A 49460-nucleotide genomic window follows, 5' to 3' on the forward strand; every position below is an offset into this window, starting at 1 on the left:
TGGAGCGGGCGTTGAACCGAACACTTCCTTCGGTCTACTTGAGCGCTCCGCTGTTGCAGCCCATGTCCGAGCCGAGGTGGCTGGGCTGCGCACCCGGGGAGCCCTCACCGTTGAGCGCGTTGCCCAGCGCGCCGTTGACGAGCCCGAGGCTGCCGAGGATGTCGATGTTCATGTCGTGCGAGCGGCACTCGATGCCCTGCGTGATGTCGAGGTCGTGGGCACCCGCCTCACCGTGGGCGGCGGCCGTGCCGACGCCGAGCGAGCCGACGCTGCCGAGGACGGCGCCCACGAGGGCGACCTTCTGAAGCTTGCGCATTTCTTCTCCGTTGGTCGAGCAGATGGGGTGTGCGGGGGTTCAAGCGGGGAGACGGGACACGTACGGCCCGGTCCGTCAGCCGAGTCGGGGCAGTCCCAACTGGCCCACGGGCGGCGCCGCGACCTGTCCCAGGCCGAGGCCGGGCACCTGCGGTGCGCTGGCCGGCGAGACCAGCGGGTTGATCAGCGGGTTCACCTCGGGGTTCACCTGCGGGTTCACCTGCGGGGCGACCCGCGGCGGGGGCTCCGGGTTGAAGACCTGCGGTGCGGAGACCTGAGGAGCGACCTGCGGCATCACCTGCGGCGCCGTCTGCGGGGTGACCTGCGGCACGACCTGCGGCGCGGCGGGCTGGGGCGCGGCGGCCGGTGCGGAGTGCGGAGCACCGGAGGCCTCCGCGTAGCCGCCCGACGAGGCCGAGGCGGAGGCGTAACCGCTCTCCTGGCGCGGCGCGGGCGCCGGGGGCGCCGGGGGCGCGTAGTGCGGCGCCGGCTGGGGCTGCGGCTGCGGACGCGTGGCCTGCGCGGCGCCCGTCGAACGGGCCGATGCCGTGACCTGGGGCTGCGGCGGCGCGTAATGGGGAGCGGGTGCCGGGGCGTACTGGGGCGGCGCGTACTGGGGCGCCGGAGCGTACTGAGGAGCCGCGTACTGGGGAGGCGGCGCCGGAGCGTACTGGGGCGCCGCGTACTGGGGAGGAGGCGCCGGAGCGTACTGAGGTGCCGGATATTCGGGAGCGGGAGCCGGCGCGGCACCGCTGTACCCGACGGGATAGTCGGCGGCCTCGCTGACGCCGGCACCGATGGCGGTCAGACCGCCGGCCGCCGCTACGACGAGCGCGGCCTTGTGAAGCTTGCGCATGGAACCCTCGGCCCTTCATTACCTGTACAGGGAAATCCGTTGTATTCAGTCAGTCTTGCGTGCGCTCAGTCTGATATTCGTACTGCGCCCTTACAGGGGTAATGCCTGAGCTGTCATGTGGACTTCACGCCGGAGCAGGCAGCGGATCCCGTTGCCTCTCTCTGATTCCAGATCGCTGCCCTCTCTCAGCTGGCAACGACATTTCCCTGACCAGGTCACGGGATCCAAATTTCCGTCACTCAATTGCCATCGATCGGATAAAAGGCTCTGATGAACAGCCTCTGGCAAATGAGTGACGACATCCCCGCGCACGTGACCGGCCCAGCACTTCTCTCGTTCCCCCCAGGGTCAGAGCGATGGTGCATCGCAGCCGCATTTCCATATGTTCCATGCACAGGTCAATGAAGGGCCGAGGTTCCATGCGCAAGCTTCATCAGGTCGCGCTCATCGCAGCAGCAGCAAGTGGTCTGTCGGCCGTCGGCGCCGGACCCAGCGTCGCCGACGCGCCCGTCGGATACGGCGGTACCGCTCCGGCTCCCGTCGGCCGGCCGGACGTCCAGGCCACCTCGTGGGGCAGTTCGCAGGCTTCCGCGCAGTCCTCCAACTCGCCGACCGCGCACGGCCAGGCGGCCCCGGGCCCGCAGCGGGGCGCCGACGTCAGCCCGCAGGTCAGCCCCCAACTGAGCCCGAAGATCAGCCCGCAGGTCAACCAGCAGCCGGCCGCGGCACCGTCCGGCCCGATCGAGCAGGCCAACCTGTTCCGCCCGTACCAGGAGTGCAGCCCGCAGTCCCTGGTCAACGCTGCCGTCCCGGTCGCGGTGCTGGCCGCCTCCGAGACCCGCGGCATCGACTGCGACCAGGCCAACAGCCAGGCGAACTCCCTCGCCCACGCCCGCTAGGCGCACCGGCGACAGCGTCCCGAGGAGATCCGAACCTCATTTCCCTTCGCGGCAACCCCCGCTGGTCACAGCCCTCAACGAGCGGCTGTGACCAGCACTTTCACATCGCGGCCCGGCACACGGCCCGGTAGCGCGATGCGGCTTTCGAGTGTTTCCGGCACGAAACGCGAACTCCGGCGCGCCTCCGGGACATATCGGGATACTTCGTATTAATCTTTCGTCACTGTACGAAGTCGATCTTCTACAGATCGCACCCACCTCACTCCACCGGAGAAGAACATGCACAAGGTTCGCAAGGCTGCCGTCGTGGTCGTCGCCATCGGCACCGTCGGACTCCTGGGCGCCGGCACGGCCACCGCCGACGGCCACGGCGGCAAGGACGGGGGCAAGTTCAGCGTCCTCCAGAGCTCCAACTGCAAGTCGCACGACCTGAACGTCGACGTCCTCGGCCAGGTCGGCGTCCTCAACGGCCTGCTGGGCAGCGCGCTCAACGGCGAGGGCGACCCGGGCGCGCAGGACACCCACCTCGGCTCGTCGATGGGCTGCAACAACAGCGCCTTCTAGGCACTGACGGCCGCGCAGCCGGCCGAAGCGGGAAACAGTCCCGGTACCGAGCCCCAGGCCCGGTGCCGGGACTCCTTTTTGGGTTCACGCTTTTGCCTTGCGACTCCTCGCGAGGGGAGTAATTTCCGGGCCATCGGCCAAGATGGTGAGAATTTCCTGAATTCGGCGCGCCGCCCATTGCTCCGGAATACTTCCTATTAGCCTCCGTAACTGTTCGAAGTCGATCCGAAATGGATCGCAACCCACTTCACTCCACCGGAGAAGAACATGCACAAGCTCCGCAAGGCCGCCGTCCTGGTCGCCGCTCTCGGGAGCGTCGGACTCCTGAGCGCCGGCGCCGCCCATGCCGACGGAGGCGGCTGGGGCCAGAAGGGCACGAACGTGGATGTCCTACAGAGCAGCAACTGCAGGTCGCACGACGCCAACGTCGACGTCCTCGGCCAGGTCGGCATCGCCAACGGCCTGGGTGGCAACCTGCTGAACGGCGAGGGCAGCCCGGGCGCGCAGGAGACCGGGCTCGGCTCGGAGATGGGCTGCAGCAACAGCGCGTTCGGCAAGTGACGTAAGCCGCTTCCTTCCCCGGTGCCCCGGCCTTCAGGCCGGGGCACCGGGCTTTTGCCGACCGCTCCCCGCCCCGTGAAGCACCGTCTGAGGGCCGAAAACCGAAATGCCGGACCAGGATCACTCCCGGTCCGGCATCGGCCGCTCACGCGCCTCAGAAGTCGAATTTGGGGATCTTGATGCCCTTGGGCAGCTTCGCCGTGTTGTTGCACTCCACAACCGGCCCGGACTTCACGGACCCGCCGTTCATGATGTGCTCCCGGGGCCCCACGACACGAGGCCGCTCGACCGTCGAGCAGTCCTGCCGCTGGTGGAGGGCGTAGCCGTTGCGCTTGTCCTTGTGGACGACCTCGCTCTTCTTGACGCAGACGATGTCTCCCTGGGCGGTGAACGTGCAGGCGCCCTTGGGCTCGTCGGCGTACGCCGGCGCGGCACCGCTGTAGATCACGGCGAGGGCTCCCAGGAGCCCCGAGACGGTTGCGATCCTCTGTCGACCGTTCATGTACGGCGTTCCTTTGCAAAGGTCGAGTACGACGGAACTGCGGCAGCCCGGCCGCGCACCCTGACGGGTCTGCTGCGCGGCCGGGCTGCATTTGCTAAGGGTGTTGTCCAGCACACCGTTGAAAACAGCTCGGTCTGATCCAGGAGCTGGGCGTTCAGACCGCGCGATATGCATAACGGTGTTCCGACGGAAATCGATGCGCCTGTCGTGACGCTTCACCGCGTTGGCCCGGGGGGCCGGCGGTGGTCACGACGAAATTCGCAGTGCCCTGAAACCCGCGCATCGAACCCTCGGCGTCCTGCTGCTTACTGAGCGGCGTACGACGGGGTGGTGTACGACGGAGCGCTGTACTCGCCGTATCCGTACTCCGGCGCGGCGGCCTTCGGAGCGGCCTCCGGCGCGGCCTGCGGAGCGGCCTGCGGAGCAGCGGCGGGAGCCGCCTCCGGAGCCGCGTGCGCCTTGTCGGCCGGCACACCCCAGTTGGCCACGGCGTTCGCCGTCGAGGTGGACACCGCGGAGACGATCTGACCGTCGTAGTCGCCCTCGTGAGCGATAGCGGTGCCGGCCCCGGCACCGAAGGCGGACAGCCCTGCGACAGCCGCGGCTACGACCGCAACGCGCTGAAACCTGCGCATAATCTGACCCTTTCTTCCCGGGCACGAAGCCCTGGTTGACTACTTAGTGTGAGCATATACACGTAATCCGTAGCAATTTGGGATCTTTGACCCTTCTCTGTGTCGTGTCGGCTTATAAGGCAACGCCGTTCCCCCGAGGCCGAGTCACGGGCGCGGGAACGCGGTCACCCGATTGCCGGTCGGCCGCCGTTCGGGCGCGAAACAGCGGCTGGCCGCACCGGTCAACCCGGTACGGCCAGCCGCTGTTTGAGGCGCTCAGCCCAGAATGCGGGCCAGCAACGGGCCGGCTTCGCTCGTGTCGTTGTTGGCGGCCGCGGGCGCGGGCGTCAGGTCGGAGCAGGTGATGTGCGGGCCGATCCGCGTCTGCCCGTTGGCCAGCAGGCCGGGCGTGGGCAGTGTCAAGGGCTTCGTCGGCTGGCAGTTCATCGACCGGCGGACGGTGAACCCGTCACCCTCGGGCGTCTGTCCCTGGAGCTGCTCGGTGCAGACGATGCTGCCCTGCGCGTCGAGCCCACAGACGCCCGGGCCCGCGGCGTGCGCCTGGCCGGCACCGAGACAGGTCATGGCAAGGCCGCCGAGAAGCCCGGCGACAGCCGCGATCTTCTTTCCGTTGAACATGTGTTGCGTCTCCTTTTGCGGGGGTTGCCCGGGCGCAATACACCGCGAACCGGCCGCGCCGGGCCCTGGGGGTGTCGGAGAGACAGGCCCCTGCGCCCGGTCCATGTCCGGGACAGCGGAGGCCTTTTCGCTTACGAAGTGAAGGACCGACCTGAGGGTGACTGATCCGCGAGGGACCAACCGCTCATCGGCGCGCCGGAGTTCAGGACCGCAGCGAACGCATACGGGGCCGAGGGAGCGCCCTCGCGCTCCGGGCAGCCGCACATGAACGGGCCCCCTCGGGGGTGACCCCGAAGGGGCCCGCGGAAGGCGTCGCGCACGACCGAGCCGCCGACCTCAGCCGGTGAAGGCGTTGTTGAACTGGCCGCAGGTGGTGTCGAAGGTCTCGGAGAGGCCGAGCACAGCGATCGGGATGTCGGCCTCGCCGACCGTCTGCGGGCTGCACTCCTGGTACGGGCGGTACAGGTCGGACACGGACGGCCCGCTCCCGTACGCGACACCGGTACCGGCACCGATGGCGGACAGGCTGCCGGCCGCCGCCGCGACGATCATGACCTGGTGAAGCTTGCGCATGGAACCCTCGGATTTCATTACATGTACATTGAGGCTGATTGCCTACTGTGACTGAACGAACACTAGCAGTAGCGATGCTATTCCACGCCGGGGCATGTCCCGTGTTTCAACGGGGAGTTGCCGGGCGGGCGAATGAAAAGAAGGAATGAAAAACGAACCGCGGGGCGGTGTCATCGACAACCGCCCCGCCTGTGGAGCCCCCTGTCGGATTCGAACCGACGACCTGCTGTTTACAAGACAGCCGCTCTGGACCAGCTGAGCTAAGGAGGCCTGCACGCGCTGTCACGCACGCGCCCGTGCAGTGTACCCAGGTTCCGAGGGGGCCCCGTCGAAAATTTCCGCGAAGTTCACATGCCTCCAGGTACTGACATACAGGCGAACGCCAGGTACCGTCCAGATCCAGTCCGCACATGTGGACTAAACCAACCACCTTCCTACAACGGATCGTCCGGCACGTTCCTGCCGGTAGAAGGGGGCCCATTCACCATGGCCACTGTCTCGTTCGACAAGGCGACCCGGATCTACCCGGGTTCCGAGAAGCCCGCCGTGGACGCGCTCGACATCGAGATCGAGGACGGCGAGTTCCTCGTTCTGGTCGGCCCGTCCGGCTGCGGCAAGTCCACCTCGCTCCGCATGCTCGCGGGGCTCGAGGACGTGAACGCCGGCGCCATCCGCATCGGTGACCGCGACGTCACGCACCTGCCGCCGAAGGACCGGGACATCGCCATGGTGTTCCAGAACTACGCGCTGTACCCGCACATGACCGTCGCCGACAACATGGGCTTCGCGCTCAAGATCGCCGGTGTGCCGAAGGCGGAGATCCGCCAGAAGGTCGAGGACGCGGCGAAGATCCTCGACCTCACCGAGTACCTCGGCCGCAAGCCGAAGGCGCTCTCCGGTGGTCAGCGTCAGCGTGTCGCCATGGGTCGCGCCATCGTGCGTGAGCCGCAGGTCTTCCTCATGGACGAGCCGCTGTCCAACCTGGACGCCAAGCTCCGTGTCTCGACCCGTACGCAGATCGCGTCGCTCCAGCGCCGTCTCGGCATCACCACCGTCTACGTCACCCACGACCAGGTCGAGGCCATGACGATGGGCGACCGCGTGGCGGTCCTCAAGGACGGTCTGCTCCAGCAGGTCGACACCCCGCGCAACATGTACGACCGCCCGGCCAACCTCTTCGTCGCCGGCTTCATCGGCTCCCCCGCCATGAACCTGGTCGAGGTGCCGATCACCGACGGCGGTGTGAAGTTCGGCAACGCGGTCGTTCCCGTCGACCGTGACGCGCTCTCCGCCGCCACCGACAAGACCGTCACCGTGGGTGTCCGCCCGGAGCACTTCGACGTGACCGGCTCCGACTCGGGCCAGGGTCTCGCGGTCACCGTCAACGTCGTCGAGGAGCTCGGCGCCGACGCGTACGTCTACGGCACCGCCAAGGTCGGCGGCGACGACTCCAAGGACCTCGTCGTCCGCGTCAGCGGCCGTGACGTGCCGGAGAAGGGCAGCACGCTGTACATCGTCCCGCGTTCGGGCGAGACCCACGTGTTCTCGACCTCCACGGGTGCGCGGCTGTCCGACTGAGGCAGTACAACCCCGGGTAATTCACCCAGGTTGACGAAGAGGGCCCCGCAGACGGCTGCGGGGCCCTCTTCGCTGTCGACAAATACCCCGGCATACCGGTCATTTCGAGGACTGCGCGTCAACCCTGTACCCAAAAACAAGGGCCTCTTCGTCCCCCGAACCGGTGACTAAATGTCGCCATATCAGCACCGAACGCTACCCTCACTCGCGTGAAGCACTCCACCATCCAACAGACACGACGCGGCCACCGGGGCCCCGCCCGCCAGCTCGGCCGCACACTCGCCCTCGTCCTGCCCGTCTTCCTGGTGCTCTCCGGGACGCTCGCGGTCACCCGGGTCAACTGGTCGGGGGACCCCTCGGACTCGGTGCTGACCGCTACCGACGTCTCCAGCGCGGGCAAGGGGAGGAACGCCGCCCCCCGCGCCCCACAGGACGTGCTGCGCGATCAGCTCCTGACCGAGTTGCAGGAGAAGAACCCCGGCGTCGCCCTCACCCACCTCCAGCAGGCCGTCGACGAGCGCCCGTCGCTGGCGCGGCACTGCGCCTCGATCGCCCGCGCGCTGGGCCGGGCGGCGGTCCGTGTGTACGGTCCGACGCGCGCGCAGTCGTATGCCCGCCCCGTCTGTGACACCGCGTTCGCCTCGGGCGTGGCCGCGGCGCACAGCTAGCGAATGACGACCGGCGGGCGCTGGAAGAACGGTTGTCGGCCCGATGCCGCGAGCGGGGCGCCGCGTACAGTTCGGTCATGACTGATCCGAACGCCGCGTCCCGCCCCGTTCAAGCCGTCGTCCTGGCCGGCGGCCAGGGGTCCCGACTCCGCCCGTACACCGACGACCGGCCCAAGCCGATGGTCGAGATCCCCGGCACGGGGACGCCGATCATCGGCCACCAGCTCGCCTGGCTGGCCGAGGAGGGTGTGACGGACGTCGTGGTCAGCTGCGGCCATCTCGCCGAGGTGTTGCAGGACTGGCTGAAGTCGGCCGAACTGCCGGTCCGCGTCACGACGGTCGTCGAGGCGGAGCCGCTCGGGCGGGGCGGTGGCCTGAAGTACGCGGCCGCGCATCTTCCGCATCCGGATCGGCCCTGGTACGCCACCAACGGGGACATCTGGACCCGTTTCTCGCTGCGCGACATGGCGGACTTCCACACGGAGCGCGACGCTGTCGCCACGCTCGCTCTCGCGCGGCCGCGCATTCCTTGGGGCGCGGTGAAGACCGACGGCTTCGGGCACATCACCGACTTCATCGAGGCACCGCCGTCGACGTTCGAGATCAACGCCGGTGTCTACGTCTTCTCGTCCGCCTTCGCCGACCTGCTCCCCGCCCGCGGCGACCACGAACGCACCACGTTCCCCCACCTGGCCCGCGAACGCCGCCTGGCCGGGTTCCCCATCCCCCAGGGCGCGTACTGGCGAGCCATCGACACGGCGAAGGACCTCACGGAGGCGGCGAAGGAACTGGCGGCGCTGGGTCGCTGAGGCGAATGCCCGCGCCGGTCCGGGTCTTCAGCCCGTCCGGCGTTTGAGGACGAGGCCGTAGGCCGACGGGGGTCCAGGGGGCGGCAGCCCCTGGCGGGGTCGAAGGGGAGCCCCTTCAGGATGGGACGGGCAGGGGCGGCGGGGGCGAGGGATCTGGGCGTACGGCGATGGGCCCCGGAGGGTTGCTTCTCCGGGGCCCATCGGCGATGCAGGGGGCGGGTCAGCCCAGTAGACCGCCTACCAGGCCCGGTTCCTCATCGGACGAGCCGCCCGTTGAGCCACCGCCGCCCGAGGACGGCCCCCCGGAGGTCGGACCGGTGCTGGTGCTGGGAGCCTCGTCGGCCGGCGCCGACTGCTGAGGCGGGGCCTGCCCGGCCGTCCCCTGCGTCTGGCTCGGCGTACCGGCACCCGCGGTACCCGTGTCACTCGTGGCCCCCGGCGTCGTAGCGGCCCCCGACGGGGTGGCCGCCCCCGACGTGGCGCCCTGCGTGGGCGAGTTGGAGGCCGACGGCGTCTTCCGGTGCCGCTGGCCGGGCTCCTGCGGGAGAGGCGAGCCGGGCAGCTCGTTGCGGGGAGCCTCACCGGGGCCGGGAACCACCACACGGTCCGCGTCGCGGACCGCGCCGCCCAGCAGGGAGCCGACCAGCAGGGTCAGGCCGGTGACGATCGCCGTGACCAGAGCGCCACGACGCAGGACGTAACTGCGCAGTTCCCAGATGTCGGAGCGAGGGCCGAGCCGGCGCCAGGCCATGCCCGCGAGACGGCCGTCGATGGAGTAGACGGGCGCACCGGCGATGATCAGCGGGGACCAGGCGGCGAGGAAGATGATGTCGGGGGCGTCGTAGACCGGGACGCTCTTCCAGCTGACGGTGACCAGGAGCGCGGCGGAGAGCAGGGCGCCGACCACCGCGGCCACTCGCTGCCAGCAGCCCAGGACCGTCAGGACGCCGACGATGACCTGGAAGAAGGCGATGACCAGGCCGGAGCCGACCGGGTGCTCGAGGGCGAACTGGCGGAGGGGCTCGGCCACTTCCCAGGGGTGCAGCGTGTTCAGCCACTTCACCATCGAGCCGCGCTTGCCGCCGTCGAAGTAGACGGGGTCGCACAGCTTGCCCATGCCGGCGTAGATGGAGATGAAGCCGAGGAAGACCCGGAGGGGGAGCAGGACGACGCCGAGGTTCATGCGGCGGCCGGGGTAGTAGGCGTGCCGCGCCGGGTCGTCGCCGGATCGCCTGAGCCGGGTGTCGGGCGCGTCCGCTCCATGGCTCTCGTCTACGAACTCCTCGTCGTCGTAGTCGAGTTCCTCGTCGTACGCGCCCTCTACCGTGCGCATGTTCGGGAGCAGCCGTGCCTCGAGCGACTCGTGTGTGCGCTGTGCGCCCACGATCGGCGTCTCGACCGTCTGCTCCAGCACGTCGTCGTAGCCGCCGTCGTAGCCGCCACCGACGTCGACTCGCGGGATGACCTGGGTGCCTCCGCCACCGGGGAACGGCTCGTCGCCATGGCGGACGCTGCCGTCCCGGACCGCTTGGAGGAGGCGGTGGGCGCCGGTGTCGTCCGGCGCGGACGTGCCGTTCCAGACGGCGACCCGGCGGCGGGCGCCGGTGGCCGCTCCCGCTCTGCCGGCCGCGTTGGCGGCGGGGATACGGGCGGTGTCCTCGGTGGCGCTCAAGTGCCGTGTGATCCGCGGGGATTTGCTACGCCCGGTCGACGCGCCCAACAACACGCGGAAACTCGCGTGATTGACGATGATCTGCGCCGGATCGCTCGGCACCTTCACCATGCTCAGCGCGGGAGCGTCGTCGTATCCCGACGAGCGGTCCCCCGTGGGTGTGCGGGGTGTTCTGGTGTCCACACTCAACTAACCGAGTGACGTGTGGTTTGGACACTGCCTTGACCGGTCCGATCTGTCCGGACCCCGTCAAGGATGCGCAGGTCGCACCACTGTCACCAGAATTAACCCGCACGGGTGACGCCGCGGATGTCTGTTCAGACGCGTCGGCGAGCGGCCTCGTAGAGGACGATCCCGGCCGCCACACCGGCGTTGAGCGACTCCGCGCCGCCCGGCATCGGGATGCGTACGCGGAAGTCGCACGTCTCGCCGACCAGGCGGGACAGGCCCTTGCCCTCGCTGCCGACCACGATGACCACCGGGCCCTGAAGGGCCTGAAGGTCGCCGAGTTCGGCCTCGCCGTCGGCGGCCAGGCCGACGACCACGAGGCCCGCCTTCTTGTACGACTCCAGCGCCCGGGTCAGGTTCGTGGCGCGGGCCACCGGAGTGCGGGCCGCCGTACCGGCGGAGGTCTTCCAGGCACCGGCCGTCATGCCAGCCGCGCGCCGCTCCGGTACGACGACGCCGTGGCCGCCGAAGGCGGAGACCGAGCGGACGACGGCACCGAGGTTGCGCGGGTCGGTCACGCCGTCCAGGGCGACGATCAGCGGGTCGACACCCTCGTCGTACGCGGCGGCGGCCAGGTCCTCGGGGTGGGCGTACTCGTACGGCGGGACCTGGAGAACCAGGCCCTGGTGGTTCAGGCCGTTGGTCATGCGGTCCAGCTCGGGGCGCGGGGCCTCCATGAGGTTGATGCCGCCGCGGTCGGCGGCGAGCTGGAGGGCCTCGCGGACGCGCTCGTCGTTGTCGATGAACTGCTGGACGTAGAGGGTCGACGCGGGGACGCCCTCGCGGAGGGCCTCGACCACCGGGTTACGGCCGACGACCATCTCGGACGTGCCCTTGCCGCCGCGGCCGCGCGGCGCGGGACGGCGCGCGGCCTGCTTCGCCTTGGCGGTCGCGATGCGGTTCTTCTTGTGCTTCTTGCGCATCTCGGCGGGCGGGGTAGGGCCCTTGCCTTCGAGACCCTTGCGTCGCTGGCCGCCACTGCCGACCTGCGCGCCCTTCTTGCCGGACATGCGGCGGTTGTTCGCGGCCATGACCTACCTGTCTGTCGTGAGCGTTCGAATGTACGTCTATGCAGTGTGCCGCCCGGAGGGCCGGGCGGCACAATCGATCTTCCGCGGGACCGGTTCGGTCAGCGCGGGCCGAGGGTCCAGCGCGGGCCCTGCGGGCTGTCCTCGATGACGAGGCCGGACTGGCCCAGCTGGTCGCGGATGGCGTCCGCGGTGGCCCAGTCCTTGCGGGAGCGGGCCGCCTCGCGCTGGTCCAGGACCATCCGGACCAGGCTGTCGACCACGCCGTGCAGATCTTCGCCGCGGTCGGTCTCGCCGGCCCAGTGCGCGTCGAGCGGGTCCAGGCCGAGGACGCCGAGCATGGCGCGCACCTCGGCGAGGCGGGCCACGGCGGCTTCCTTGTCGTCGGCGGCCAGGGCGGAGTTGCCCTGCCGGACCGTGGTGTGGACGACCGCGAGCGCCTGCGGGACGCCCAGGTCGTCGTCCATCGCCTCGGCAAAGGCCAGCGGCACCTCGGCGGACGGCTCGACGACACCCGCCTTCTCCACCACGCGCTGCACGAAGCCCTCGATCCGCGCGAACGCCGACTCGGCCTCGCGCAGGGCGTCTTCGCTGTACTCGATGGTGGAGCGGTAGTGCGGGGTGCCCAGGTAGTAGCGCAGGACGATCGGGCGCCACTGCTTGACCATCTCGGACACGAGCACGCTGTTGCCGAGCGACTTCGACATCTTCTCGCCGCTCATGGTGACCCACGCGTTGTGCACCCAGTAGCGGGCGAACTCGTCGCCGTACGCCTTGGCCTGGGCGATCTCGTTCTCGTGGTGCGGGAAGATCAGGTCGAGGCCGCCGCCGTGGATGTCGAACGCGGAGCCCAGGTACTTGTGCGCCATCGCCGAGCACTCCAGGTGCCAGCCCGGGCGCCCGCGTCCCCACGGCGTCTCCCAGTCGGGCTCGCCCGGCTTCGCGGCCTTCCACATCGCGAAGTCGCGCGGGTCCCGCTTGCCGGAGATGCCGTCCTCGGCCGGCTGCCGCATCTCGTCGAGGTCCTGCCGGGACAGCTCCAGGTAGGAGGGCCAGGAACGGACGTCGAAGTAGACGCTGCCGTCCGCCTCGTAGGCGTGTCCGCGCTCGATGAGGCCGCGCATCATCTCGACCATCTCGGTGACATGACCGGTGGCGCGGGGCTCGTAGGTCGGCGGGAGGCAGCCGAGGGCGGTGTAGCCGTCGGTGAAGGCACGCTCGTTCTCGTAGCCGATCGACCACCAGGGGCGGTTCTGGTCGACGGACTTGGCGATGATCTTGTCGTCGATGTCCGTGACGTTCCTGATGAACGTCACGTCATAGCCGCGGTACGCGAACCAGCGGCGCATGATGTCGAAGTTCAGTCCCGAGCGGATGTGCCCGATGTGCGGCGCGGCCTGCACGGTGGCGCCACAGAGGTAGATCGAGACACAGCCCGGTGAGAGCGGGGTGAAGTCACGGATCTGCCGGGCGCTGGTGTCGTACAGGCGAATCGTCACGGGTCCAGGGTAGTCGGCGATGCCCAGTGCCTCGGACGGTTGTGGATAACAGTCAGATCGTGGTCCGCACCACGAGCGCCGTGGCCACGGCCATCAGCCCTTCACCTCTACCGGGGAACCCCAGTCCGTCGGTCGTCGCTCCCGACACCGACACCGGCGCGCCCGCGGCCTCCGAAAGGATCTTCTGCGCCTCGTCGCGCCGCTTGCCGATCTTCGGGCGGGGGCCGACCACCTGCACCGCGATGTTGCCGATCCGAAAGCCCGCCTCGCGGACGATCCGGGCCGCCTCCGTGAGGAGTACGACGCCGGACGCACCCGACCACTCGGGGCGCCCCGTGCCGAAGTGCCGGCCCAGGTCGCCGAGGCCGGCCGCCGAGAAGAGTGCGTTGCACGCGGCGTGGGCGACGACGTCCGCGTCGGAGTGGCCGGCGAGGCCGGGGCCCTCGCCCTCCCACTTCAGGCCCGCGCACCACAGTTCGCGGCCCTCTTCGAAGGCGTGGATGTCGGTGCCGATGCCCACCTGGGGCAGCGGCATCAGCGGTTCAGAAGCCATCGTTCAGCCTCCGGCGCGCCAGGACCGCCTCCGCCAGGACCAGGTCCAGCGGGCGGGTGACCTTGAAGGCCTCCTCGTGGCCGGGCACGACCACGACCGTCAGGCCGAGCTGCTCGACCATGCTCGCGTCGTCGGTGACGTCGCCGGTCACCGTCTCGTGGGCGCGGATCAGCGTGGCGCGGTCGAAACCCTGCGGGGTCTGTACGGCGCGGAGGCGGGCGCGCCGTGGCGTGGCGACCACCGGTTCGGGCTCGCCCGTGACGGTGGCCGGCTCGACCTCCTTGACCGTGTCGGCGAGCGGCAGTGCGGGCACCACGGCCGGCGCCCCGTCCCGTACGGCCTCGATCACCGCGTCCACCGTGTCCACCGGGACCAGGGGGCGCGCCGCGTCGTGCACCAGCACGATGTCGTGGTCCGGCGGCAGCGCGTCCAGGCCCAGCTTCACGGACTCCTGGCGGGTCTCACCGCCGGGGACCACCAGGAAGTCGGTGCGCTCGGGCAGCGCGTGCGCGTCGAGCAGGCTCTTGACCTCGGCAGCGCCGTCGGGCGGGGCGACGACGACCACGAGGGAGACGGCACGGGAGGCGGCCATCGCGCGGACGGCGTGGATGAGCATGGGCGTGCCGTTCAGCGCGCGAAGCGCCTTGGGGGCGCCGGGACCGAGGCGTACACCCCGTCCGGCGGCCGGGATCACAACGGCGGTACGGGCCCCGGTACGGCCTTCGGAGGGGACACCCGTGGGCGAAGGACGCGAAACGTCAGACATCGGTTCCTGTCAGGTTTGTGTGCTCTGCCTACGTGGGTATGGCCTCAGCGTGCCGGGTGGGACGGCTTGACCGAACCCTTCCGTGACAACGGTCGAGCCAGCTGCCCGGACCCGGCACATCAAGTATCGGGGGCGCCCCCGAGATGGACGCACCCGCGTCGTCAAGCGAACATGCCGCAGCGCCCGGCGACAGCAATAACGTCATCGGGCACCGCGGCACTTTTTAAAGCAACACAGCAGTGTGCTGAACTGAGGCGGACGGACCGCGTCAGGACGCGAGGACCTCGTCGAGCAGGGCCTCGGCCTTGTCCTCGTTCGTGTTCTCCGCGAGGGCGAGCTCGCTCACCAGAATCTGGCGGGCCTTGGCGAGCATGCGCTTCTCACCGGCGGAGAGTCCGCGCTCGCGCTCACGGCGCCACAGGTCACGCACGACTTCCGCGACCTTGATGACATCGCCGGAGGCGAGCTTCTCCAGATTTGCCTTGTAACGACGCGACCAGTTCGTGGGCTCCTCGGCGTACGGCGCGCGCAGCACCTCGAAGACCCGGTCCAGCCCGTCCTGACCGACCACATCACGCACGCCGACGAACTCCGCATTGTCCGCTGGCACACGTACCGTCAGGTCACCCTGGGCGACCTTCAGCACCAAGTAGGTCTTGTCCACGCCTTTGATCTGGCGAGTTTCGATGGCCTCGATCAGCGCGGCCCCGTGATGGGGATAGACCACGGTGTCGCCAACCTTGAACGTCATGTGACAGGTACCCCTTCCGTGGCTATCCAGGGTAACACGGAAACTGCGGGTTCTGAATGGCGTTTTCGCAGGTCAGGGCATATCTCGGGGCTTGACAAGTCCAACACGAACGTGCTGCGCGGGCCGAGCGGAAGAAGGTATTCGCAGGTCGGAGCAGCTCTACGGGCGAGGAGAAACGCGCACGCTACACGCATCCGGAGGCACCTCCGACTGACCGAACGTACACATATGTCCGGTTCCGAGTGTGCGACTTTCGCTACTCCGTTCGGCGTCACAGAGCCGGGTCCCGGACGAATCCGGAATTGATCACAGCCAGGTCGGGGGCACAGTCGTTGATCAATTTCAGGAAGTTCGCGCATTCCTTCACGGAAATTTCGCGGGGGTCTTGCGAGGGGGCTTATGTGAATGGCGGACGAGCGCCGGGCAATGTGACTCCCGGGCCACCTGGGGGTGAAGGGACGGGTGGTGGAAGAGGTACTTCGGCGGCACTTGGGCGCTGAGGGGAGGGTCGGGTGCGGTCGCGCAGGAACGGCTCGGTAACCTGAGGCCGCTGACAGACACTTAGGGCGGCTTCAAGCAGCCCGCCTCGTTCGAGTCAAGGAGTTGCCGCCGCCGTGAGCAGCAGCCTTCGACGCGGCGCCCTCGCCGCGGCCGCCATCGCGTTCTCGATCACGTCGCTCGGTGCGTGCGCCGCCGGCAACAACAGCCAGACGCTGGAGATCAAGCCGGACAACGCGGCGACCACCGTGGGCGACATCAAGATCCAGAACGCCATCGTCATCACCCAGCCCGACCTGGAGTCGACCGGCCCCGCCGCGGTCTCCGCGACCCTGTTCAACTCCGGCCGCACCGCGCAGACACTGGACTCGATCAAGGTGGACGGCACCGCCAAGAGCGCCCAGCTCAAGCCCGCCAAGGGCGGCAGCCTCACCATCCCGGCCGGCGGTTCGCTGATCATCGGCGGCAAGGACAACGCCTCCGCCACCCTGCCCAGCAGCCGTGAGGCCGTCCAGGACGGCAACGCCCAGAAGATCACCTTCACCTTCAGCAAGACCGGTGACGTGAGCCTGCGCGCCTTCGTCGTCCCGGCCGAGCACTACTTCGAGAGCTGGGGCCCGAGCAAGGTCCCGGCGGCGCCGGGTACGTCGGCCTCCCCGAGCGGTTCGCCGACCGGCGCTGCCTCCGCGGGCGAGACGCCGGGCGCCGGCACCGAGGCCGGTACCGGCGCGGGCACGGGCGCCGCGACCCCGTCCGACAGCGCCTCGCAGTCGGCTGCCGGTCACTGAGCTGCCGTACGGCAGCTGTCGAGCCGTAGAAAAGGGCGGGGCCCCGGATTTCCGGGGCCCCGCCCTTTGTCGTACGGCTTACGTCTGCCGTTCACGTCTGCGGTTTAGGGCTCGAACTTGTAGCCCAGACCCCGCACCGTCACCAGATACCTGGGCGCGCCCGGGTCCGGCTCGATCTTGGCGCGCAGGCGCTTGACGTGGACGTCCAGGGTCTTGGTGTCACCGACGTAGTCGGCGCCCCAGACGCGGTCGATGAGCTGCATGCGGGTCAGGACGCGGCCGGCGTTGCGCAGGAGCATCTCCAGGAGGTCGAACTCCTTGAGGGGGAGGTCGACCTTGGAGCCGGAGACCGTGACGACGTGACGGTCGACGTCCATGCGGACCGGGCCCGCCTCCAGGGCGGCCGGGGTCACCTCCTCGGGCTCGCCGCGGCGGCGCAGGACGGCCCGGATACGGGCGACCAGCTCGCGCGAGGAGAACGGCTTGGTGACGTAGTCATCGGCTCCTATTTCCAGGCCGACCACCTTGTCGATCTCGCTGTCCTTGGCGGTGACCATGATCACCGGGACGTTGGAGCGGCCGCGCAGCTGGCGGCAGACCTCGGTGCCCGGCAGGCCGGGCAGCATCAGGTCGAGGAGGACGAGGTCGGCGCCGTTGCGCTCGAACTCGTCGAGTCCGTCGGGCCCGGTGGTCGCGACGGCGACCTCGAAGCCCTCCTTGCGGAGCATGTACGACAGGGCGTCGGAGAAGGACTCCTCGTCCTCGACGACGAGCACACGGGTCACGGAAGGACCTCCGGGGCGGAAAGCGTTTCGTACGCGGTTGAGTCAGGGGGTGAATCGGGGGATCTACGGGGATTCGATGCGGCGGACTGCCCGGCCTCGTCATCGAGATCGGGGTGCTGCTGTGCGCGGTCGCGGGCCGCACCCGCCTCCGGCAACCGCAGGGTGAACGTGGAGCCCTGTCCCTCGGAACTCCACACCGTGACCTCCCCGCTGTGCGAGGCGGCCACGTGCTTGACGATCGCGAGACCGAGGCCGGTGCCACCGGTGGCACGGGAACGGGCCGGGTCGACGCGGTAGAAGCGCTCGAAGATGCGCTCCTTGTCCTTGTCCGAGATGCCGATGCCCTGGTCGGTCACGGCGATCTCGATGAGGTCTCCGCCCGGGGCGCTGACCCGGCGGGCGGCGATGCCGACGCGGGTGCGGGCGGGCGAGTAGTTGACGGCGTTCTCGACGAGGTTGCCGAGCGCGGCGGCGAGCTGGCCGCGGTTGCCCCAGATGCTGAGGTCGTCGCTGGTGTTCGCCGCCCGTCGCCCGCCACCACCCTGATCGGGCCCGTCGGGCACCCCTACGTTCGAGGTCATGGTGATCTGCTTCGTGCCCGCGGCGTGCCGGCAGCGGTCCATGGCCTCGGCGACGAGTTCGTCGACGCGGACCGGCTCGGCGTCCTCCAGCGGGTCGTCGTTCTGTACCCGGGAGAGGTCGATGAGCTCCTGCACCAGGCTGGTGAGCCGGGTCGCCTCGATCTGCATCCGTCCGGCGAACCGCTCCACCGCCTCGGGGTCGTCGGAGGCGTCCATGACGGCCTCGGAGAGGAGGGAGAGCGCGCCGACCGGCGTCTTCAGCTCATGGCTCACGTTCGCGACGAAGTCACGCCGCACCGCCTCTATGCGCCGGGCCTCGGTGAGGTCCTCGACGAGGAGGAGGACGAGGCGGGAGCCGAGGGGCGCGACGCGCGCGGACACGGCGAGGGCATCGCCGCGTCCGGTACCGCGCCGGGGCAGATCCAGCTCGACCTGCCTTATCTCGCCGTCCCGTCTCGTGTCCCGGGCCATCTGGAGCATGGGCTCCACGGAGAGCTTGCCGCCGCGCACCAGACCGAGGGCGTACGCCGCCGAGCTGGCCTTGACCACGGCGTCCCCCTCGTCGAGGACGACGGCGGAGGAGCGCAGCACCGACAGGACCGTGTCCACGCCGGGCGGCAGGACGGGGTCGGTGTGCAGGGAGGTTCGGGTGGGTCGCTTCAGGTCGCGTTCGCTCCAGCGGAACGCCAGCATGGCGATGACGCCGGTGAGCACCCCGGCTATCGCTGCCGCTGCGGCGACCGCCGCGTTCACGTCCATGCACCCAGGTTAGGCATGGCGCAGGCAGTGGCCACAGCCGTCGGAGGGCGAGCTCGAACACTCGTCGCCCAGAGTTCACCTTGGAGCCAGTGGTGGTTCATTTGGGGTGGCGGAAACGGACGCGTAGAGCCCGAATAGTGGACGTGTGGGGTTCGCACAGGTGGTTTGGCGTGGGATCACACTGGCGGTTTCACGACAGTCCTACTGTCGTTTTCGCGACAGTCTTACTGTCGGAGGTCCGGACGGTAAGACTTTCCGGACAGTAGGACTTCCGGCTTGATGGCACTAGAGAGGGACCCTGATGCGGGACGCGTACCACGAGGAACTGGACTCGATCGGCGACGGTCTGGTGGAGATGGCCCGGCTGGTCGGGTCGGCGATCGGGCGCGCCACGACGGCGATCCTCGACTCCGACCTGAAGCTGGCCGAAAGCGTGATCGAGGCCGACCAGAAGGTCGACGACCTCCAGCACGACCTGGAGGCCCGGGCCATAGCCCTGCTGGCACGCCAGCAGCCGGTGGCGACGGACCTCCGTATCGTCGTCACGTCGCTGCGTATGTCGGCGGACCTGGAGCGCTCGGGCGACCTGGCCCAGCACGTGGCCAAGCTCACCCGGTTGCGCTACCCGGAGCGGGCGATCCCCCAGGACCTGCACGCCACCATCCTGGAGATGGGCCAGCTCGCGCAGCGTCTGATGGCGAAGGCCGCCGAGGTGATCGTCACCAAGGACGTCGACCTCGCGCTCCAGCTGGAGCAGGACGACGACGAGATGGACCTCCTGCACCGCACCCTCTTCCAGCACCTGATGGACGAGCGCTGGAAGCACGGCATCGAGACGGCGGTCGACGTGACGCTGCTCGGCCGTTACTACGAGCGGTACGCCGACCACGCGGTGTCCGTGGCCAAGCGTGTGGTGTACCTGGTGACGGGTGAGCACGCGGATGAGCTTCAGACGGACATCCAGCCGGAGATCCAGCCGTCGGCGGGGGTGGAAGGGGCGTAAGCCGTAAGCCGTAAGCGGGGTTGCGGCTTGACTGTTCGGGGCGTGCGCAAGCCTCTGTGCGCCGTTGATGCGCCCAGGGGGGCGGGCATGGAATGGGCACAGGCTCCAGCCTCGAGGAGGATCCATGGCCGAATCTCCCAGCAGCCGCAACACCCGCAGCACTCCCGGTACGACACCCGACCCCACCCAGGAACGCCCGTCCGAGCAGCCCGCCGACATCAGGAGCCTCCCGCTCTTCGGCGCCTGCGGCTGCGGCTCGGGGTGCGGGTGCGGGTGCCAGTCGGGGAATCCTTGCCAGTGCGGGTGAGGACTCTCGTACGACGGTGAGAGCACGACGGTGAGAGCACGGCGGTGAGGGCTCCGGTGCGGTGGACGTGCCGGGGCCCTTTGCTGTGCCCGTTTCTCCGCGTGCTCGCAGTGCCGTACGGGCGCAGCATGGAAGGAGAGCGGGCGCGAGCGCACTCCTGGAAAGGGAAGGAGGTGCGAGGCATGGCTCAGTTCATGGACGTGCACCGCAACATGAAGGGCATCACGGCCGACCAGCTCAGGGAGGCCCACAACGCGGACCTCGCCATAGAGAAGGACGAGCGCGTGCACTTCGAGCGGGCGTGGGCCGACCCCGAGTCCGGCCTCGTCTACTGCCTCTCCGAGGCACCCTCGGCCGAAGCGGTCCAGCGCATCCACGAGCGCGCCGGGCACAAGGCCGACGAGGTCCACCCGGTCCCGCTGTCGATCTGAGCGCGCGGGCGGAACGTTCAGGGCACGATAGGTAGAGCTCGATGCACAACAGCGAAGGAGACGGCCCCCGGCCTGCGGACGACGCGGCCGGGGGCCGACGCGTGGCGAAGGGGCGCAGGTCACCGGGCACCGCCTCGACGGGCGGTCCCCGGGAAACGGACTTACGGTCGAGCGGTGGACGCTGCACAGGTGAGGCGCCCTCACGCGCCGGCACCGGCCGTCGGCTTCCCTCACGACACCAACTGGAGGCGACCCGCCATGGCTACAGCTTCTGAAACCCCGGTACTGGACACCCTCGCCGCCATGACGACCGACTCGCTCGAACGGTGTGGCCTGGTCCCGGAGACCTTCATGCTCACCCGCATCGCGGCCCTCGCCGCTTCGGACGCCCCGCCGATCTCGTACGTCGCCCATATCGACCCTGCCATCCAGGCCGGGCTGACCGCCGAGCAGGTGCAGGATGTGCTGGTCGCCATCGCGCCTGTGGTGGGTACGGCGCGCGTCATGACGGCGGCGGGCAACATCGCCAAGGCGCTTGGCATCAGTATTGCGGTTGCGGAGGCGGAGGCCGAGGGGCGGGCGTAGAGAGATGAACCGGTACGGCCGCGTGGACGAACCCTGAGACTTCAGCCGTAGCAGCCCGCGCGGACCTGCTGCCGTCCGGCACTGTTGATGTCACTCGTGGATGTCAGCCTGAGCTTCGCGCCCGCTTCACCGTTGCTATTGGCTCATCACGCTTCGCACCCGTCCTGGGGCGGCCGTCCCAAGGCCCGCGTCACCCGGTAAGGTGGCGATCTTCGGCCGGCGGAAGCCGTACGGAGTCCTCGAAGGCCGGGCACATGATGCATCTCGCCGACCATCCGGCACGCCGCCGCCTCAGCGCCGCCCTGGGCAGTCTCGCCGTCACTTTCCGCGGCATGACCGCGCATCCGGACGAGCACAACTGCGAATGCCACTGGGGCAGTGCGGAGGAGCTGTCCCTTCTGAAGACACCGGACGTGGAGCTGGAGCCGGATCTCCTGCGCCGGGCGTGGCAGGCCACCGACTGGACCGATCACGCGGCCGTACTGCGCCGCATCCTGCCGCAGTTCGGCCAGGCCCTGGTCGCCGGTCGCGCGGAACCCCTGTTCGGCCTGGAAGAGGCCGGGTCCTCCTTCGCCCGCGGCCGCTGGCAGCAGTGGCCCGACCACTGCGCCGGTTCGGTACGCGAGTTCCTGCATGCCTGGTGGGAGAACAGCCTCACCGATCCGGATGCGGTCGTCCCGGCACATCAGGTCTTCGTGATGTGTGCCGAGGCATCCGGATCGGTCGGCCCCTGGCTTGCCGAATGGGAGAAGCAGACCGGGTATCTCAGTGACCGCCGTCTCGCTGAGGCGGCGGCGGAATGGGAGTACGAACTCCTGGGAGACAGCCTGCCGTGGAACGTCGGCTGGTACGAGCACGACGAGGAGGAGATGCGCGCCGAACTGGTCGCATGGCTCCTCGGCCACGCCGCGGTGCGGCTCCGCGAGTCGGGCGCACCGGCGGAGCTACGGAACCGGATACGGCTGCTCGGACTCGCCGACGACGACCGCTGGACGGATCCACACTGGCCAGGCCACCGCTACTGACGACGAGCCGGCGCGGCGGCTCCCGTGGCTGCACGCCCGGTTCCGACGAGACCTCGGCGCCGGGCCGCGCCATCGCTGAGTTGCAGAGGCCGGCTGGCCACGGCGAACGGGCCACACGAGATGCCGCCGCTGCTGGAGGAGGAGCTGATGCGACGGCTGTGCGAGGCCGCTGGCCTGGGGCTGGTCCGCCAGCGAGCAGCGTCATCGCGGCGACCGGCGGGGCGGTGGCGATCGGCGACCTGAGCGTGGCAGCCGGTGTCAGCAGCACTCTTCTGGCACAGCGGTTCAAGGAGCTCATCGGCGTCACGCCGAAGCGGCTGGCCCGCACCTACCGCTTCGCCGCCCCCGTGTTCGTGAGCAACCAGGCCTACTTCGGCCACGAGTTCCGGGCGTTCACCGGGCTCGCCCGACCCGGTACGTCCAAACAGCAACCCCGGGCCTCTGGCCTGGGGGTTTCGCGTGGCGCGGGTGACGAGAATCGAACCCGCGCTCTCAGTTTGGGAAGCGACGGCGCTTGGGTCGCTATATCGCTTCTGACCTGCGAATATGCTGCTTCCGGTGCAGCTTCGAGGGCTGGTTTTGCCCGCTGTCTACCGTCGTTGTCCGGTCTTATGGGCACGCTTTGGGCACGAGCCGACGCCTGGATGCCGTGTAGGGCTCGACTCGTCCGCTGCGGCGCTGCTTCACCGGGTGCGGGTATGTCGCCTACGCGCAGCCATACAGATGCAGACTCGGAGCCTCCGTTCGGTCATCCGCCCACGCCGCTGGGTCGGCTCACCAGGTTTTCGCGGCGGCCAGCAGGTGCTCGCGGACGAGTGTCACGTGCGGGTTGGTGGAGCTGCCCGGGCGCTGGACGAGGTAGGAGGTGTTGATCGGCGGGTCCTCCGGCTGGTGCAGCAGACGGAGGACGCCGGAGGCGAGTTCGGTGCGGCACAGATAGCTGGGCAGGACGCTCCAGCCGGCGCCGACGGTGACGGCGGTGAGGACGCTGCGCAGGTCGGGGACGGTGATCGCGGCCTGGGCGTGCAGACGGCGGTCGAAGACGTGGCGCCAGTAGCGGCGGGCGATGGGCAGATCCTCGGCGTAGGCGATCAGCGGAAGGCTCTCCAGGGCGGTGGGCAGCTCCTGCCCCTTGAGCCGTTCTGCCCATACCGGTGCGGCGACAAGGACGAACTCCTCGTCGCCGAGGAGTTCGGCGTGCAGCGTCCGGCCACGGGGCCGCCGGGTGGCGACGACGAGGTCGTGGCGCCCGGCCCGCAGTTCTTCGAGAAGTGATTCGGTCATCCCGGTGGCCACCCGCAGCCGCACGCCCTGCGCGACCAGCCGGGCCAGCACCGTGAGGCCGAGAGTGCCCAGGAACTCCGCGGGTCCCGCCAAATGCACCGGCGCCACGGTGCTGCTCGGCTCCTCGCCGGTGAGGACGGCCAACTGGTCGAGGGGCGCCGACAGCCGGGCGGCGAGTTCGTCCGCAGGGGGCAGCGGAGTGACGCCATGCGCCCGGCGTTCGAACAGCTCGCGGCCCAGGCGCCTCTCCAGTGCCCGGATGTGCGTGGTGACGGTGGACTGGGACAGGCTCAGCTGACGCGCCGCGGCGGTGAAGGAGCCCAGGCGGTGCACCGCGAGGAAGGTGCGCAGCAGATTCAGGTCCAGCGGACCGGACCCATGAATGTCCTGATCGCTCACGGCTTCGAGCCTACGAGGTAGGCATGCCGGCGAGGTGCCGTATGTCCCCGCACCAGGCATCGGTTCTTCGATACCCGCCATCGGTCTCTTCATTGGCGCCGGTACATCAACGGCTTTAGCTTCGAAGTCACGGGTCGCCCAGGAGACGAGGGAAAAGTGAGACAGAAAAAGATCCTTGCGGTCGTGACCAATCAGGCCACCTATGGGGCGAGCAAGCACCAGACCGGGCTGTGGCTGGGCGAGCTCGTCCATTTCTACGACAAGGCGGTCAAGGCCGGTCACACGGTGGACGTGGTGAGCCCGGCGGGCGGCGAGGTGCCGCTCGACCCCCGTAGCCTCGGTCGCTTGTTCGTTGACCGGACGGTTCGCGGGTATCTCGACGACCAAGCCTTCATGGACACCCTGAAAGCCACCCCTTCCGTTGCCGACACAGATCCGGACGACTACTCCACGATCTTCTTCACGGGTGGTCACGGCACCATGTGGGACTTCCCCGACAGCGCCGACCTACAGCGCACCGCCCAGGCCATCTACGCCGACGGCGGCATCGTCTCCTCGGTGTGCCACGGCGCCTGCGCCCTCATCAACCTCCGCGACACCGACGGGAACCCCCTGGTACGGAACCGCACCGTCACCGGCTTCGCGACGGTCGAGGAACGGCTGGCCGGCGTGAAGAGCAGGGTGCCGTTCCTCCTGGAGGACGAACTGCGCGCGAAGGGCGCCAAGTATGTGCGCTCCACCGTCCCGATGACGCCGCACGCCGTGCGCGACGGCCGCCTGATCACGGGACAGAACCCGGTGTCCACCAAGGCCGTCAGCGACTTGATCCTCGCTGCCCTGGCCGGCACCGAATGACGACACGACCCAGCAAAACCCCGACTGTAGGAGACCTCACCATGTCGAAGATCCTTTTCGTGATGACCGGCGCCGACCACTGGACGCTCGCCGACGGCACCAAGCACCCGACCGGCTTCTGGGCCGAGGAGGCCGTGACCCCGTACCAGACGTTCACCGCCGCCGGCCACGAGATCGTCATCGCCACGCCGGGCGGCGTCGTGCCGCCCCTGGACCAGGGCAGCCTGGCGCCGCAGTTCAACGGCGGCGAGGAGGGCGCGACGAAGATGGCGGACGCCCTCGCCTCGATCAGCGAGATCCAGCACCCCATCAAGCTGGAGGAAGTCGACCTCGACGACTACGCCGCCGTCTTCTACCCCGGTGGCCACGGCCCGATGGAGGACCTGGCCGTCAACGCCACCTCCGGCAAGCTCCTCGTCGACACCCTCACCTCGGGCAAGCCACTCGGCGTGGTCTGCCACGCCCCGGCCGCACTGCTGGCAGCCACCGAGGCCGACGGCGGCAACGCCTTCGCCCGCTACCGGCTGACCGGCTTCAGCAACGCCGAGGAGACGCAGGGTGGTCTGGCGACCAAGGCCAAGTGGCTGCTCCAGGACCGCTTGGTCGAGATCGGCGCGGATTACCAGGAGGGCGAGCCGTGGGCCCCGAACGTGGTCGTCGACCGCAACCTGGTCACCGGTCAGAACCCTGCCTCCGCCGGACCCGCCGCAGCCGAGATGCTCAAGAAGCTGGCGTGACCCACGGCTTCGGGATGACCATCCCCGGCACGTCCTGACTGGGCGGCGCGCCGAAGAGGCGGGGGGTCTTGACGGGTTTTCCTCGGCTTAAGGCACGCAGGGGGCGCGGCGCCTCAAATTGGCCTGGACAACAAGCAAACCCCAGGCCCTTTTGGCACCGCTGTTGACCGTGGTCGTCCGCTCTGAAGGGCACGTCATGGGCACGACGGTCGAGAGACGGACGACCGTCGAGGCGCCGCCGTCACCCGCCGCAGGACGCCGACATACGGCGCGCGACCTGCTTCCCAGGCGGGCGCTCATGGTCGATCGGACGTCGTGCGTGTTCGAGCAGGCCGCCACGCTTTCACGGGATCAGTGGGTATCGGGAACGGTGCTGTCGGGCGCTTCGTGCCCGGCCCGGCGGCGGTACTCGGCGTTGATGCGCTGAGCTTCCTCGAGCTGGTCCTCGAGGATGACGATGCGGCAAGCGGCCTCGATCGGGGTGCCCCGGTCGACGAGCTCGCGGGCGCGCGCCGCGATCCGCAGTTGATACCGCGAGTACCGGCGGTGTCCGCCCTCCGAGCGCAGCGGAGTGATCAGACGAGCCTCACCGAGGGCTCGGAGGAAGGCCGGGGTGGTACCGAGCATCTCGGCGGCCCGTCCCATCGTGTATGCGGGGTAGTCATCGTCGTCCAGACGATCACTGAGGGGGATATCTGCTGTCATGTCACCTCGTTGCGCAACGCGTCGAGGGGCCCTGGTGCCGTACGGCACCAGGGCCCCGAAGGAAATTCAACACCATCTGTCGGCCCTAATGCGGTGCCGACCTTCTGTTTCCGCTACCGGCCCTACAGAAGGGGGGTGCGGGGATCGCGGCTGCGTGACCGGGGACCACCTTCCAATCCGGGGTCTTGCGGTACCCGGGGCGAGTGCTTCTCGGACCGGGCGATCCTGATGGCGTCTGCTCCTCCGTTCTTCCTCTGAACCAACCACTTGTGAACTGGTACTGCGGTACTGCTCGGTGGTGCTGTTGGCGGCCCCTCGACCTGCGAGCCGCCCAGTGCGGTCCTCAGCTCCCGTCACCGTCCTGCGAACACCTTGGCTTCAGGACTCCAGGACCGCACTGACCTGCGAACTTCATGTACTGCAACCCGCCAGTTCGTGTCTGCCGGGCTTTGCTTGACCGGTGTCAACGAGAAAAGGTTAACCGTGCCAGACCTCAATGTCTACTCTGACAAGAGCAGATTTAAGCTCTGTGTGGGAACAGATAGCCTGCGACCTGCAACAACGGATGGCGAGACAGCCGTGAGGGCCCTGCCGACACATGTCGGCAGGGCCCTCACCGGGATCCTGATGGCGGTTTGCCGCCCGTCCTCATCCGTCCAGGGAGGCGGCGCCGAGCAGTGCCGACGCGGTCTGGAGCGGAGTGGTGACACGCATGGGCGCGGCGTCGGGGCGGGCATGGCAGGTGAAGCCGAGGCGGGTCATGGCCCGGATGACTTCGCCGCCGGTGAAGTCGCGGCGGTCCTGTCGGGTGATGACCTGGCCCACCTGCTTGACGGGGTAGCGACGGCGGCCGATGGTCACGGACTCACCCGTGACGATCTCGGGCGTGACGCCCTTCATCGAGGCCAGCACCCCGGTTTTGGTCAGGTCGAACGGGTACCGGGCGATGACACAGCGCATGATGCCTCACAGGAGGAAGAAGAACAGGCTGATTGTGGCGGGGCGGATCAGTGGGAGAGGGCGAGGACGCCCGGAGCCCGGCCGTGCTCCCCGACGGCGACGGGCCGAGGGACGGGCGAGGTGAATGGTCCGCCGAGTACGTCCCGTAGACGGATCCGGTCCGTGTACGTGGAACTGCCGCGGTGAACGGCGAGTTCGGCCAGGGTGATCGAGCCCGTGCACTGGTCGTCCCCGTCGCACAGGAGGAGGTACTCGACACGGGCACTGGCCATGACGGACAGGGCGACCTCGACGGTCATGTCGTCACTGACGCGGGGTCCGGCTGTCGCCATGTCGTCGACCGCGCTCATAGGGGAGAGAACCGCCTGTTGTCGCTGCGTCTGAACCGGTGTCAAAGCTGCCTCCTCGGGGATGGGTGAGCTTCTGATCGATGCCTCTAGGCCGCCGGGTCGAAGGCGGGCCGCTGTGCCCTGCGCCGCTTCGCCTGTCCGGTGGGGCGCCCCTGAGCGGAGCGGTCGCGGCGGCCTCGGGACGAGGGAGCCGCGGAAGACACGGCACGGCGTGGACGTGGCACGGCCGGTGCGGTGATGACGACGGGCACCCCGGAAGGAGCCTGGGCGCCTGTGATGCGGGTCAGCTCCGCCTCACCCGACCGTACGGCGGTGATCTGCGGGGTGATGCCGGCCGAAGCCATCAGCCGGTTCATATCGCGGCGCTGACCGGGGGTCACCAGGGTGATGACGCTGCCGGACTCCCCGGCGCGGGCGGTACGGCCGCCACGGTGCAGGTAGTCCTTGTGGTCGGTGGGCGGATCGACGTTGACGACGAGGTCGAGATTGTCGACGTGGATGCCGCGGGCCGCGACGTTGGTCGCCACCAGTACCGTCACGTGTCCGGTCTTGAACTGGGCGAGGGTCCGCGTGCGCTGCGGTTGGGACTTGCCACCGTGCAGGGCCGCGGCGCGGACGCCGCTGTTCAGCAGGTGCGTCGTCAGCCGGTCCACGGCGTGCTTGGTGTCCAGGAACATGATCACCCGGCCGTTTCGCGCCGCGATCTCGGTGGTCGTCCGGTGCTTGTCCGCTTCCTGCACGTTGAGCACGTGGTGTTCCATCGTGGTGACCGCTCCCGCGGACGGGTCGACGGAGTGGACGACCGGGTCGGTCAGGTAGCGGCGGACGAGCAGGTCGACGTTGCGGTCCAGCGTGGCGGAGAAGAGCATCCTCTGCCCTGCGGGGCGCACCTGGTCGAGCAGCGCGGTGACCTGGGGCATGAAACCCATGTCGGCCATCTGGTCGGCCTCGTCGAGGACGGTGACGTCGACGGCGTCCAGCCGGCAGTCGCCCCGGACGATGAGGTCCTTGAGGCGCCCCGGGGTCGCGACGACGACCTCCGCGCCGGCGCGGAGTGCACCGGCCTGTTTGCCGATCGACATTCCGCCGACCACGGTGGCCAGCCGCAGCTTCACGGCACGGGCGTACGGAGTGAGCGCGTCGGTGACCTGCTGGGCGAGCTCTCGGGTGGGTACGAGGACGAGGGCCAGCGGCTGCCGTGGCTCGGCGCGCCGACCCGCCGTACGGGCCAGCACCGCCAGGCCGAAGGCGAGGGTCTTGCCCGATCCGGTGCGGCCACGGCCGAGTACGTCACGACCGGCGAGGGAGTTCGGCAGGGTCGCCCCCTGGATGGGGAACGGTACGGTCACGCCCTCGTGACCGAGTGCGGCCAACAGGGGCGCCGGCAGGGCGAGGTCGGCGAACGAGTCGACGACGGGCAGCGCGGGCGTGACCGTCACCGGCAGCGCGAACTCGCCCTGGGGTGCGGTCTGCCGGCGATCGTTGCCCCTGGAACGCCGGGGAGCCCCCGAGCGCTTGGCGGCGGAGCCCCGGGAGCGGTCGTTGGTACGGGTCGTGCGGGCGGTGCGTGCGCGGTTCAAGCGGGAACCCTTCCTCGATGTGAGCACGTAGGCACGTAGCAAGGAATTTCCGCAGCAGAATGAACGGCAGAGAATCGCGAGAACGAGCCGGAGATGATGGGCGCCGAGTCGTATCGACGGGGGAATATGTCGCCCTTCGGTGATGTGGTGAGGGCCTTCCCGTCACGCGCCCTGAAATGCAGCGAGCTGGGGCCCGCACCCCAAGGTGCGGGCCCCAGCTGCGAAGTATGCGTTGCTGCCGGTGTCAGGCGGGAACGATGTTCTCGGCCGTCGGGCCCTTCTGGCCCTGCGCGATGTCGAACGACACCTTCTGGCCTTCCAGCAGCTCACGGAAGCCCTGGGCGGCGATGTTCGAGTAGTGGGCGAAGACGTCGGCGCCGCCGCCGTCCTGCTCGATGAAGCCGAAGCCCTTTTCCGCGTTGAACCACTTCACGGTGCCAGTAGCCATATCATTTCTCCTTCGGAGACGATGTCCGGAATTCGCCCTGTGCGCATTCCGCGTCGCCGTGCTGATTAGCCCGTCGGAAAATGAACCTTCTGGCAACCACACCTGCAACTGAGATCGACGTTAGCATGACGCGGTCGGCTCTGCGTGATCAATGATTCCGCTCGGGTTGACGGTCGAGGAATACTCGCCGTGTGCCGTATCTATTTCTCACTTCACGGATACAGATATTGATCCGCGCGGATGCAGCGTTCCTGCCGAACGTTTCCGGCCGCAGGGCCATGACCTCCGGCGATGAGCTGTGCGCCGCTGCCATCGTCATCAACGGATGGGACAACGGCGAACGCGCCGAGACCTCGCTATCGCGATGAAGGTCACATCGGCACAGAAGAGAGCATGCAACCTCTCCTGGTCGGCGCGTTCGGCGGTCCAGGTGATGTGCGGGGGCTCGACTCGTGCGCACAGGGGCCCGCCCTGCGCGTCGGTCAGGCCGAGGCGTCCGACCAGCAGCCCGTCGCGTGCGGCGGCGACGAGTACGTCGGCGGGTATGACGTCGAGCAGGAGCTTGGCGCGGCGGAACATCGTGAAGGTGCCCGATTCGTCGACCGTGCCCCACGACAGGTAGATGAACCGCCGGCCCAGACGGTCCTGCACGTAGGGGCCTTTGACCTCGGTGCCGGTCGGCGAAGCGCTCGTGGTGCACTCCAGGGTCCATGTCGCGGACGGTGCGTCGCCGGGCTGCGGCGCGAGGAGTTTGGCCGGACGGTCGCGGCGTTGCACGGCGACGTGGATGTTGCCGTACGCCGGGACCGAGCCGTCGACGGAGGCTGGGCAGGCGAGGCCGGGCAGGTCGACGGCGTCGATGCGGATGCGCATGGCGACCATCATCCTGGGGGTCGGCGGTACGTCGAAGGCGACGCCCCTCGGACGTTGCCGCTCGGTCCCTTCCGTGCGCTGGCCGTCGGGATCTGAGCGATCGGGCACGTACCTGCACGGTACGGCCCGCCAACCTCCCGGTATGCCGCAGCCGCCCGTGCGCTCTGCGCGCCCCGTCTTCGAAGGCTTCACATGCCGGAAACTTCCCAAGGGCCAAGCCAAAACACAGCCCCAGGCCACTGGCCTGGGGCTTCAGAAAGAGCGGGTGACGAGAATCGAACTCGCGCTCTCAGCTTGGGAAGCGACGGCGCTTGGGCGGGTGCTATGCCTCTGACCTGGGCATACGTCAAGTCCTTGAGTGGTTGCGTGGGCCGGTTTGCGCCGCTGTTGACCGCTGCTTTCCGCTCTTAAGGGCACGCTATGGGCACGAAGCTCCAAGGAGGATCCTTGGCCTGCCCTGTAGCCCCGGCAGGCATGCGGGGAGGACACGACTGAGGTGGGCCGTGATGCGGCGTTGCGGCAGCACATGTCCAGCCCGGGCCCCCGCAGCACGGGACGCTGCTGGGGAGGCGCGGTCTCCTTGACGGCAAGTGCGCCGGAGCTGCGCCTTCTTCGGAGGCCACAGGCAGCCCAGCCCCACCAAGAAGCCCCCGCCCCACGAAGAAACCGCAGGTCGGGGGCTTACTGGCGTCGCGTTACTTCTTCTTGCCCTGGTTCTTGACCGCCTCAATAGCCGCCGCAGCAGCCTCCGGGTCCAGGTACTTCCCCCCAGGCGTCACCGGGTTGAAGTCGGCGTCGAGCTCGTAGTAGAGCGGGATGCCGGTGGGGATGTTCAGGCCCGCGATGTCGGCGTCGGAGATGCCGTCGAGGTGCTTGACCAGGGCGCGGAGGCTGTTGCCGTGGGCCGCGACCAGGACCGTGCGGCCGGTCAGGAGGTCGGGGACGATGCCGTCGTACCAGTACGGGAGCATGCGGACGACCACGTCCTTCAGGCACTCCGTGCGGGGGCGCAGCTCCGGGGGGATCGTCGCGTAGCGGGGGTCGGAGGACTGGGAGAACTCCGAGTCGTCAGCGAGCGGCGGCGGGGGCGTGTCGTAGGAGCGGCGCCACAGCATGAACTGCTCCTCGCCGAACTCGGCGAGGGTCTGGGCCTTGTCCTTGCCCTGGAGGGCGCCGTAGTGGCGCTCGTTCAGGCGCCAGCTGCGGTGGACCGGGATCCAGTGGCGGTCGGCGGCCTCGAGGGCCAGTTGCGCCGTGCGGATCGCCCGCTTCTGGAGGGACGTGTGGACCACGTCGGGCAGGAGGTCGGCGTCCTTCAGGAGCTCGCCACCGCGGACCGCCTCCTTCTCGCCCTTCTCGTTGAGGTTGACGTCCACCCAGCCGGTGAACAGGTTCTTCGCGTTCCACTCGCTCTCGCCGTGGCGGAGGAGGATCAGCTTGTACGGTGCGTCGGCCATGCGTCCGAGCGTAATCCACGGCTTCGGCCGGGTGTGCCCCCCGCCCGAGGAGCGGACGGTTGACGGGATCTGTTAATTGAGTGGCCTCGCGGAGCGGCTCGCTTGTAAGTTGCGTTCGCCGCTTTGGCTTCTTACATCCGCGTTTTCCGAGTCTTCTCCGTGGGGGACCCTTCATGCCCGTCGCCGCCCTGAGACGTGCCACCCGAGAGACCGTCTCCGGGCTCCCCCGCGAGTTCTGGTGGCTGTGGACCAGCACGCTGGTGAACCGGCTCGGGGCCTTCGTCGCCACGTTCATGGCCCTTTACCTCACCCTCGACCGTGGGTACTCCGCCACCTACGCCGGTCTCGTCGCCGCCCTCCACGGCCTCGGCGGTGTCGTCTCGTCCATCGGCGCCGGCGTCATGACCGACCGGCTCGGGCGGCGGCCCACCCTGCTCGTCGCCCAGGCGTCCACCGCCGCCTCCGTCGCGCTCCTCGGGTTCATGCACCACCCCGTCGCCATCGCCGCCGTCGCCTTCCTCGTCGGCGCCGCCTCCAACGCCTCCCGGCCCGCCGTACAGGCGATGATGGCCGACATCGTCCGGCCCGAGGACCGGGTGCGTGCCTTCTCCCTCAACTACTGGGCCATCAACCTCGGGTTCGCCGTCTCCTCCATGGCCGCCGGGTTCATCGCCGAGGTCAGCTACCTCACCGGGTTCCTGATCGAGGCGGGGATGACGGCCGTCTGCGCGGTCGTGGTGTTCGTGAAGCTGCCCGAATCGCGGCCGCCCCGGCAGACCGGTACCGAGAAGGGTGACGGCGAGGAGGAGGTCCGGCTCGGGACCGTGCTGCGCGACCGGCGGTTCATGGGGGTCGTCGGGTTGTCCTTCCTCGTCGCCCTCGTCTTTCAGCAGGGGGCGGTCGGGCTGCCGGTGGCCATGGGCGCGGCCGGGTTCTCGCCCGCCGACTACGGGCTCGCCATCGCGGTCAACGGGGTCCTCATCGTCGCGCTCCAGATCCCGGTCACTCGCTTCATCGAACGCCGGGACACGGGCCGCATCCTCGTCGTCTCGTCCCTGCTCGCCGGATACGGCTTCGGCCTCACCGCGTTCGCCGGCTCGGTCGGCGTCTTCGCGCTGACGGTGTGCGTGTGGACGCTGGGCGAGATGCTGAACGCGCCCACCCAGACCGGGCTCGTCGTACGGCTGTCGCCGGCACAGGGGCGTGGCCGGTACCAGGGCATGTACACCCTGTCCTGGTCGGTGGCGGCCCTCGTCGCGCCCCTGATGTCCGGCCTCGTCATCGACCGCTTCGGCGCCGAGTGGCTGTGGGGGATGTGCGCGGTCATCGGTACGGCGGCGGCGATCGGGTACGCCGTTCTGATGCGCCGACTGGGCGCCGCGGAGCCCGCCGCCGGCGAAACCCCGGCCGCCACGACGAAGCCCGAGGTCAGCCCCGCCTGACCAGCCGCATCACCAGGTCCTGCGGGGATGCGTCCGCAGGGAGGCGCCGCGCCCTCACGGATGCATCCGCGCCCCCTTCATCACCTTGTCCACCGCGTTCCTCGGCCCGTACACCGCCAGCCCCACCACATCCAGCTCCCCCGTCGGCACGGCCCGCACCGCCGCCCGGTTGTCCCGGTCGTTGCCCGTGGTGAACAGGTCGGAAGTGAAGACCGCGCGCGGCAGAGCACGGGACAGCACGCGCGCGTGGGCTGTCGTCAGGGTCTCCTTCGTACCCTCGAAGACCAGTACCGGCTGGCGGAACATCGGCAGATAGGGCACCCCGTCCGCGTCCTCGTACGGCTCCCCGATCAACTCGGGGAGCTGCGTGCCCAGGCCGCTGACCAGGAACGCGGTGACGTTCAGGCGTTGCCAGGTCTCCAGGTCGTCGCGCAGCAGCACGGCGATCTTCGTGTCGAAACGGACAGGCGCCTGGTCGGTCGTACGGCTCGCAGGGCTGTCATGGCTCTCATGGCTCTCATGGCTCACATTGCTCATACGACGAGACTCGCGGCCGCCGTACGACCCCGTCTTGTACGTTCTTTGCATGGCCGCCGCACGGAACCGCCAGGAAGTCTCCGCGTGGCGCCCCTCCGTCCCGGGCGTCACCGAGGTCTTCCACGCGCACTTCACCGAGTACGCGTACCCGATGCACGTCCACGAGGCCTGGACGCTGCTGATCGTCGACGACGGCGCCGTACGGTACGACCTCGAGCGGCACGAGCACGGCACCCCGCACGACACCGTGACCCTGCTGCCGCCGCACGTCCCGCACAACGGCTCCCCCGCCACCCCGCACGGCTTCCGCAAGCGGGTGTTGTACCTGGACAGCAGTCGGCTGGGCGAGGACCTGATCGGCCGGGCGGTCGACTCCCCCGACCTGCGGGACCCGGTGCTCCGGCTGCGCGTCGGCCAGTTGCACACCGCCCTCGCCCGGCCCGGCGACGAACTGGAGGCGGACAGCAGGCTGACCCTCATCGGCGACCGGTTGCGCGCCCACCTGCGGCCCGAAGCCGTCGCAGACGTCCCGCGCCGCGACCCCGCCCTCGCCCGCCGGCTGCGCGAACTCCTCGACGAGCGCGTCGTGCAGGGCCTCGCCCTCGACGAGGCGACCGGGCTCCTGCACGCCCATCCCGCCCATCTCGTACGGTCGTTCAGCACGGCGTACGGCATCGCACCGCACCAGTACCTGATGTCCCGCCGCGTCGACCGGGCCCGTCGGCTGCTCCTGGAGGGCCGGTCGCCGGCCGAGGTGGCCACCGCGACCGGCTTCTACGACCAGTCCCATCTCACCCGGCACTTCCGGAAGCTGGTGGGCGTGCCGCCGGGACGCTACCGGGGCAGCGCGCGCTGAGCGTCGTACGGATTGCGCGGCCGTTGGTGACCCCGGATGTTCCAGTGGGTGAAGCGGGCGGACGTTGGCCGATTGCCGGTCCAGCCCTCGAAGGGCCACACCCTTACTTGGTACGGATCTGAGTTCAGTCCGCGGATCGCTTGGTCAGGTGAGCGAAGGCGTCCAAGTTGCGCGTCGACTCGCCGCGCGCCACGCGCCACTCGTACTCCTTGCGGATCGCGGAGGCGAAGCCGAGTTCCAGGAGCGTGTTGAAGGCGCCGTCCGCCGCCTCGAGGACCTGGCCGAGGAGACGGTCGATCTCGTCGGGGGTGACTGCGGTCAGGGGGAGCTTGGCCGTGACGTAGATGTCGCCGAGCCGGTCGACCGCGTAACTCACGCCGTACAGCTTGAGGTTGCGCTCCAGGAGCCAGCGGTGGACGCCGGGTTCGTTCTCGTCCGGGTGGCGGATGACGAAGGCGTTGAGGGAGAGGGAGTGGCGGCCGACGAGGAGGGAGACCGTCGTCGACAGCTTGCGGATGCCGGGGAGTCTGACGACGTAGTTGCCGGGGGCCGGACTCTCCCATTCGAGGTCGGCGTCCTTCAGGGCTCCCTCGACGACCTGCGCGACGACCTGCTCCGCCTTCTGTGCGTCAGCCATGGTGGGAGCGTACGCGACGGCGGTGGGCCTGGATCGCGGCCGTGTAGACGTCCGCCGTGGCGGCGGCCGCGGTGTCCCAGCCGAAGGACTGGGCGTGCCGGGCCGCGGCGTCGCCCATCCGGGGGGACAGGTCGGGGTTCTCGGCGAAGCCGTGCAGCACGCGCGCGTAGTCGGCCGGGTTGTGGCCCTGGACCAGGTAGCCCGTACGGCCGTCCCGGACCGCCACCGGGAGGCCGCCCACGGCTGCCGCCAGGACGGGGGTGCCGGCCGCCTGCGCCTCGATGGCCACCAGGCCGAAGGACTCGCTGTACGAGGGCATGACCAGCACGGATGCCGCGCGGAACCAGTCCGCTAGCTGCTCTTGGCCGACGGGCGGGTGGAACCGTACGACGTCCGCGATGCCCAGGCGGGCGGCGAGCTTCTGGAGGCCTTCGGGCCTGGCCATGCCGCTGCCGCTGGGGCCTCCGACGATCGGGACGAGGATGCGGGAGCGGAGGTGGGGGTGCTCGTCCAGGAGGACGGCTACGGCGCGCAGGAGGATGTCCGGCGCCTTGAGGGGCTGGATGCGGCCTGCGAACAGGGGGATCAGGGCGTCCTGGGGGAGGCCGAGGCGGGCTCGGGCGGCGGCTCGGCCGTCGGCCGGTGAGAAGCGGGTGAGGTTGACGCCGGGGTGGACCACCGCGACCTTGTCGAGGGCTGCGGCGTAGTGGCGTACCAGTTCGTCCGCCTCTTCCGACGTGTTGGCGATCAGGCGGTCCGCGGCCGTGACGATCTGGGTCTCGCCGATGACTCGGGCGGCGGGCTCGGGGGTGTCGCCGTCGGCGAGGTTGGCGTTCTTGACCTTGGCCATGGTGTGCATGGCGTGCACCAAGGGGGCGCCCCAGCGTTGGGCGGCGAGCCAGCCCACGTGGCCGGAGAGCCAGTAGTGGGAGTGGACCAGGTCGTAGTAGCCGGGGCGGTGGCCGGCCCAGGCCTGCATCACGCCGTGGGTGAAGGCGCAGAGCTGGGCGGGGAGGTCTTCCTTGTTGAGGCCTTCGTACGGGCCCGCGTCCACGTGGCGGACGAGTACGCCCGGGGCCAGCTCCACGGTGGGTGGGAGGTCGGTCGCGGTGGTGCGGGTGAAGATCTCGACCTCGATGTTGATCGCGGCGAGGCGCTGTGCGAGTTCGACGATGTAGACGTTCATGCCGCCGGCGTCGCCTGTGCCGGGCTGGTGGAGCGGTGAGGTGTGCACGCTGAGCATGGCTACGCGGCGGGGGCGGCGGTGGCGCCACCCGAGCCTGTTGACGTAGTGGCTCACGTGGTCCTCCTTGCTGCGGGCATGCCTGGGGGAGGGCGCGGGACCCTCCAAGGGGGTGCAACAGCGGAGGGCGGAGTTCCCATTCCTGGTGGGGTGGTTTTTGCCTAGGAATTACCGGATGTCGCTCAACCGTTCGAGGCTTGGGTGCGTGGAGGCTGCCGAGGGGTGTGCGAGACCGTCGGAGGTCGGGACTTACCCTCGTACGCATGACAGCCCGCGTCCGTCCCGTGGGAACGGTGACCCGCGGGACCACCAATCCCAACCGGCTTCGCCGTATGGATCGGTGGATCGCCCATGTGCATGGCGCCGCCTTGCGGCGGGCCGCCGAGCCCGTGGCTGTCGATCTCGGGTACGGCGCCGCCCCCTGGACCGCCGTCGAGTTGCTCGGGCGATTGCGGGCCGTTGCCCCTCGGGTTCGGGTCGTCGGCCTGGAGATCGAGCCGGACCGGGTCGCCGCCGCCAGACCGTATGAGCGGGTGGGGCTTGTCTTTCGGCACGGAGGGTTCGAGATTCCGATCGCGCAGCGGCCGGTGCTCGTGCGGGCGGCCAATGTGCTGCGGCAGTACGAGGAGGGGGAGGTCGCGGGGGTCTGGGAGCGACTGTGTGCGCGGCTTGCGCCGGCGGATCCGGGGGGCGGGTGCCGTGGTGGGCTGCTTGTCGAGGGGACCTGTGACGAGGTCGGGCGGCGGCATGTGTGGGTGGCGCTCGGGCCGGAGGGGCCTCGCACTGTGACCTTCGCCGCTCGGCTGGGGTCGTTGGAGCGGCCTTCGGATCTTGCCGAGCGGCTGCCGAAGGCGCTGATTCATCGCAATGTGAGCGGTGAGCCTGTGCATGCGTTTCTACGGGACTTCGACCGGGCCTGGGCCGCTGCGGCGCCCTACGCCTCGTACGGTGCCCGTCAGCGCTGGATCCGGGCCGTGCGGGAGCTTGCCGCTGACTGGCCGGTGGCGGATGGGCCGGGGCGGTGGCGGCAGGGGGAAGTGACGGTGCTGTGGGAGGCGTTGGCGCCGCGGGGATGGTGAGGGCGCGTCCGGGGGAACGATCTCCGGGAGTCGTTCGTCACAAAGGCGGGGAGATCGTCATGACGGGGAGGGAAAGGGGGGAAGCAGACCTCTGTCACTTTGCGCGTCGGCATGGCACGATCCCCCGTAAGTTACTGACGGGACATCAGTTTGGGGGCACCGGTATGGGTTCGGGCAAGCGCGGCCTGGTCGCTGCGGCCGTGACCGTTGTCTGCGCGGTCACCGTTCTGGGAGTACCAGGAACGGCGTTCGCGGCACCTTCACCGACCCCGAGCGCCTCACCGTCCCCGAGCACCACGTCGAACGACGACCTCGAGGCCGTGCGCAAGAAGCTGGACAAGCTCTACCACTCGGCCGCCGTCGCCACCGACGAGTACAACGCCGCCGAGGAGGCGGCCGAGCAGCAGTCCGCCCAGATCGTCGCGCTGGCCCAGAAGATCGTCGAAGGCCAGGAGAAGCTCGCCGAGTTGAAGAAGCGCGCGGGCGCCGCGGCCGCCGCGCAGTACCGCTCGGGCGGACTGCCCGACGAGGCGCATCTGCTGCTCGGCGATGACCCGCAGGCGTTTCTCGACGGCACGGGCCGGGTGCTCCAGGGGCAGCGCGCGACCAAGGGGCTGCTGGCGGAAATGACCCGCACCCAGCAGGACTTGGAGCAGTACGCCAAGGACGCCTCCGCCCAGTGGCAGAAGCTGGAGGACGGCCGCAAGGCCAAGGCCGCCGCCAAGAAGAAGATCAAGAAGCAGATCGCGGCGGCCGAGAAGCTGGAATCCCAGCTGGAGGAGGAAGAGAAGGAGCGCCTCGCCGAGCTGGAGGCGGAAGCCGCGCACAAGGCGCAGACCGCCTGGCTGGACTCCGGCATCCTGAAGGACATCAAGGGCGAGGCATCCGAAAAGGGTCGCAAGGCCATCGAATACGCCACGGCCCAGCTGGGCAAACCGTATGAATGGGGCGCCGAGGGCCCCACGACATACGACTGTTCAGGCCTCACTTCGGAGGCCTGGGCGAGCGCCGGCAGCGGCATTCCGCGGACCTCGCAGGAGCAGTGGAAGCAGCTCAAGCACATCGACATCGAGGACATGCGCCCCGGCGACCTCATCATCTACAACGACGACGCCAGCCATGTCGCCCTGTACGTCGGCGACGGCGCGATCATCCACGCCCCGCGGCCGGGACGGACGGTGACGGTCGCGGGGGCCGGATCGATGCCGATCCTCGGGGTGGTTCGACCCGATGCGTAAGCATTGAGGGTGACTTGCGGGGGTGGGCCGAGGGGGATGTCAGGGCGGCGGGTCGTGATCCCCGCCACGTGACCCAACCCACGTCACCCTGTTCCCCGTCTGTGTAGTGACGTGACGTTCGTCATCCCTGGGCGCCCCCCAGGCTGTCCAACTGCGGTAGGGAACGCGGCATATGACAGCGGCCAGCGCCCATCCGGCGTGCGCCACACCATTCCGTTGCGGCGCCGACAACCGCTATGGTCCCCGTCGGTGGATCGAGACCCCTCGTTCCCACCATGCCCTCGGGGGGAGGGAAGGAACTCAGACGATGCCCGCACCCATACCGCGGCAGAGAGCGATCCCGGCCGTGGAGAGTGGTCAGGCGCAGGCCGCGTCCCCAGGCGGCACCTCCACGGAAGAGGCCCCGCGTAAGGACACAACGGTCGAGAACACCAGCCACACCAACCTGACGCTGCTGCTGATCGAGGACGATCCCGGCGGCTCAGCGATCGTGCCCGAGCTGCTCGACTCGGCCGGCAAGCCGATCCGCGTGCGCACCGCCCGCAACCTCACCGAGGCCGAACGGCTGCTCACCGACGACGTCCACTGCATCCTGCTGGACCTCGCGCTGCCCGCGCCCGGCCGGACCGACGACGGGGACGAGCTGGGCGTACTCAAGCACGTCCTGGAGCTCGCGCCCCGGCACGCCGTCCTCGCCCTCACCGCCTCCGGCGACGCCGAGCGCGGCGCGGAAGCCGTGCGTGTCGGCGCCCAGGACTACCTCTTCCGGGACGAACTGGACGGACGGCTGCTGAGCCGGGCGATCCGGTACGCCGTGGAGCGGAAGCGTTCCGACACGGCCGAGCGCCGGCTCGCCGAGGGCCGGATGCGGGCCCAGGAGAACCGTCGCCTGGAGCGCGGTCTGCTGCCGACGCCACTGCTGGAGGGCTCCTCGCTGCGGTTCGCCGCGCGGTATCGCCCGGGGCGCTCGCGTGCGCTGCTGGGCGGTGACTTCTACGACGTCGTCCGTACCGCGGACGGCACCGTGCACGCCATGATCGGCGACGTCTGCGGCCATGGGCCCGACGAGGCCGCGCTCGGTGTGGAGCTGCGGATCGCCTGGCGGGCACTGACGCTGGCGGGGCTGTGCGGCGACGAGCTGCTGGGCACGCTACAGCAGGTCCTGGAGCATGAGCGGGCCGACGACGAGATCTTCGCGACGCTGTGCACGGTGGACATCGCACCGGACGGCCGACGCGCCGGGCTGTGCCTGGCCGGGCATCCGTCCCCGCTGCTCGCGCGGCCTGGGAGGGCGGCGCGGCTGCTGCCGTACGAGAACAACGGGCCCGCGCTCGGGCTGCTGCCCGGGGCTCGCTGGCCACGGATGCAGGTGGAGCTCGGGGCGGAGTGGTCCCTGATGCTCTACACCGACGGCCTGATCGAGGGGCGCGTCGGTGAGGGGCGGGAACGGCTCGGGCAGGACGGCATGGTGTCCATGGTCCGCCGGCAGCTGTCCGAGGGGCTGCGCGGGGAGGCGTTGCTGCGGGCCGCGGTCAATGAGGTCCGGGACCTCAATGGGGGCGAGTTGGCGGACGACGTGGCGGTGCTGTTGCTGGACCGGGGGGTTTGAGGGGCTCGCCGTTGTTTGGGGCCCGCACGGGGCGGAGCCGCACATCGGTGCAGCCCTGCGCCCCGTTGGGCGTTACCCCTGAGGGGCGTTGATCAGCGGCCGCCGTTCCACGGGCCGTACGGGCCGTCGCTGCTCGAGCCCCTTCTGCTGCGGCCACCGCCGGGGAGGCCCTTGATCGCGGGGCGTACATCCACCATGTACACGATCGTCGCGATGAGGCCGATGATCGGCAGGAACGACAGGATGTTGAAGATCAGGTTCACCACGAAGGCGAGCCCGAGGATGATCATCCAGAACGGCTTGCTCTGCTTGTCGGCAGCGCGGTAGGCGTCCTCGCGGCGGATGGCCGCGTCGATCAGCGCAAAGCCGCTGAAAAGGATCAGGGCCATGCTCAGCAGCCACATGAACCCCGCGAAGCCCTGCATCAGCACTACGTCCACCACCCGACTCGGCTCGTATCCACGCGGTCACCGTACCCGCAACCGCAGGCCGGCTACCCGAACAACGGGCCGAGCACCTGTTAAGTGCCCGGCCCGTGCCCGACGGCCCCGTTTCACCCGCCCGTGTGACCTGGCGGGCACTTGGGGCGGGTTGGCCCGGGGTTGGCCGGGGGGTTACTTGGCAGGCGGAGTCGTCTTCTTGGCGGTGGTCTTGCGCGCGCCCGTGGCCTTCTTGGCCGGGGCCTTCTTCGCCGGGGCGGTCTCGGCGGCGGGCACGGTCTCGGCCGGCTCGGCCTCGGCCTTCCCCGCGTTGCCCGTCTTGGCCTCGACCGGCTCGGCCTTCGGCTCGACGGCCACCGCGAACTCCTCGATCTCCTCGGCCGCCTCGCCACGCCAGGTCTTCACGGCCTGCTCGCCGTGCTCGGCGACCTTCTCGTAGGTCTCACGGGCCTTCACGGCGTACTCGGCGGCGACACCGAGGGTGCGCAGCGCGATGTCCTGGGCGCTCTCGCCGAACTTCTTGATGTCGGCGTCGAGGTTGCTGCCGAGCTTCTTGAAGTCCGCGTCCAGGTTGGTGCCGAACTTCTTGATGTCGGTGTCCAGGCCGCTGACGAACTCGTTGACCTTCGTCTGGAAGCTCTCCTGAGCCTCCTTCGCCTTGGCACCCGCCTCCTTGGCGCGGGCGGTGGCCTTCTCCTGGACGGCCTTCGGGTCGGTGTTGCGCACGGCCTCGAACCGCGCCGGCGCCTCGGCACGCAGCTGCTCCACCAGGCCGGGCACCTTCCTGGCCTGCTGAAGGGCCAGGTCGGCGGTGCCGGCGGCGAAGTAGAGCGGGGTCGGGTCGCTGAGGGTCTTACGCAGGTCGTCGGTGATGGCCATGGTGATGGTCCTCCCGGTTTGCTCTGAGGTGAGGGTTTTGGGTCCCCGCGATCGGCCGGGCCGATGCTCGCCGACGCGGACGGGGGTCGCGCGTACGGCAGCTTGCGGTCAGCCCGCCGACTGCTGGGGGTCGATCGGGTTCTCCGGGTCGGCGTCGCTGCCACCGGAGGTACGGGTGTTGCGGGTCGTGCGGGTGGTACGGGTCGTGCGGGTGTTGCCGGTCCTACGGGTACTGCTGGTGCTGCCGGCCTTGCGGGTACGGCGCGCGGCGGACTCTCGGTCGGCGCCGCTCGAGCCGTCCGTGCCGTCCGTGGCGTTCGAGCCGTTCGAGCCGCCGGTGCGGTCCATGTCGGTCGCGCCGCCCATGTCGGTCGTATCGCTCTGCTCGGATTGCACCGTGTCCTGGCCCGCCGAGACGGCTTCGGCTGCTCGCTGGACTGCCTCGGCAGCCTCGTCCGTCTCCCCCGCCTCGGGGGATATCCCGAACCCGTTCTCCTTGCGGAAGGATTCGTAGATCTGGAGCAGCACCTGCTTCTGCCGCTCGTTCAGCGTGGGATCGGCGAGTATGACAGCGCGCGTCTCCACCTCGTCCCGGTCCCGCTCGGCGTCGAGGATCCCGGCCCGCACGTACAGCGTCTCGGCGGAGATCCGCAGCGCCTTGGCGACCTGCTGCAACACCTCCGCGCTCGGCTTGCGCAGCCCGCGCTCGATCTGGCTCAGATACGGATTGGACACCCCTGCGGCATCGGCGAGTTGCCGCAGCGACAGCTGCGCAGTGCGCCGCTGCTCGCGCAGATACTCACCGAGATTGCCGACGTTGAGCGATGCCATGCCTCCACCTTGCCTCACCGTCGCTAACTATTGCAAGCACCCGCTTGCAAAAGTGCGCCACGCCACTGTGGACAGGGCTGATCCTGAGCACGCGACCTGTCTCACTGGAGGTGGGCCGGCCTCGGTCCGACTGAGCCATCTACCCGTGTGTCTCGAACAGCCTTGGCCATCTGCTGTTCTGTCTCGCCCTTTCTGAGCCGCTGCCGCGCTTGACCGCCTACGGTTGTGCGACTGATGACAAGGCGACGGGGGCAACGATGCGCATCGCGGTGACGGGGGCGGCGGGCAGCCTGGGCGGACGGGTCGTGCAGTTGCTCGCGGACCGGGCCGACGTGGACGTCGTAGCGATGACCAGGCGGAGGCTGCCTGCCGAGACGTTTGGGCCGCAGGTGGAGGTCGCCGTTGCCGACTACGCCGATCCGGCCGCTCTGCGTGCGGCACTGAAGGGCGTGGACACTCTGGTCTTCGTCTCCAGTGACGGGCCCGACGCACGGGTGCTGCTGCACCACCGCAATGTTGTCGCCGCCGCGGCGGCTGAGCGCGTCGGCCATGTCGCGGCGCTGAGCAGCGTTGACGCAGACACGGCGTCCCCGTTCTGCTATGCCGTGGTCAACGGGCTCACCGAGGATCTGCTTCTTGCCTCCGGCGTCCCGTGCTCGTTCGCCAGGGCTTCGCTGTACATCGAGTTCTTCCAAGGCTGGCTCACCGAGGCGCGCGCGACCGGGCTGCTGAGGCTTCCGGCAGCGGATGGCCGGGTCTCCCTGGTAGCGCGGGACGACGTGGCACACGCCCTCGCAGCCCTGGCGGTGGGTGAGCCGACCGGCCGTCACCATGACATCACGGGACCCGAGTCGGTGGACGTGGCAGGCATCGCCTCGATCACGGCGGAAGCGTGGGCGACGCCTGTCGCCTACGTGGATATCCCGGCTGACACGTACTGTGCCGAGACGGCGGCGACCGGCCTGGACCCCTGGTGGCTCTACGCCTTTTCGTCCATGTTCGCCTCAGTGCGCGAACAGCGCTGGGATCGAGTCCGAGACGACTACACCCAGCTGACCGGCCGCTCCCCTCTCGCTCTCCGCGACGTCCTATCAGCACACAGGTGAGAGCCGAGCACCGCCGAGCGGGCAACGACGACGCTCGGCGGCCGTTCCGGCTCTCATGGCGGTCCGGCAGCCGGACTCGCCGTACCAGCCATACCCCGGACTACTTCGTGCGCCGTCGGGACGGCACGGGTGTGGTGCTGGATGTGCGTCCCGACGACCGGATCGAGCCCGAGGACGCGGTGAAGTTCGAGGTCACGGCAGCGGCCTGCGCACGGGTGGGCTGGGGTTTCGAGGGGGTGGGCGTGCTCGATCCGGTGCTGGCGGCGAATCTGCGCTGGTTGTCCGGCTACCGGCATCCGTCGGTCGTCAGTCGAGGCCTTCGATGATGCGGAAGTCGCGCTCGAAGCCGTCGGGGAGTTCGGCCAGCGCCTTCTGGTAGGCCGCACTCTCGTATGCGGCGACCGCCTGTTCGAAGCTGTCGAACTCGATCAGGACAACGCGCTCGGCGATTCCGGCTTCGTGTGCGACGACCCGGCTGCCGATGCCGGCGAGCACCCGCCCGCCGGCAGCCTTGACGGCCAGACCGGCCAGTTCGTTGTAGACATCAAGCCCCTCAGGGTCTGTGATGGTGGGGTAGACGCTGACCCAGTAGCCCTTGGCCACGGTTCCTCCTGTGTTCGGAATTGATCACCAGAGACATATTCAGATCCATCGCCGGCGCGCTGTGGGTCAGCGAGCCGACGGAGACGGCGTCGAAGTCGGACGGCTTCGATCAACCGGCTGGGGCTGCGGTCGGAGCCGGTCGAGTCGATGACCGGCCTCGCCGGAAGGGCGGCGGCCTGAACAGTTGGACCTTCTGCGGACCGGCACCCTCGCCTTGAGCGCGTAGGCCTCATCGCATGACCGTGCGCACGATCGCCGCCTGGCCGCCGACTCGGATCCGGTGCCCCGTGCGGTCGCGGTGGGCGGTCGCTGTGATGGTGGACGGGCTGCCGAGGTGATCACCCATGTCGACAACGAGGCGGTGTGTGCCGAACCCGGCAGCATGCGCTGCCAGGCAGGCCGTGCTGTTGGCGTTGGCGATGTCCTCGGGGACGCCGATCGACGGGGCGAACATCCGGGCTGCTGCTCGGCCGTGTCGGTCCGGGGGCGAGTAGGCGTAGCAGCCCAGCAGCCCGTAGCGGTCACAGGCTGCGCGCAACAGGGTGAAGTCCGGCGTGAGTTCGGCCAGTGCGGCGCGGGATCGGATGGGGAGCAGAAGCCTCGGCCGCCCGTTCGACGCCACGCAGGCGTCGCCGGCTACCGCGTCCTCTGTCAGTCCGAGGCCGCCTACGACTGCCCTCAGTTCGGGGCCACCGGTGCCACGCAGGCTGACCGGGCCCGGGTCGAACGACGCCGTCAGGCCGTCACCGTTTCGGCTTGCCCGACCGTCGAAGCTGCGGTGGGCCGTACGCAGGGCGGCGCGGTAGTCGTGGTCGCCGCCTTCCCGTTCGGCGAGCACGGCGAGGGCGGCGACGGTGCCGTGGCCGCAGGCGGGCAGTTCGTCCTGGGCGGTGAAGAACCGCAGTGTGTACGCGGGCCGGCGACGCTCGATTCCGGTCGCGCGGAGGAAGACGGCGTGCGATGTAACCAACTCCGTGGGAATGCGGCGTCGCTCCTCGTCGGTGAACGGCGCATCATCCAGGACGGCGGTCGGGCTGCCACCCGCGCCGTCGCGCTGACACGCGTCGACGACCGCTACCTCGGACATGGCACCGGGCCGGTGGTCAGCAGCATGGTCAGGTCCAGTGCGGGCGCGCTGTGCGTCAACGCCCCGACCGAGATGAGGTCGACGCCCGTCCCGGCGACGACGGGAACTGTGTCCAGGCGGATGGTGCCCGAGGCCTCCAGCAGGATCCGGGCAGCGTCGGCCCGCCCGGCCCGGACCTTCACGACCTGCTCGATGTCGGCCACCGGCATGTTGTCGAGCATGATCCAGCGGGCTCCGGCGTCGAGGGCCTCGACGGCCTGTGCGACGGTCTGCACCTCGACATCGCTCTCCACGGTCTGCCCGGTGCGCGCCATCCCGCGCCTGACCGCCTCGATCGCGGCGGTCACCCCGCCCGCCGCGGCGATGTGGTTCTCCTTGAGCAGGACCATCGCCGCGAGATCGAGGCGGTGGTTGTGGCCGCCGCCGGCGGTGACCGCGTACTTGTCCAGGGCGCGCAGGCCCGGCACCGTCTTGCGCGTGTCCAGGATGCGCGCCCTGGTCCCTGCCACAGCTTGTACGTAGCGGTCGGTCAGCGTCGCGATGCCGCACATGCGCCGCAGGAAGTTCAGCGCCGTACGCTCCCCGGTGATCAGGCTGCGCGCCGAACCGGATAAGTGCACCAGGACCTGGCCGTCGGCCAGTCGGGCGCCGTCGGCGACGGCCGGCTCGACCTTGACCTCGGGGTCGACCTGCGCGAAGACCTCGGCGACCACGGGGAGGCCGGCGGCGATGCCGCTTTGCCGGGTGCGGATCTCGGCCGTGGCCGCCAGGTCCTCGGGAACGCTCCACTCGGTGGTGATGTCCTTCCCTGACGCGTCCTCGGCCAGGGCGGCAGCGGCGGCGGCCCGTGCTGCCGCCGAGGGAAACTCGGTCGTGGTCATCTGGTCTCCAGCTCTGAGTGGACGTTGGCTTGGTGGCGGCAACCGCTGACGAGGCAGCGCTGAAGTTCCGCTGGGCCGGTTTGCAGGACCTGGTGGATCCTGTACTCGATCTCCCGCGTGCCGGTCACCCGCCCCCCCGTCACGAACAGGTTCCTGGTGAGCCGTCCGTGCGACTCGGCGCCGATGTCGGACTCGGGGCACCGTGCGCAGGTACTGGTCCTCCCAGCCGGTCTCGCCTCCGTCGACTCGGGCTTTCAGGAACGCCTCTCACCCAGGTCGTCAGGGCAGGTGCCACCACAGCCCCTCCGTTTCGATTTCCGAAGCGGTCACCGATGCTAGCGTGTCGGAATTCGAAGCATCAACCCTGGAGAGCTGGACATCCCGACATGGCAACACCCAGACCTGGCAGTCCTGTTCGCGGCTCGACCACCGGCCGCCCTCTCATGGCCGCACTCGATCTGTTCGGGCGGCGGTGGAGTCTGCGCATCCTGTGGGAGCTTCGCGCGGGCCCGCTCGGATTCCGCCCCTTGCAGAAGCGGTGCGACGACATGTCCTCCAGCGTGATGCGGCAGCGCCTGACCGAACTGCTGGATGCCCAGGTGATTCACCAACTACCGGACAGCCGCTACGAGCTCACCCCGCTGGGACAGGAGGCGCGCCACGCCCTGAACCCCCTCGCCCGCTGGGCGGAACGCTGGGCGGCCACGATCGACCCGCAAGAGGCGGACCACACCGACGACCAGTCCGCCAGCCGCGTCTCACATCCGGACACCGTGGGCGACGGGGCGCCGGAGAGGGGCTCCGCGGACTGACGCCCCGCCTCGGATCGGAGGCGGGGCGGGGCGGGGCGGGACCGCCGGGTCACGAGGTTGCCGTGGCTCGGCCGAGCGCCGGGGACAGAAGTCACCTGCTCAACCGCTCGAAGAGCGCTTCGTCCCCTCCCCGTACGGCTAGTCCTGCGGAGCCGCGGCAAGCACCATGCGGCAGTCTGACCAAGCAGGTCGGCTCAGGAGAGGTTGGAATCGGGCGAAAAGGGCGAGGAGTTCGGCTCCCCACTTCTCGCGGAAGGCAGGATCGATGCGAGCAAGGTCGAGTTCGTTGGCGGCCGACAACTCGGCGAAGTCTCGGCGAAGTTGCGGCTCCGGAGTGTGAAGACGGCCGGTGAACCGATTCCGGAAGGCTCCGTCGGCATCCGCGAGCGTCGGATAGGTGACCTTACGGTCACACGACGCGTAGAGATACACGATGGCTTCGGCCTCGGCACCGATCACCTCTGCGAGTTCGGTGCGGCCGCGCGGAGACAGCAAGGCGGTGGGGAAGCCGTCGGTGCCGTAGAAAGCGTGACACAGGCCCGCGACCTGGAGGGCGGGGCGGGCGCCCCATAGGGCGAGCTGTCCCTGGACGCGCTGGAGATGGGCGACGAGAGTGCCGCCCGGGTGGGCGATGTCCGCAGCACCGAGCTTGCGCAGTAGCGCCATGGCCCGGTCGGCAACGGTAGGAGAAGCAGGCACAGGGCTGTGTCCTTCCGTCACTTGAGGTCGGCACCCGTCCGCGCCTTCGCCTGTGGTCCGGACCCTGCGAAAGCGTCGGACGGGTTGCCGCCCGGGCCCTGCACTGATCATCCTGGACCCCCACGACCCCAGTCAATCCTATGGATTTCTAGCCATCCCCAAGCTGTAGCTTGGGGATATGACTTTGGAGGACCTGCGCGTCTTCGTGGCCGTGTGCAGAGCGGGAAGCCTCAGCGCCGTCGCCCGGGAGCTGGACTGCACGCAGTCAGCGGTGAGCCAGCATGTGAAGCGGTTGGAGCGAGAGTCCGGTGTGAGCCTCCTGGAGCGCCAGCCACGAGGCGTCGTGCCCACACACGCGGGGCGCGTCCTGTGCGACGCCGCCTCGGACAGCATCGCCGGTCTGGATCTGGCCCTGCGGCGTCTCGGGGACCTTGTCAACGGCGACAGCGGCTCCGTGCGCGTGACCACGGGCGGAACAACCGTGCGGCACTTCATGTCCGAGGCCATCGTCGCCTTCCGGCAGCGCTACCCGAAGGTCAGTCTGGAGTTCCGGACAGAGACCTCCAGCCGCAACTGCTTCGACGCCCTCACCGCCGGCAACCTGGACCTCGCCTGGGTCACGATCGGCGGCCCAGTACGCGGTATCGAACAGCGCCCCGTCGTCGCCCTGCCTTGGGTACTGGCTGTCCGCACCGACGATCCGCTCGCAGGCCGGCCCTGTGTCAACACAGCCGAATTCAGCGACATCAGCCTCATCCGGCTCCCGCAGAACTCCACCTCAGGCGCCCGCCTCGACGCCGCGTTCGCCGAACTCGGTGTCCGAAGCAGCTCCGACACCAGCGTCGCCGACTGGGACACCGCCCTCCTGCTGGCGGAGCTCGGCCTCGGTCACGCCGTCGTGCCTGTACTGCCCGGCTGGGAAGTACCCGGTGACGGTCCCCTCCGCCTCGTCCCCATCCCCGATCTGCCCCCGCTCCCGGTCGGCTGGGCCGTCCGCCGCTGGGACTCCCTCACCCCGCTCGCCCGGGTCTTCGCCGATACCGTCGCCCGCAGCTGTACGGAGAAGTCCGCCCACACACAGCCCGAGTAGCCCGCACAGGGTGATCTCCGGGTGTGTGAACTGACGCCAACAGCCTTCGCCTCAGGTCGAGCACAAGCTCAGTCGGACGGCATGGCAGAGGACCACATGCCGAACCACTGCTCGGCGCCGTAGGCCTCGAATCGCTCCGCCTCGACGAACCCCAGCTTCGCCGCGAGGCGCATCGAGCGGAGGTTGGCGGTCCGGGTGGCGAGCACCACTGGTTCGCCGGGAAGCGCGCCGGCGAACCAGTCGAGTGCCGCTGCGCACGCCTCGGCGGCGTATCCGTACCCCCACGCCTGCGGCAGGAACAGGTAGCCGAGCTCGGCCTTCCCGGCAGCCTGACGAAGGTGCCCTGATTCTCTGGTGAGCGTGATCTGGCCGATCATCGCTCCGTCGAGAGCGACGACGAAGAGGCCGGGCCGCCCGCTGGGCACGGCGGGCATCGCGCGCTCGAGCTCGTCACGCGGTCGAGGGCCACCGATGTAGGTGCCCACCTCCGGCGAGGCCAGCAGCTCGATGACCGCCGCGCGGTCCCGGGCCTCGGGTTCACGGAGTACAAGCCTCTCGGTCCTGATCGGGGCAGGCGGCCAGGCGACGGGTCCGAGCTCAGTCATGACGGCCAGCCAATCAGTTGCCTCGGCAGCGACCAAGACGCGCGGCCCGATCAACCCACCGGCCGGGGCTCCACCCTCACCCACGGGGCCAGGTCAGACAAGCCCCGCGGGCGAGAGTCAACGCGTGACCAACGACGCGGTGGAGCACGCCCTGGTCCCGCCGAGGCGGTGCGTCTGCTCCTGGGACATGCGCGGCGGCCGGGCATTCGGGGTACGAGCGCGCGTGGGCCGACGGCCACGCGGAGATGAACCGAAGCCCCACCCCACCCCCACCCCCACCCAGTTGACCCAAACCCACCAC

56 protein-coding genes and 1 tRNA gene are annotated in these 49460 nt (G+C 69.4%); 23 read left to right on the forward strand and 34 right to left on the reverse strand.

Annotated elements, in window-relative coordinates:
* Positions 1-34: 34 nt before the first annotated feature.
* Together KUM44_RS24570 and KUM44_RS24575 are read right to left on the reverse strand one after the other, a co-directional pair.
* Positions 35-316 (reverse strand): hypothetical protein, encoded by a 282-nt coding sequence (locus KUM44_RS24570; protein ID WP_217211125.1) that lies wholly within the window; start codon positions 314-316, stop codon positions 35-37.
* Positions 317-391: 75 nt separating this feature from the next.
* The gene (locus KUM44_RS24575) at positions 392-1171 is read right to left on the reverse strand and encodes a hypothetical protein (protein WP_217211126.1); all 780 of its coding nucleotides are present in this window, start codon (positions 1169-1171) and stop codon (positions 392-394) included.
* Positions 1172-1590: 419 nt separating this feature from the next.
* On the opposite strand from KUM44_RS24575, the gene KUM44_RS24580 reads away from it, so the two are divergent.
* From KUM44_RS24580 to KUM44_RS24590, 3 genes are all read left to right on the forward strand, one after another.
* Complete coding sequence (locus KUM44_RS24580; protein ID WP_217211127.1) at positions 1591-2070, forward strand: hypothetical protein; 480 nt, start codon at positions 1591-1593, stop codon at positions 2068-2070.
* 279 nt (positions 2071-2349) lie between these two features.
* Complete coding sequence (locus KUM44_RS24585) at positions 2350-2634, forward strand: hypothetical protein (protein WP_217211129.1); 285 nt, start codon at positions 2350-2352, stop codon at positions 2632-2634.
* 267 nt (positions 2635-2901) lie between these two features.
* On the forward strand, positions 2902-3195 hold the full coding sequence (locus tag KUM44_RS24590; protein ID WP_217211131.1) for a hypothetical protein: 294 nt from the start codon (positions 2902-2904) through the stop codon (positions 3193-3195).
* A gap of 154 nt (positions 3196-3349) precedes the next feature.
* On the opposite strand, the gene KUM44_RS24595 is transcribed toward KUM44_RS24590, so the two are convergent.
* From KUM44_RS24595 to KUM44_RS24615, 5 genes are all read right to left on the reverse strand, one after another.
* A complete protein-coding gene (locus tag KUM44_RS24595; RefSeq protein ID WP_254390036.1) occupies positions 3350-3697 on the reverse strand; it encodes a hypothetical protein in 348 nt (115 codons plus the stop codon).
* A gap of 305 nt (positions 3698-4002) precedes the next feature.
* A complete protein-coding gene (locus KUM44_RS24600) occupies positions 4003-4332 on the reverse strand; it encodes a hypothetical protein (RefSeq protein ID WP_217211133.1) in 330 nt (109 codons plus the stop codon).
* Positions 4333-4587: 255 nt separating this feature from the next.
* Positions 4588-4950: a hypothetical protein gene (locus tag KUM44_RS24605; RefSeq protein WP_217211137.1), complete on the reverse strand. Its 363-nt coding sequence runs from the start codon at positions 4948-4950 to the stop codon at positions 4588-4590.
* Positions 4951-5286: 336 nt separating this feature from the next.
* A complete protein-coding gene (locus KUM44_RS24610; RefSeq protein ID WP_217211138.1) occupies positions 5287-5523 on the reverse strand; it encodes a hypothetical protein in 237 nt (78 codons plus the stop codon).
* A gap of 192 nt (positions 5524-5715) precedes the next feature.
* Positions 5716-5793, reverse strand: a tRNA-Thr gene (locus KUM44_RS24615).
* Between the two features lie 216 nt (positions 5794-6009).
* On the opposite strand from KUM44_RS24615, the gene KUM44_RS24620 reads away from it, so the two are divergent.
* From KUM44_RS24620 to KUM44_RS24630, 3 genes are all read left to right on the forward strand, one after another.
* Complete coding sequence (locus KUM44_RS24620; protein WP_217211139.1) at positions 6010-7101, forward strand: ABC transporter ATP-binding protein; 1092 nt, start codon at positions 6010-6012, stop codon at positions 7099-7101.
* Between the two features lie 209 nt (positions 7102-7310).
* A complete protein-coding gene (locus KUM44_RS24625; RefSeq protein ID WP_217211140.1) occupies positions 7311-7769 on the forward strand; it encodes a hypothetical protein in 459 nt (152 codons plus the stop codon).
* 77 nt (positions 7770-7846) lie between these two features.
* Positions 7847-8578: a nucleotidyltransferase family protein gene (locus KUM44_RS24630; protein WP_217211141.1), complete on the forward strand. Its 732-nt coding sequence runs from the start codon at positions 7847-7849 to the stop codon at positions 8576-8578.
* Positions 8579-8798: 220 nt separating this feature from the next.
* Here KUM44_RS24630 and KUM44_RS24635 read toward each other — a convergent pair whose 3' ends face one another.
* The 6 genes from KUM44_RS24635 to KUM44_RS24660 form a co-directional block, all read right to left on the reverse strand.
* Complete coding sequence (locus KUM44_RS24635; protein ID WP_217211206.1) at positions 8799-10433, reverse strand: DoxX family protein; 1635 nt, start codon at positions 10431-10433, stop codon at positions 8799-8801.
* 134 nt (positions 10434-10567) lie between these two features.
* Positions 10568-11509: a 23S rRNA (guanosine(2251)-2'-O)-methyltransferase RlmB gene (rlmB, locus tag KUM44_RS24640; protein WP_217211142.1), complete on the reverse strand. Its 942-nt coding sequence runs from the start codon at positions 11507-11509 to the stop codon at positions 10568-10570.
* Positions 11510-11607: 98 nt separating this feature from the next.
* A complete protein-coding gene (cysS, locus tag KUM44_RS24645) occupies positions 11608-13005 on the reverse strand; it encodes a cysteine--tRNA ligase (RefSeq protein WP_217211143.1) in 1398 nt (465 codons plus the stop codon).
* Positions 13006-13057: 52 nt separating this feature from the next.
* Positions 13058-13558, reverse strand: a complete 501-nt coding sequence (gene ispF / locus KUM44_RS24650) for a 2-C-methyl-D-erythritol 2,4-cyclodiphosphate synthase (protein WP_217211145.1) — start codon at positions 13556-13558, stop codon at positions 13058-13060.
* Entirely contained in the window at positions 13548-14324 is a 777-nt protein-coding gene (gene ispD / locus KUM44_RS24655) for a 2-C-methyl-D-erythritol 4-phosphate cytidylyltransferase (RefSeq protein WP_217211147.1), read from the reverse strand. Before ispD ends, ispF begins: the two co-directional genes overlap by 11 nt.
* A gap of 268 nt (positions 14325-14592) precedes the next feature.
* Positions 14593-15075, reverse strand: coding sequence for a CarD family transcriptional regulator (locus KUM44_RS24660; protein WP_003953493.1), 483 nt, complete (start codon positions 15073-15075; stop codon positions 14593-14595).
* A 614-nt stretch (positions 15076-15689) separates the two neighbouring features.
* Between KUM44_RS24660 and KUM44_RS24665 the strand changes: the two genes are divergently transcribed.
* On the forward strand, positions 15690-16361 hold the full coding sequence (locus KUM44_RS24665; protein ID WP_217211149.1) for a copper chaperone PCu(A)C: 672 nt from the start codon (positions 15690-15692) through the stop codon (positions 16359-16361).
* Between the two features lie 104 nt (positions 16362-16465).
* Here KUM44_RS24665 and KUM44_RS24670 read toward each other — a convergent pair whose 3' ends face one another.
* Both KUM44_RS24670 and KUM44_RS24675 read right to left on the reverse strand, forming a co-directional pair.
* Positions 16466-17146 (reverse strand): response regulator transcription factor, encoded by a 681-nt coding sequence (locus KUM44_RS24670; protein ID WP_015659563.1) that lies wholly within the window; start codon positions 17144-17146, stop codon positions 16466-16468.
* On the reverse strand, positions 17143-18486 hold the full coding sequence (locus tag KUM44_RS24675) for a cell wall metabolism sensor histidine kinase WalK (protein ID WP_217211152.1): 1344 nt from the start codon (positions 18484-18486) through the stop codon (positions 17143-17145). Before KUM44_RS24675 ends, KUM44_RS24670 begins: the two co-directional genes overlap by 4 nt.
* 301 nt (positions 18487-18787) lie before the next feature.
* Here KUM44_RS24675 and phoU point away from each other — a divergent pair, with 301 nt between their 5' ends.
* From phoU to KUM44_RS24695, 5 genes are all read left to right on the forward strand, one after another.
* On the forward strand, positions 18788-19489 hold the full coding sequence (gene phoU, locus KUM44_RS24680) for a phosphate signaling complex protein PhoU (RefSeq protein ID WP_217211154.1): 702 nt from the start codon (positions 18788-18790) through the stop codon (positions 19487-19489).
* A gap of 124 nt (positions 19490-19613) precedes the next feature.
* A complete protein-coding gene (locus KUM44_RS47255; RefSeq protein WP_308402711.1) occupies positions 19614-19796 on the forward strand; it encodes a hypothetical protein in 183 nt (60 codons plus the stop codon).
* Between the two features lie 182 nt (positions 19797-19978).
* A complete protein-coding gene (locus KUM44_RS24685) occupies positions 19979-20227 on the forward strand; it encodes an SCO4226 family nickel-binding protein (protein ID WP_217211160.1) in 249 nt (82 codons plus the stop codon).
* 258 nt (positions 20228-20485) lie between these two features.
* Positions 20486-20812, forward strand: coding sequence for a carboxymuconolactone decarboxylase family protein (locus KUM44_RS24690; RefSeq protein ID WP_217211163.1), 327 nt, complete (start codon positions 20486-20488; stop codon positions 20810-20812).
* Between the two features lie 257 nt (positions 20813-21069).
* Positions 21070-21837: a hypothetical protein gene (locus tag KUM44_RS24695; protein ID WP_217211214.1), complete on the forward strand. Its 768-nt coding sequence runs from the start codon at positions 21070-21072 to the stop codon at positions 21835-21837.
* A gap of 774 nt (positions 21838-22611) precedes the next feature.
* Here KUM44_RS24695 and KUM44_RS24700 read toward each other — a convergent pair.
* Entirely contained in the window at positions 22612-23520 is a 909-nt protein-coding gene (locus KUM44_RS24700; protein WP_308402712.1) for a LysR family transcriptional regulator, read from the reverse strand.
* Positions 23521-23703: 183 nt separating this feature from the next.
* Between KUM44_RS24700 and KUM44_RS24705 the strand changes: the two genes are divergently transcribed.
* Both KUM44_RS24705 and KUM44_RS24710 read left to right on the forward strand, forming a co-directional pair.
* A complete protein-coding gene (locus tag KUM44_RS24705) occupies positions 23704-24375 on the forward strand; it encodes a type 1 glutamine amidotransferase domain-containing protein (RefSeq protein WP_217211165.1) in 672 nt (223 codons plus the stop codon).
* Positions 24376-24416: 41 nt separating this feature from the next.
* Entirely contained in the window at positions 24417-25112 is a 696-nt protein-coding gene (locus KUM44_RS24710; protein ID WP_217211166.1) for a type 1 glutamine amidotransferase domain-containing protein, read from the forward strand.
* 351 nt (positions 25113-25463) lie between these two features.
* Here KUM44_RS24710 and KUM44_RS24715 read toward each other — a convergent pair whose 3' ends face one another.
* The 7 genes from KUM44_RS24715 to KUM44_RS24745 form a co-directional block, all read right to left on the reverse strand.
* Positions 25464-25817 carry a helix-turn-helix domain-containing protein gene (locus KUM44_RS24715; RefSeq protein WP_217211167.1) on the reverse strand — a complete coding sequence of 118 codons (354 nt, stop codon included), beginning with the start codon at positions 25815-25817 and terminating at the stop codon, positions 25464-25466.
* 648 nt (positions 25818-26465) lie between these two features.
* Positions 26466-26777 (reverse strand): SCO5918 family protein, encoded by a 312-nt coding sequence (locus tag KUM44_RS24720; RefSeq protein ID WP_217211168.1) that lies wholly within the window; start codon positions 26775-26777, stop codon positions 26466-26468.
* 47 nt (positions 26778-26824) lie between these two features.
* Entirely contained in the window at positions 26825-27127 is a 303-nt protein-coding gene (locus tag KUM44_RS24725; RefSeq protein WP_217211169.1) for a hypothetical protein, read from the reverse strand.
* Positions 27128-27213: 86 nt separating this feature from the next.
* A complete protein-coding gene (locus tag KUM44_RS24730) occupies positions 27214-28707 on the reverse strand; it encodes a DEAD/DEAH box helicase (RefSeq protein WP_217211170.1) in 1494 nt (497 codons plus the stop codon).
* Positions 28708-28951: 244 nt separating this feature from the next.
* The gene (locus KUM44_RS24735) at positions 28952-29155 is read right to left on the reverse strand and encodes a cold-shock protein (protein ID WP_004986771.1); all 204 of its coding nucleotides are present in this window, start codon (positions 29153-29155) and stop codon (positions 28952-28954) included.
* A gap of 318 nt (positions 29156-29473) precedes the next feature.
* On the reverse strand, positions 29474-30040 hold the full coding sequence (locus tag KUM44_RS24740; protein WP_254390054.1) for a DUF5990 family protein: 567 nt from the start codon (positions 30038-30040) through the stop codon (positions 29474-29476).
* 683 nt (positions 30041-30723) lie between these two features.
* Entirely contained in the window at positions 30724-31485 is a 762-nt protein-coding gene (locus KUM44_RS24745; RefSeq protein ID WP_217211172.1) for a phosphoglyceromutase, read from the reverse strand.
* Positions 31486-31658: 173 nt separating this feature from the next.
* Here KUM44_RS24745 and KUM44_RS24750 point away from each other — a divergent pair, with 173 nt between their 5' ends.
* Positions 31659-32927, forward strand: a complete 1269-nt coding sequence (locus tag KUM44_RS24750) for an MFS transporter (RefSeq protein WP_217211174.1) — start codon at positions 31659-31661, stop codon at positions 32925-32927.
* A 54-nt stretch (positions 32928-32981) separates the two neighbouring features.
* Here KUM44_RS24750 and KUM44_RS24755 read toward each other — a convergent pair whose 3' ends face one another.
* On the reverse strand, positions 32982-33515 hold the full coding sequence (locus KUM44_RS24755; RefSeq protein ID WP_217211176.1) for a DUF2000 domain-containing protein: 534 nt from the start codon (positions 33513-33515) through the stop codon (positions 32982-32984).
* On the opposite strand from KUM44_RS24755, the gene KUM44_RS24760 reads away from it, so the two are divergent.
* Positions 33514-34320, forward strand: coding sequence for an AraC family transcriptional regulator (locus KUM44_RS24760; protein ID WP_217211177.1), 807 nt, complete (start codon positions 33514-33516; stop codon positions 34318-34320). The genes KUM44_RS24755 and KUM44_RS24760 overlap by 2 nt on opposite strands.
* Before the next feature lie 124 nt (positions 34321-34444).
* Here KUM44_RS24760 and KUM44_RS24765 read toward each other — a convergent pair whose 3' ends face one another.
* Positions 34445-34957, reverse strand: a complete 513-nt coding sequence (locus KUM44_RS24765; protein WP_217211179.1) for a YbjN domain-containing protein — start codon at positions 34955-34957, stop codon at positions 34445-34447.
* Positions 34950-36257 carry a D-inositol-3-phosphate glycosyltransferase gene (mshA, locus tag KUM44_RS24770; RefSeq protein WP_217211181.1) on the reverse strand — a complete coding sequence of 436 codons (1308 nt, stop codon included), beginning with the start codon at positions 36255-36257 and terminating at the stop codon, positions 34950-34952. The genes KUM44_RS24765 and mshA overlap by 8 nt, the downstream gene beginning before the upstream one ends.
* A 227-nt stretch (positions 36258-36484) precedes the next feature.
* On the opposite strand from mshA, the gene KUM44_RS24775 reads away from it, so the two are divergent.
* The 3 genes from KUM44_RS24775 to KUM44_RS24785 all read left to right on the forward strand — a co-directional run bounded on the left by KUM44_RS24775 (position 36485) and on the right by KUM44_RS24785 (position 40126).
* Positions 36485-37279, forward strand: a complete 795-nt coding sequence (locus KUM44_RS24775; RefSeq protein WP_217211216.1) for a class I SAM-dependent methyltransferase — start codon at positions 36485-36487, stop codon at positions 37277-37279.
* A gap of 164 nt (positions 37280-37443) precedes the next feature.
* Positions 37444-38517, forward strand: coding sequence for a C40 family peptidase (locus tag KUM44_RS24780; protein ID WP_217211183.1), 1074 nt, complete (start codon positions 37444-37446; stop codon positions 38515-38517).
* Between the two features lie 307 nt (positions 38518-38824).
* Entirely contained in the window at positions 38825-40126 is a 1302-nt protein-coding gene (locus tag KUM44_RS24785) for a PP2C family protein-serine/threonine phosphatase (protein WP_217211184.1), read from the forward strand.
* 92 nt (positions 40127-40218) lie between these two features.
* Here the strand turns inward: KUM44_RS24785 and KUM44_RS24790 are convergent, their stop codons facing one another.
* The 3 genes from KUM44_RS24790 to KUM44_RS24800 form a co-directional block, all read right to left on the reverse strand.
* The gene (locus tag KUM44_RS24790; RefSeq protein ID WP_217211217.1) at positions 40219-40551 is read right to left on the reverse strand and encodes a DUF2516 family protein; all 333 of its coding nucleotides are present in this window, start codon (positions 40549-40551) and stop codon (positions 40219-40221) included.
* A 189-nt stretch (positions 40552-40740) separates the two neighbouring features.
* Complete coding sequence (locus KUM44_RS24795; RefSeq protein ID WP_217211185.1) at positions 40741-41445, reverse strand: hypothetical protein; 705 nt, start codon at positions 41443-41445, stop codon at positions 40741-40743.
* Between the two features lie 108 nt (positions 41446-41553).
* Positions 41554-42276 carry a helix-turn-helix domain-containing protein gene (locus KUM44_RS24800; protein ID WP_217211187.1) on the reverse strand — a complete coding sequence of 241 codons (723 nt, stop codon included), beginning with the start codon at positions 42274-42276 and terminating at the stop codon, positions 41554-41556.
* 257 nt (positions 42277-42533) lie between these two features.
* Between KUM44_RS24800 and KUM44_RS24805 the strand changes: the two genes are divergently transcribed.
* Both KUM44_RS24805 and KUM44_RS24810 read left to right on the forward strand, forming a co-directional pair.
* On the forward strand, positions 42534-43382 hold the full coding sequence (locus KUM44_RS24805) for an NAD(P)H-binding protein (protein WP_217211189.1): 849 nt from the start codon (positions 42534-42536) through the stop codon (positions 43380-43382).
* The gene (locus tag KUM44_RS24810) at positions 43379-43708 is read left to right on the forward strand and encodes a TnsA-like heteromeric transposase endonuclease subunit (protein ID WP_308402713.1); all 330 of its coding nucleotides are present in this window, start codon (positions 43379-43381) and stop codon (positions 43706-43708) included. Before KUM44_RS24805 ends, KUM44_RS24810 begins: the two co-directional genes overlap by 4 nt.
* Here KUM44_RS24810 and KUM44_RS24815 read toward each other — a convergent pair.
* The 3 genes from KUM44_RS24815 to nadC form a co-directional block, all read right to left on the reverse strand.
* Complete coding sequence (locus tag KUM44_RS24815) at positions 43689-43985, reverse strand: DUF1330 domain-containing protein (RefSeq protein WP_030243046.1); 297 nt, start codon at positions 43983-43985, stop codon at positions 43689-43691. The genes KUM44_RS24810 and KUM44_RS24815 overlap by 20 nt on opposite strands.
* Positions 43986-44214: 229 nt before the next feature.
* The gene (locus KUM44_RS24820; protein ID WP_217211193.1) at positions 44215-45072 is read right to left on the reverse strand and encodes a PhzF family phenazine biosynthesis protein; all 858 of its coding nucleotides are present in this window, start codon (positions 45070-45072) and stop codon (positions 44215-44217) included.
* On the reverse strand, positions 45060-45953 hold the full coding sequence (gene nadC / locus KUM44_RS24825; RefSeq protein ID WP_217211195.1) for a carboxylating nicotinate-nucleotide diphosphorylase: 894 nt from the start codon (positions 45951-45953) through the stop codon (positions 45060-45062). Before nadC ends, KUM44_RS24820 begins: the two co-directional genes overlap by 13 nt.
* A gap of 443 nt (positions 45954-46396) precedes the next feature.
* Here nadC and KUM44_RS24830 point away from each other — a divergent pair, with 443 nt between their 5' ends.
* Positions 46397-46765 carry a helix-turn-helix domain-containing protein gene (locus KUM44_RS24830; protein ID WP_217211196.1) on the forward strand — a complete coding sequence of 123 codons (369 nt, stop codon included), beginning with the start codon at positions 46397-46399 and terminating at the stop codon, positions 46763-46765.
* Between the two features lie 138 nt (positions 46766-46903).
* Here KUM44_RS24830 and KUM44_RS24835 read toward each other — a convergent pair whose 3' ends face one another.
* A complete protein-coding gene (locus KUM44_RS24835; RefSeq protein ID WP_217211218.1) occupies positions 46904-47431 on the reverse strand; it encodes a DUF6817 domain-containing protein in 528 nt (175 codons plus the stop codon).
* 211 nt (positions 47432-47642) lie between these two features.
* On the opposite strand from KUM44_RS24835, the gene KUM44_RS24840 reads away from it, so the two are divergent.
* Entirely contained in the window at positions 47643-48554 is a 912-nt protein-coding gene (locus KUM44_RS24840) for a LysR family transcriptional regulator (protein WP_217211197.1), read from the forward strand.
* Between the two features lie 68 nt (positions 48555-48622).
* On the opposite strand, the gene KUM44_RS24845 is transcribed toward KUM44_RS24840, so the two are convergent.
* Positions 48623-49159: a GNAT family N-acetyltransferase gene (locus KUM44_RS24845; RefSeq protein WP_217211198.1), complete on the reverse strand. Its 537-nt coding sequence runs from the start codon at positions 49157-49159 to the stop codon at positions 48623-48625.
* Positions 49160-49460: the final 301 nt, after the last annotated feature.

The sequence above is a fragment of the Streptomyces sp. AC550_RSS872 genome (assembly GCF_019049285.1).
Taxonomy (GTDB): Bacteria; Actinomycetota; Actinomycetes; order Streptomycetales; family Streptomycetaceae; genus Streptomyces.

Coding starts and splice junctions, on each gene's coding strand:
- KUM44_RS24580 (WP_217211127.1), top strand. CDS start 1,591: ATGCGCAAGCTTCATCAGGTCGCGCTCATCGCAGCAGCAGCAAGTGGT.
- KUM44_RS24805 (WP_217211189.1), top strand. CDS start 42,534: ATGCGCATCGCGGTGACGGGGGCGGCGGGCAGCCTGGGCGGACGGGTC.
- KUM44_RS24835 (WP_217211218.1), bottom strand. CDS start 47,431: ATGGCGCTACTGCGCAAGCTCGGTGCTGCGGACATCGCCCACCCGGGC.
- KUM44_RS24750 (WP_217211174.1), top strand. CDS start 31,659: ATGCCCGTCGCCGCCCTGAGACGTGCCACCCGAGAGACCGTCTCCGGG.
- ispF (WP_217211145.1), bottom strand. CDS start 13,558: ATGGCTTCTGAACCGCTGATGCCGCTGCCCCAGGTGGGCATCGGCACC.
- nadC (WP_217211195.1), bottom strand. CDS start 45,953: ATGACCACGACCGAGTTTCCCTCGGCGGCAGCACGGGCCGCCGCCGCT.
- KUM44_RS24675 (WP_217211152.1), bottom strand. CDS start 18,486: ATGGACGTGAACGCGGCGGTCGCCGCAGCGGCAGCGATAGCCGGGGTG.
- KUM44_RS24790 (WP_217211217.1), bottom strand. CDS start 40,551: ATGCAGGGCTTCGCGGGGTTCATGTGGCTGCTGAGCATGGCCCTGATC.
- KUM44_RS24720 (WP_217211168.1), bottom strand. CDS start 26,777: ATGCGCTGTGTCATCGCCCGGTACCCGTTCGACCTGACCAAAACCGGG.
- KUM44_RS24760 (WP_217211177.1), top strand. CDS start 33,514: ATGGCCGCCGCACGGAACCGCCAGGAAGTCTCCGCGTGGCGCCCCTCC.
- KUM44_RS24740 (WP_254390054.1), bottom strand. CDS start 30,040: ATGATGGTCGCCATGCGCATCCGCATCGACGCCGTCGACCTGCCCGGC.
- KUM44_RS24795 (WP_217211185.1), bottom strand. CDS start 41,445: ATGGCCATCACCGACGACCTGCGTAAGACCCTCAGCGACCCGACCCCG.
- KUM44_RS24605 (WP_217211137.1), bottom strand. CDS start 4,950: ATGTTCAACGGAAAGAAGATCGCGGCTGTCGCCGGGCTTCTCGGCGGC.
- KUM44_RS47255 (WP_308402711.1), top strand. CDS start 19,614: ATGGCCGAATCTCCCAGCAGCCGCAACACCCGCAGCACTCCCGGTACG.
- KUM44_RS24800 (WP_217211187.1), bottom strand. CDS start 42,276: ATGGCATCGCTCAACGTCGGCAATCTCGGTGAGTATCTGCGCGAGCAG.
- KUM44_RS24660 (WP_003953493.1), bottom strand. CDS start 15,075: ATGACGTTCAAGGTTGGCGACACCGTGGTCTATCCCCATCACGGGGCC.
- KUM44_RS24690 (WP_217211163.1), top strand. CDS start 20,486: ATGGCTACAGCTTCTGAAACCCCGGTACTGGACACCCTCGCCGCCATG.
- KUM44_RS24595 (WP_254390036.1), bottom strand. CDS start 3,697: ATGAACGGTCGACAGAGGATCGCAACCGTCTCGGGGCTCCTGGGAGCC.
- KUM44_RS24630 (WP_217211141.1), top strand. CDS start 7,847: ATGACTGATCCGAACGCCGCGTCCCGCCCCGTTCAAGCCGTCGTCCTG.
- KUM44_RS24765 (WP_217211179.1), bottom strand. CDS start 34,957: ATGGCTGACGCACAGAAGGCGGAGCAGGTCGTCGCGCAGGTCGTCGAG.
- KUM44_RS24785 (WP_217211184.1), top strand. CDS start 38,825: ATGCCCGCACCCATACCGCGGCAGAGAGCGATCCCGGCCGTGGAGAGT.
- KUM44_RS24725 (WP_217211169.1), bottom strand. CDS start 27,127: ATGAGCGCGGTCGACGACATGGCGACAGCCGGACCCCGCGTCAGTGAC.
- KUM44_RS24575 (WP_217211126.1), bottom strand. CDS start 1,171: ATGCGCAAGCTTCACAAGGCCGCGCTCGTCGTAGCGGCGGCCGGCGGT.
- KUM44_RS24590 (WP_217211131.1), top strand. CDS start 2,902: ATGCACAAGCTCCGCAAGGCCGCCGTCCTGGTCGCCGCTCTCGGGAGC.
- KUM44_RS24755 (WP_217211176.1), bottom strand. CDS start 33,515: ATGCAAAGAACGTACAAGACGGGGTCGTACGGCGGCCGCGAGTCTCGT.
- KUM44_RS24570 (WP_217211125.1), bottom strand. CDS start 316: ATGCGCAAGCTTCAGAAGGTCGCCCTCGTGGGCGCCGTCCTCGGCAGC.
- KUM44_RS24840 (WP_217211197.1), top strand. CDS start 47,643: ATGACTTTGGAGGACCTGCGCGTCTTCGTGGCCGTGTGCAGAGCGGGA.
- KUM44_RS24710 (WP_217211166.1), top strand. CDS start 24,417: ATGTCGAAGATCCTTTTCGTGATGACCGGCGCCGACCACTGGACGCTC.
- KUM44_RS24585 (WP_217211129.1), top strand. CDS start 2,350: ATGCACAAGGTTCGCAAGGCTGCCGTCGTGGTCGTCGCCATCGGCACC.
- KUM44_RS24820 (WP_217211193.1), bottom strand. CDS start 45,072: ATGTCCGAGGTAGCGGTCGTCGACGCGTGTCAGCGCGACGGCGCGGGT.
- KUM44_RS24695 (WP_217211214.1), top strand. CDS start 21,070: ATGCATCTCGCCGACCATCCGGCACGCCGCCGCCTCAGCGCCGCCCTG.
- KUM44_RS24600 (WP_217211133.1), bottom strand. CDS start 4,332: ATGCGCAGGTTTCAGCGCGTTGCGGTCGTAGCCGCGGCTGTCGCAGGG.
- KUM44_RS24745 (WP_217211172.1), bottom strand. CDS start 31,485: ATGGCCGACGCACCGTACAAGCTGATCCTCCTCCGCCACGGCGAGAGC.
- KUM44_RS24735 (WP_004986771.1), bottom strand. CDS start 29,155: ATGGCTACTGGCACCGTGAAGTGGTTCAACGCGGAAAAGGGCTTCGGC.
- phoU (WP_217211154.1), top strand. CDS start 18,788: ATGCGGGACGCGTACCACGAGGAACTGGACTCGATCGGCGACGGTCTG.
- KUM44_RS24715 (WP_217211167.1), bottom strand. CDS start 25,817: ATGACAGCAGATATCCCCCTCAGTGATCGTCTGGACGACGATGACTAC.
- KUM44_RS24685 (WP_217211160.1), top strand. CDS start 19,979: ATGGCTCAGTTCATGGACGTGCACCGCAACATGAAGGGCATCACGGCC.
- KUM44_RS24620 (WP_217211139.1), top strand. CDS start 6,010: ATGGCCACTGTCTCGTTCGACAAGGCGACCCGGATCTACCCGGGTTCC.
- KUM44_RS24610 (WP_217211138.1), bottom strand. CDS start 5,523: ATGCGCAAGCTTCACCAGGTCATGATCGTCGCGGCGGCGGCCGGCAGC.
- KUM44_RS24830 (WP_217211196.1), top strand. CDS start 46,397: ATGGCCGCACTCGATCTGTTCGGGCGGCGGTGGAGTCTGCGCATCCTG.
- rlmB (WP_217211142.1), bottom strand. CDS start 11,509: ATGGCCGCGAACAACCGCCGCATGTCCGGCAAGAAGGGCGCGCAGGTC.
- ispD (WP_217211147.1), bottom strand. CDS start 14,324: ATGTCTGACGTTTCGCGTCCTTCGCCCACGGGTGTCCCCTCCGAAGGC.
- KUM44_RS24780 (WP_217211183.1), top strand. CDS start 37,444: ATGGGTTCGGGCAAGCGCGGCCTGGTCGCTGCGGCCGTGACCGTTGTC.
- KUM44_RS24845 (WP_217211198.1), bottom strand. CDS start 49,159: ATGACTGAGCTCGGACCCGTCGCCTGGCCGCCTGCCCCGATCAGGACC.